At 60.7% G+C, this 57,671-nt stretch carries 46 protein-coding genes and 1 tRNA gene; 23 read left to right on the top strand and 24 right to left on the bottom strand.

Annotation, left to right across the window (positions count from 1 at the left end):
* Positions 1-46: 46 nt before the first annotated feature.
* Complete coding sequence (locus tag NG895_RS30160; RefSeq protein ID WP_261360685.1) at positions 47-175, bottom strand: hypothetical protein; 129 nt, start codon at positions 173-175, stop codon at positions 47-49.
* An 18-nt stretch (positions 176-193) separates the two neighbouring features.
* Here NG895_RS30160 and NG895_RS05935 point away from each other — a divergent pair, with 18 nt between their 5' ends.
* Complete coding sequence (locus tag NG895_RS05935) at positions 194-949, top strand: adenylate kinase family protein (protein ID WP_252851548.1); 756 nt, start codon at positions 194-196, stop codon at positions 947-949.
* Positions 950-992: 43 nt separating this feature from the next.
* Here the strand turns inward: NG895_RS05935 and NG895_RS05930 are convergent, their stop codons facing one another.
* From NG895_RS05930 to NG895_RS05920, 3 genes are all read right to left on the bottom strand, one after another.
* Positions 993-1,889 (bottom strand): cation diffusion facilitator family transporter, encoded by an 897-nt coding sequence (locus NG895_RS05930; RefSeq protein ID WP_252851547.1) that lies wholly within the window; start codon positions 1,887-1,889, stop codon positions 993-995.
* A 247-nt stretch (positions 1,890-2,136) separates the two neighbouring features.
* Positions 2,137-3,132: a DUF1559 domain-containing protein gene (locus tag NG895_RS05925; RefSeq protein ID WP_252851546.1), complete on the bottom strand. Its 996-nt coding sequence runs from the start codon at positions 3,130-3,132 to the stop codon at positions 2,137-2,139.
* Positions 3,133-3,398: 266 nt separating this feature from the next.
* A complete protein-coding gene (locus tag NG895_RS05920; protein ID WP_252851545.1) occupies positions 3,399-4,253 on the bottom strand; it encodes an SGNH/GDSL hydrolase family protein in 855 nt (284 codons plus the stop codon).
* A 259-nt stretch (positions 4,254-4,512) separates the two neighbouring features.
* Between NG895_RS05920 and NG895_RS05915 the strand changes: the two genes are divergently transcribed.
* Entirely contained in the window at positions 4,513-5,463 is a 951-nt protein-coding gene (locus NG895_RS05915; protein WP_252851544.1) for a nitrilase family protein, read from the top strand.
* A gap of 21 nt (positions 5,464-5,484) precedes the next feature.
* On the opposite strand, the gene NG895_RS05910 is transcribed toward NG895_RS05915, so the two are convergent.
* Genes NG895_RS05910 through NG895_RS05900 form a run of 3 tightly spaced genes read right to left on the bottom strand, consistent with a single transcriptional unit; the run spans position 5,485 to position 8,121 of the window.
* A complete protein-coding gene (locus tag NG895_RS05910; RefSeq protein WP_252851543.1) occupies positions 5,485-6,153 on the bottom strand; it encodes a phosphatase PAP2 family protein in 669 nt (222 codons plus the stop codon).
* 48 nt (positions 6,154-6,201) lie between these two features.
* The gene (locus NG895_RS05905; protein ID WP_252851542.1) at positions 6,202-7,137 is read right to left on the bottom strand and encodes a fatty acid desaturase family protein; all 936 of its coding nucleotides are present in this window, start codon (positions 7,135-7,137) and stop codon (positions 6,202-6,204) included.
* Positions 7,138-7,143: 6 nt separating this feature from the next.
* Entirely contained in the window at positions 7,144-8,121 is a 978-nt protein-coding gene (locus NG895_RS05900) for a diiron oxygenase (RefSeq protein WP_252851541.1), read from the bottom strand.
* Between the two features lie 154 nt (positions 8,122-8,275).
* Here NG895_RS05900 and NG895_RS05895 point away from each other — a divergent pair, with 154 nt between their 5' ends.
* From NG895_RS05895 to NG895_RS05860, 8 genes are read left to right on the top strand one after another with little or no spacing between them, the layout of a single operon-like run.
* A complete protein-coding gene (locus NG895_RS05895) occupies positions 8,276-9,322 on the top strand; it encodes a Rieske 2Fe-2S domain-containing protein (protein ID WP_252851540.1) in 1,047 nt (348 codons plus the stop codon).
* Between the two features lie 54 nt (positions 9,323-9,376).
* On the top strand, positions 9,377-10,015 hold the full coding sequence (locus tag NG895_RS05890) for a YybH family protein (RefSeq protein WP_252851539.1): 639 nt from the start codon (positions 9,377-9,379) through the stop codon (positions 10,013-10,015).
* The gene (locus NG895_RS05885) at positions 10,008-11,009 is read left to right on the top strand and encodes a hypothetical protein (protein WP_252851538.1); all 1,002 of its coding nucleotides are present in this window, start codon (positions 10,008-10,010) and stop codon (positions 11,007-11,009) included. Before NG895_RS05890 ends, NG895_RS05885 begins: the two co-directional genes overlap by 8 nt.
* A complete protein-coding gene (locus NG895_RS05880; RefSeq protein WP_252851537.1) occupies positions 11,006-12,364 on the top strand; it encodes a B12-binding domain-containing radical SAM protein in 1,359 nt (452 codons plus the stop codon). The genes NG895_RS05885 and NG895_RS05880 overlap by 4 nt, the downstream gene beginning before the upstream one ends.
* A 21-nt stretch (positions 12,365-12,385) precedes the next feature.
* Positions 12,386-13,762, top strand: a complete 1,377-nt coding sequence (locus NG895_RS05875) for a B12-binding domain-containing radical SAM protein (protein ID WP_252851536.1) — start codon at positions 12,386-12,388, stop codon at positions 13,760-13,762.
* Positions 13,728-14,840 (top strand): GNAT family N-acetyltransferase, encoded by a 1,113-nt coding sequence (locus tag NG895_RS05870; RefSeq protein ID WP_252851535.1) that lies wholly within the window; start codon positions 13,728-13,730, stop codon positions 14,838-14,840. The genes NG895_RS05875 and NG895_RS05870 overlap by 35 nt, the downstream gene beginning before the upstream one ends.
* 10 nt (positions 14,841-14,850) lie before the next feature.
* Positions 14,851-15,585 (top strand): hypothetical protein, encoded by a 735-nt coding sequence (locus tag NG895_RS05865; RefSeq protein ID WP_252851534.1) that lies wholly within the window; start codon positions 14,851-14,853, stop codon positions 15,583-15,585.
* Between the two features lies 1 nt (position 15,586).
* Positions 15,587-17,278: a GH3 auxin-responsive promoter family protein gene (locus NG895_RS05860; RefSeq protein WP_252851533.1), complete on the top strand. Its 1,692-nt coding sequence runs from the start codon at positions 15,587-15,589 to the stop codon at positions 17,276-17,278.
* Between the two features lie 43 nt (positions 17,279-17,321).
* Here NG895_RS05860 and NG895_RS05855 read toward each other — a convergent pair whose 3' ends face one another.
* The 8 genes from NG895_RS05855 to NG895_RS05820 all read right to left on the bottom strand — a co-directional run bounded on the left by NG895_RS05855 (position 17,322) and on the right by NG895_RS05820 (position 28,153).
* Entirely contained in the window at positions 17,322-17,819 is a 498-nt protein-coding gene (locus NG895_RS05855; RefSeq protein ID WP_252851532.1) for a hypothetical protein, read from the bottom strand.
* A 743-nt stretch (positions 17,820-18,562) separates the two neighbouring features.
* Entirely contained in the window at positions 18,563-21,385 is a 2,823-nt protein-coding gene (locus tag NG895_RS05850) for a hsp70 family protein (protein ID WP_252851531.1), read from the bottom strand.
* A gap of 39 nt (positions 21,386-21,424) precedes the next feature.
* A complete protein-coding gene (locus tag NG895_RS05845; RefSeq protein ID WP_252851530.1) occupies positions 21,425-22,771 on the bottom strand; it encodes a vitamin K epoxide reductase family protein in 1,347 nt (448 codons plus the stop codon).
* A 95-nt stretch (positions 22,772-22,866) separates the two neighbouring features.
* A complete protein-coding gene (locus NG895_RS05840; protein WP_252851529.1) occupies positions 22,867-24,351 on the bottom strand; it encodes an MlaD family protein in 1,485 nt (494 codons plus the stop codon).
* 52 nt (positions 24,352-24,403) lie between these two features.
* Positions 24,404-24,994 (bottom strand): paraquat-inducible protein A, encoded by a 591-nt coding sequence (locus tag NG895_RS05835; RefSeq protein WP_252851528.1) that lies wholly within the window; start codon positions 24,992-24,994, stop codon positions 24,404-24,406.
* Between the two features lie 6 nt (positions 24,995-25,000).
* Positions 25,001-25,270 carry a hypothetical protein gene (locus tag NG895_RS05830; protein WP_252851527.1) on the bottom strand — a complete coding sequence of 90 codons (270 nt, stop codon included), beginning with the start codon at positions 25,268-25,270 and terminating at the stop codon, positions 25,001-25,003.
* 54 nt (positions 25,271-25,324) lie between these two features.
* On the bottom strand, positions 25,325-26,902 hold the full coding sequence (gltX, locus tag NG895_RS05825) for a glutamate--tRNA ligase (protein ID WP_252851526.1): 1,578 nt from the start codon (positions 26,900-26,902) through the stop codon (positions 25,325-25,327).
* A gap of 120 nt (positions 26,903-27,022) precedes the next feature.
* Positions 27,023-28,153 carry a hypothetical protein gene (locus NG895_RS05820; RefSeq protein WP_252851525.1) on the bottom strand — a complete coding sequence of 377 codons (1,131 nt, stop codon included), beginning with the start codon at positions 28,151-28,153 and terminating at the stop codon, positions 27,023-27,025.
* Positions 28,154-28,635: 482 nt separating this feature from the next.
* Between NG895_RS05820 and NG895_RS05815 the strand changes: the two genes are divergently transcribed.
* From NG895_RS05815 to NG895_RS05800, 4 genes are all read left to right on the top strand, one after another.
* Positions 28,636-30,855 carry a diguanylate cyclase gene (locus tag NG895_RS05815; protein ID WP_252851524.1) on the top strand — a complete coding sequence of 740 codons (2,220 nt, stop codon included), beginning with the start codon at positions 28,636-28,638 and terminating at the stop codon, positions 30,853-30,855.
* A gap of 57 nt (positions 30,856-30,912) precedes the next feature.
* Positions 30,913-31,194: a hypothetical protein gene (locus NG895_RS05810; protein ID WP_252851523.1), complete on the top strand. Its 282-nt coding sequence runs from the start codon at positions 30,913-30,915 to the stop codon at positions 31,192-31,194.
* A 233-nt stretch (positions 31,195-31,427) separates the two neighbouring features.
* Positions 31,428-32,033, top strand: a complete 606-nt coding sequence (locus NG895_RS05805; protein ID WP_252851522.1) for a superoxide dismutase — start codon at positions 31,428-31,430, stop codon at positions 32,031-32,033.
* A gap of 358 nt (positions 32,034-32,391) precedes the next feature.
* The gene (locus NG895_RS05800) at positions 32,392-33,441 is read left to right on the top strand and encodes a hypothetical protein (protein ID WP_252851521.1); all 1,050 of its coding nucleotides are present in this window, start codon (positions 32,392-32,394) and stop codon (positions 33,439-33,441) included.
* A gap of 104 nt (positions 33,442-33,545) precedes the next feature.
* On the opposite strand, the gene NG895_RS05795 is transcribed toward NG895_RS05800, so the two are convergent.
* From NG895_RS05795 to NG895_RS05770, 6 genes are all read right to left on the bottom strand, one after another.
* Positions 33,546-33,869: a DUF6793 family protein gene (locus NG895_RS05795; protein WP_252851520.1), complete on the bottom strand. Its 324-nt coding sequence runs from the start codon at positions 33,867-33,869 to the stop codon at positions 33,546-33,548.
* A gap of 285 nt (positions 33,870-34,154) precedes the next feature.
* Positions 34,155-34,550: a PEP-CTERM sorting domain-containing protein gene (locus NG895_RS05790; RefSeq protein WP_252851519.1), complete on the bottom strand. Its 396-nt coding sequence runs from the start codon at positions 34,548-34,550 to the stop codon at positions 34,155-34,157.
* 57 nt (positions 34,551-34,607) lie between these two features.
* Positions 34,608-35,567 carry a hypothetical protein gene (locus tag NG895_RS05785; protein WP_252851518.1) on the bottom strand — a complete coding sequence of 320 codons (960 nt, stop codon included), beginning with the start codon at positions 35,565-35,567 and terminating at the stop codon, positions 34,608-34,610.
* A gap of 196 nt (positions 35,568-35,763) precedes the next feature.
* A complete protein-coding gene (locus tag NG895_RS05780; protein ID WP_252851517.1) occupies positions 35,764-38,757 on the bottom strand; it encodes a sulfatase-like hydrolase/transferase in 2,994 nt (997 codons plus the stop codon).
* A 394-nt stretch (positions 38,758-39,151) separates the two neighbouring features.
* Positions 39,152-40,093, bottom strand: a complete 942-nt coding sequence (locus NG895_RS05775) for a GGDEF domain-containing protein (RefSeq protein ID WP_252851516.1) — start codon at positions 40,091-40,093, stop codon at positions 39,152-39,154.
* Between the two features lie 34 nt (positions 40,094-40,127).
* Positions 40,128-40,295: a hypothetical protein gene (locus NG895_RS05770; protein ID WP_252851515.1), complete on the bottom strand. Its 168-nt coding sequence runs from the start codon at positions 40,293-40,295 to the stop codon at positions 40,128-40,130.
* A gap of 364 nt (positions 40,296-40,659) precedes the next feature.
* Between NG895_RS05770 and NG895_RS05765 the strand changes: the two genes are divergently transcribed.
* From NG895_RS05765 to NG895_RS05725, 9 genes are all read left to right on the top strand, one after another.
* Positions 40,660-40,733, top strand: a tRNA-Asp gene (locus NG895_RS05765).
* A 234-nt stretch (positions 40,734-40,967) separates the two neighbouring features.
* On the top strand, positions 40,968-42,788 hold the full coding sequence (locus tag NG895_RS05760) for an OPT family oligopeptide transporter (RefSeq protein ID WP_252851514.1): 1,821 nt from the start codon (positions 40,968-40,970) through the stop codon (positions 42,786-42,788).
* 161 nt (positions 42,789-42,949) lie between these two features.
* On the top strand, positions 42,950-43,891 hold the full coding sequence (locus NG895_RS05755; protein ID WP_252851513.1) for an acetamidase/formamidase family protein: 942 nt from the start codon (positions 42,950-42,952) through the stop codon (positions 43,889-43,891).
* 16 nt (positions 43,892-43,907) lie between these two features.
* On the top strand, positions 43,908-45,683 hold the full coding sequence (locus tag NG895_RS05750; protein WP_252851512.1) for an N-acetylglutaminylglutamine amidotransferase: 1,776 nt from the start codon (positions 43,908-43,910) through the stop codon (positions 45,681-45,683).
* Between the two features lie 61 nt (positions 45,684-45,744).
* Positions 45,745-47,415: an N-acetylglutaminylglutamine synthetase gene (gene ngg, locus NG895_RS05745; RefSeq protein ID WP_252851511.1), complete on the top strand. Its 1,671-nt coding sequence runs from the start codon at positions 45,745-45,747 to the stop codon at positions 47,413-47,415.
* Positions 47,416-47,450: 35 nt separating this feature from the next.
* Positions 47,451-48,689: an osmoprotectant NAGGN system M42 family peptidase gene (locus NG895_RS05740; protein WP_252851510.1), complete on the top strand. Its 1,239-nt coding sequence runs from the start codon at positions 47,451-47,453 to the stop codon at positions 48,687-48,689.
* 495 nt (positions 48,690-49,184) lie between these two features.
* Positions 49,185-52,394, top strand: coding sequence for a serine/threonine-protein kinase (locus NG895_RS05735; protein ID WP_252851509.1), 3,210 nt, complete (start codon positions 49,185-49,187; stop codon positions 52,392-52,394).
* A gap of 47 nt (positions 52,395-52,441) precedes the next feature.
* Positions 52,442-53,368: a hypothetical protein gene (locus NG895_RS05730; protein ID WP_252851508.1), complete on the top strand. Its 927-nt coding sequence runs from the start codon at positions 52,442-52,444 to the stop codon at positions 53,366-53,368.
* A 258-nt stretch (positions 53,369-53,626) separates the two neighbouring features.
* Complete coding sequence (locus tag NG895_RS05725; protein WP_252851507.1) at positions 53,627-55,147, top strand: hypothetical protein; 1,521 nt, start codon at positions 53,627-53,629, stop codon at positions 55,145-55,147.
* Between the two features lie 9 nt (positions 55,148-55,156).
* Here NG895_RS05725 and NG895_RS05720 read toward each other — a convergent pair whose 3' ends face one another.
* The 3 genes from NG895_RS05720 to NG895_RS05710 all read right to left on the bottom strand — a co-directional run.
* Positions 55,157-56,353: a hypothetical protein gene (locus NG895_RS05720; protein WP_252851506.1), complete on the bottom strand. Its 1,197-nt coding sequence runs from the start codon at positions 56,351-56,353 to the stop codon at positions 55,157-55,159.
* 57 nt (positions 56,354-56,410) lie between these two features.
* Entirely contained in the window at positions 56,411-57,244 is an 834-nt protein-coding gene (locus NG895_RS05715) for a patatin-like phospholipase family protein (RefSeq protein ID WP_252851505.1), read from the bottom strand.
* Between the two features lie 191 nt (positions 57,245-57,435).
* The coding region (locus tag NG895_RS05710; RefSeq protein ID WP_252851504.1) for a hypothetical protein at positions 57,436-57,671 on the bottom strand (236 nt) is incomplete at its 5' end.

Below are 57,671 nucleotides of genomic sequence, written 5' to 3'. Positions count from 1 at the left end.
AGAACTTTTTGCGTATCGATGGGACTGGAGAGAATCCCAAACTATTCTATACGTGCGTGCTTGCCACGTTGCGCATCGGATTCCCGACCTTCGTGTCGCCATGGAATCTTCGTGTCACCACGACGGGTTGGCCATCGTCGTGCCCGTCGGTATTGTAGAAGAGTAGGCGATCCATTTTCCGAGAGGCATGTCGATGAGCCAACATCCTAGTCGAGACGCCTGGATTTATGGCGAGGATGCCTCGTGCGAGCTCTCCGCCGAGCCTTGTGATCAGCAATATCGGCTGGTGCTGCTAGGGCCCCCCGGAGTTGGCAAGGGAACCCAGGCTCAGCTGCTGTGCAACCGGATTGGTACCTGCCATCTGTCCACCGGCGACCTGTTCCGCGCGTGCCAGAACATCGAAGAACCCAGCACGGCGATGGCCGCCGCTCTCGAGGCGATGCGGCGAGGCGAACTGGTTTCCGACGAACTGGTGATGTCGATGCTCCGCGAACGGGCCAGTTGCCTGCGTTGCGGCGGCGGTTTTCTGCTCGACGGAATCCCTCGCACCCTGGCGCAGGCCGAAAGCCTGGAAGCAACGCTGCACGACCTGGCGGTCGATCTGGACGCCGTGATTTGCTACGCACTGCCGCTGGAAAGGGTGGTCGACCGCCTGGGCGGACGCCGCACGTGCGTGTCGTGCAAGTCCGTGTATCACGTGTCGGCCAACCCTCCCAAGGACGAAGACACCTGCGACCATTGCGACGAGGACCTGATGCAGCGCGACGACGACCATCCCGATGCCATTCGTGTGCGGATGCAGCTTTATACCCAGGCCACGCAGCCCTTGATGGACTACTACGCCGAGCAAGGCAAGCTGGTGGCAGTGGACGCCGACGGCGGACCGGAGGACATCCTGGAACGCACGCTCGACGCCCTGCGAGATCACCTGAGCCTGGAAGCGATTTAGCGCCGGCCCGAGGTCGCCGATCCAGCAGCGTTGGGCGGATGGCTCAATCTTGCTGGGCCACACTCCTGGCGTGCGTATGGGGGCAAGGCTCCAAGTGCACCAGCACGTCGCGGAGGCTGGCAAACTTCTCTACCAGGCGGTCCTTGACCTGATGGCCGATGCGGTGCCCCTCGTCGACGGTGAGTTGCGCGTCGACCTGAATGTGGATGTCGGCCAGGTACTCCATGCCAGTCTTTCGTACCCACAGTTTTTCGACTTGCCGCACGCCGGGCGTTTCTTCAGCAGTGCTGCGAATCTGTTGCACCAACTTGGCGTCGGCCTGGGGGTCGAGCAGTTCGCTGGTGCTGGTGCGGAACAGCTTGATCCCGGAGATCAAGATCGCCACGACCACGAACAGGGCGGCCGCCTCGTCGGCCCACATGTAGCCCGGCCCCGCCCAGCGAACTACGCTCAGGCCCACGAACACCGCCAGCGAGCAGAGAGCATCGCTGCGATGATCCCACGCGTTGGCGACAATGGCCGCGGAGCCGGTCTGCCGGCCAACCCGCCGTTTGTAACGGTAAAGCCCTTCCTTGATCACCACATTGGCGCCGGCGATCCACAATGTCCACACCGGCGGCAGATCATGCTCGCCGGTGATGCGAGCAAGTGCCTGCCACCCGACAAACAAGGCCGAGATGATAATCACCAGCGCGATGTTCGAGGCGGCCACGGCCTCGGCCCTGGTGTGTCCGTAGGGATGCTCCTCGTCGGCCGGCCGCTGCGCGTACCACAGGGCCCCGGTCACGACGACGGAGGTCAGCGCGTCGCCCAGAGAGTTCACGGCGTCCGACACCAAGGCGAACGAACTGCCCACCAGGCCACCCACCAGTTTGACAATGCCCAGCGCAAGATTTACGACCAGTCCGAGCAACGCTGCTCGGATGGCAGTACGATACAACGGGGAAGCCGAAGAATTCTCGGTCAGATCAAACTCGCCTGGGGGGAACCGTCCTCTTGTTTCCGCCCCTATTTTTATCGTAGCACTACAATCGGACAATGGTCCGGGGCCAGAGAATCAGGGGTCTCGCAGAACGGACTTCCGCACGCGGAGGGGAGGCCAGCCCCATGGGGGGTGAACAGGTTCGCTTGCGCCGAATCCCGGCAATGTTGCGCAGCGTCCATCCGCCGCCAGCCCAATCTGTTACTCAATATTCACCACTGACTACTTCACCGCCTTCCCTGGTTGCCAGGGCACGCCAAGCGGTTGTTTCAATTCCCTCTGAGACGAGACGGGCTGAACCGTCGGTGAATGCAACTTGCACTCCGCCAGAATGGTAACTTCGAGATGTCACCACAGCGTAGGTGCTCTTGTCAGAAGTTTTTCCCTCTCTCGACGACGTGAAGTCAACGTCGTAGACCTCGCCATTGTCAACGTGCTCGAACACTGTGTTCGGAGGGAAGGTGCCCGTGACTCCGGTTTGATGGACTCGTGCATCGACCCATTCGGTATGACCAGAGTTCGTCTTGAAACTTCCTCCGTAGGCCATCACTTCGGCGGGGGTGGATGGAATGGGCGCACTACGTCCGTCAGGATTGCCGCCGTCCCGAAAATAGGGATTCCAGGCTTTAACCTCGGCAAACGCCATGGTGTGGCTCGTGCCATCGGTCACGTTTGCCATTCTGGTTTTGCTGTTCGGATAGACGAGACCGTCTCCCCCCTTGCCGGTAGTCGGATCGAAAACGAACCACGTTCCCAGATTCACACCGTAGTTAAGCGGGTAGTGCGTAAGATCCCCATCGGGTCGCTGTTGATCCTTGACCTCGCTGGGGCACAAGTACGTTGGCACCCGTACTTGAGTAACCGCTGGTTGCGACTTGTAACTAAGCTTCCAGTCGATGAGATCTTCGAGATTGGCCTCCTCGAGGTAGGGAAGCAGTCGGGCTTGGACAGACCATCCATCGAACGTGCCTCCTGCCGGGAGTGCGGCCGAAGGAGGGAAGTGCTTATTGGAGTCGTGATAGTTTTGCAACGATAGCCCAAGCTGCTTGAGGTTGTTGAGGCAGGACATCCGACGGGCGGATTCCCTCGCCGCTTGCACGGCAGGCAGGAGCAGTGCGATCAAGATTCCAATGACGGCGATTACGACGAGCAACTCCACAAGGGTGAACCCGGACTGTCGATTCCGATCAATTGGCGACATCAAGGGTCTCCTTCTCCAACTTTGACTTGAGAGTTTGTAGAAAGCCGAATCTGGCTCGCTCCGCCAGCACCACTCGACATGGCGGCAAAACGCATACTGAGACTCAATCTCATTACGAGCAATTCTGCCAATAGAGCCGTCGTCGTCAAGGGACTGGGCCGGCCCGACTCGTCGAGTGTGGAAAAAAGAGGCCGCTTACTGCGTTTCGCCGCAGCTGTGGCTGGCCTCAGCGTCGTGCCGACAGGGTTGCCTGGGCATTCAAGCCGTCACTCGTACGCCGGCTTCACCAAGTGCCACACGCGTTCGGCCATCGCTTGATGGCCCGCTTGCGAAAGGTGAATGGTATCGAGCGTCGATGCTTCGCCGGCCAGGATCGTTAAGAACACCCGCTTGGGGACCAGCAGCACCTGGTGTTTGGCGGCAAGGGTGCGTTGGGCTCGGCCATACTCGTGATAGAAGGGTGGCAGCGGCAGTTCCAGCATCATCACCTGGCGATTGGAGGCCGTGAGATGCGATAGCAGTGCGTCGAGGTCGCTGGCAAATTGCGCCGGCGAGGTGGTGCCGAGGATGTCGTTGCCACCAATCTCGACAAACACCAGCGGTGCCGAGATATCCTGAGACTGTGCACGGTGCAGTGCGGAGGCTGCCGTTTCGCCCACGTGCGAGATGTCCTGCACCCGCAGTCCATGCTCGCGGGCGAGGATCGAGGGCCAGGTCTCGGTCGTTTCGCTGCCCCCCACGCCGGCGGTCACCGAGTCGCCAATGATGGTGATGCTTCGCTGCGGCGCCAGGGCCAGTCTGGGCAAAACGTGGTGGGGCAATTCCATGCACGCGGCAATCGACCATGCCACGGCCATCGCGTACGCAGCCCACGGGTGCCACGTTGGTTTGTAACGCGACACGATCCACGCCACGGTGGCTGCGGTGGCAACCGCGTACCACCAATATGGAATGGCCGTCGACGAAACGACCACCGCAATCACTCCCACGAGAAAGGCCAGGGCCGTCACTCGCTTGTAGAGGGGCCGTGATCGCGTCGACAGCAGCGCAGCCAGCACCAACAAAGCGATTCCGGTGAAGAACGCCTCGCCGCTGACGATATGGAAAACGAGCCAGTTCATAGGCGGACAGAGGTTACCGCTGCGGGGCGAACAACACAGCTTCGCCACGTGCGGAAATGGCGACCGAAGCGACGAGTATAACTGCTACCCACCGGTAGGGCCAACAAACGCAAAGTGGGCGGGCAGGCCGCCTCGGACTAATACCTTCATCCACGATGGTGCTCAGCGTGAAGCAATGGTTTCTGCGGCGCGGTTGCTGCCGTATATTGGTGGGCTTGGATTGAAAACGAGACAGTTGCTTTTCGGTAAGGTTGCTTGCATGAGAGACATTCGCATTGCTACGGTGCAGTTTGAGAATCGGGACAACGACCCGCCGTTCAATCTCGGGCGTATTCGCGAACTGACCGGCCGGGCCGCGGAGGAGGGAGCCGAGATCGTCAGCTTTCACGAGTGCTGCATCCCCGCTTATACCTGGCTGCAACCACTCGACAAGAATGACTTATTGGCCGTGGCGGAGCCGGTTCCGGATGGACGTTCAGTGAAGCAGTTGATTGATGTCGCACGGGAGTTCCGTGTCGTTGTCATGGCGGGACTGCTCGAGCGGACGCCCGACCAGCAGGTCTACAACACCTATGTGACAGTGGGGCCCGAAGGATTCATCGCCAAGTATCGGAAGCTGCACCCTTTTGTGAATCCCCACCTGTCGGCGGGCAGCGAGTACGTGGTGATCGATTTGCTTGGTTGCAAAGTTGGGTTCTCCATCTGTTACGACAACAACCTGCCCGAGAACGTAAGGATCACCGCGCTCATGGGCGCCGAGATCGTTTTCATGCCACACGTGACGTGCTGCCTGCCTTCGGTAATGCCAGGCCGAGGGACCGTGCCTCGCGAATTGTGGGACAACCGCCACGCCGATCCGGTGCGATTGCGTCAGGAATTTCGTGGCCCCAAAGGGCGGGAGTGGCTGATGCGATGGCTGCCGGCGCGTGCTTGGGAAAATGGCATCTACGCGGTGTTCAGCAATCCCATCGGCTGGGACTACGACACCGTGAAACCGGGACTCGCGATGATTCTCGATCCCTTCGGCGAAGTGCTGACGGAAAGCCACGCCCTGGAAGACGACGTGGTGATTGGCACGCTGACCGCCGACAAACTTTCGCTGGCGTCGGGTCATCGGTATCGCGGGGCGCGACGCCCTGAGTTGTACGAGAAACTCGTCGAGCCGCAAGAATCTGTCACCCTGCCAGGCTGGTCGATGGAGCGAAAGTAGCATGCCGGCACCGTGCAGCGCTCAGCGTGCGCCGAGATGGCGGTCGCCCACAAGGGTTCCGAACCATTGCCAACTGGGCAAGTACCTGCAGATGGGAGCGGCCAATCCCACGCTGGCCACCACATCGGCGATGTAGTGCTGATGCGTCACCAGGGTGGAGATGCCGATGGCGATCGCCCACAGCCAGACAATCGCGCGGGCCCGCGTGCTTTTGCCCTGCGAATAGAAATAGGCGCACAGGACCGCCATGCCGACATGCAGGCAAGGCAGGTTGTTAAACGACAGATTCACCTCATCGGCAAAGCGAAACACCGGGGCCACCCAACCATCCACGACCGGCGTCGAGCGAACTTCTTCGCTGGGGATCAAGAGGAAGCCACACCCCGAGCAGACGATCAGCACCGCCAGCGCCGCGGCGAAGGTGGCAAGCTGCTGGCGCGTTCGGAGCACGAAGGGCGCCAACCAGGTCATAGGAAACAGCGAAAGGTACACGACGATCGCCTGGGGCACGAACGGCATCGCCAGATCCGCGTCGACTTGCAGTGGTATCCGGTAGTTATGAAGGGAAGTAATCCAGCAGGTGCCCCCGTACACCACGCCCCACAGCACCGCGATCAGCACGTAGTAATAGGCAAACGCGATCCAACATTCACGCGATGGCCAGGCGATCCAAGGTTCCGTACGATTCACGACTGGGTCAGGCTGGCAGGGATCTTCTGGGGCGGCAATGGTACGAGGCTAGTTGGAAACGCGTCCGGTGAAGCGATTCTCCACGTGCTCGTCGGTGTAACGAGGGCCTCGCCACATCTTCAAGTAGAACCAAGGCAAAAAACCCCGCACGGACTCTTGCTGCTTGGCCAGCTTCGGAAGGTGAATCCAGGGAACCGTGGGCTGCTGGTGATGGATGAGGTGCCAGTTGTGGTGCAGCCACAGGGCGTCGATCGGCGGGCAGATCCACAAATTGCGAGTTCCTTCGGTGACATGCCGGGCCGTATCGAAATGATGAACGTACTGCATGGCAGACCAGGAAAAGCCGAAACCGAGATAAACCACGGCGTAGTTCAACAGCGGTATGCCCAGGGTCCAGATGATGGTCGCGTGCAGGACGATCGCCATCAACGCCTCGAGCCGGATGTACAGCCAAGAACGAGGCTCCAAGACATCCACAAATTTTGCGAACGGCTTGTCGAACTCGTAGAACTGCCGCTTGGCCAAGAACGGCAACAGCACCACGACGAAGTTGCTCAGCACCACCATCACCCAGTACACGCCGGTGATGATGCCGTAGTACTTCAACCACTTCACCAGCGGCGAATCGCCTTCGAAGTACAGATCGAACGCTTCGTCGTCCGACCGATTCGCGCGATGATGGCACAAGTGGCCTTGCCGCAGCAGGTGGTAGGGAGCGGGAAAGAACAAGGCCATCAACACGCCCAGCCCGTCGTTGATCTTCCTGTTCGGGTGCAGGATGCGATGCTCGGCCTCGTGAATGATCGAGTAGACCGAGTTGCCCACGACCGCAAACACCATAGCCAGCAGCACCAGTTGCCACCATTGGTCGGCCCGCGCGGCCAGAAACATCACGGTGAAGATCGACACCAACTGAATCGCGACGATCAGCAGATTCAATCGATACGGAATCGCAAACGATTGATGGGTGGCCGACCTGGGCATGGCTGTTTAGGACCTTACCGGACAGTAGGAAAGTAGCGTCGTCTGCATCCGGTGCATTTCGGGAAATCTGTCGAACAGCCCGAAGGTAATGGGGGTTGTCTCGCGAGAGTACATCATCTGCTGGTAGGCGGCATTTTCTGCCAGCGATCGCAATTGTCGCTTCATCTCGGGCAGCAGTTCGTTCAGTTCGGGAAACTCTTCCGCCAGGCGCTGCACAACGCGAACTGCCGACCGGGTGGGGGGCAGCAAAAAGCGACCTATCGCCGTTTGCAGCAGCCTGGCGTTGCATCGCCGCAGCGTGCTGGACTTGTTGCTGTAGTACAGGTCGATCAAGTGCCAATCGATTTGGACATGACGCATCTCATCCTTCAGGTGTTCGCGATAGACCCACAGGTAGTGTGGCTCGATCTGCTCGGTCTCCATTTTGATGCACCGTCGAGACAGGTCAAGCGAACGTTCCTCCAGGGCGAGCATGATCCAGTAAACCATCGGAAACCACTGCGGACGCCGGGTCAGCAGTTGCAGGGTCGCCGCCACCGGCGGGGTAACGCGGAATAGCATCCAGCCGGATTCGCTGTACCAGTCTGGCTCGCTGAGCCGGCTGAGTCGCCTCCACAGCTCAATGTGGTCCTGCTCGTCGGCCACGAATCGGTTCAGACACTCCGTCAAACCGGCATCGACCCCTTTGCTCTTGGCGATCGCGGCACACACGCTGGCGGCAAACTGCGATTCGAAGTACGAAATCAACTCGCTGAAGAGGATGGCCGTCAGTTGGTTGTATCGAATTTGATGGTGACTAGCCAGTTGGTGATAAATTTTCGCGTAGTACAGAGGAGTCGTTGTCGGACAAACAAAATACCGGCTGCGATCGACAGGAGTATCCCACAATTCGTGAGCATCGGCATGGATCGAAGCGCGTGCGACAGCCGTAATCTTCGACAAGGGCATGCGACGCATTTCGGTGCGTGGTGCTGTGGCTGGCATGGGTTCATGTATACCACACGGACTGCTGGAAACTCTATTACTTTTGACAAAACAGATTTAAAGGGCGATAATCCCAGCCCGCGGCACATGCCGATCGAACCGTGCGTCACACTTCGGTTCGCCAACAAGAGGGCTTAAGACGGGGGAGCACGTCGTGGCGTCTGAGATCCAAGAACTGGGGTGTTGCGAAAACGGCTGCGAGTCGCCATTGCCCATGGCGCCACCGGCCGAGGCTTTCCCTACGTACCCTTCGGCCTGGTACCTGTTCGGCCGGTCGCGCGACATCGCACGCCAGCCGTTCTCGAAAGAGTTTCTTGGCAAACGCATCGTCGTCTATCGCAAGCAGGACAGTTCGCTGGTGGCCATGCGAGCGGAGTGCGCGCACCTGGGATCCGACTTGGGAGCGGGGCGCGTCGTAGGGGATTGCGTCCGCTGCCCGTTCCACGACTGGGAGTACGGCCCCGATGGTGCATGCGTCCGCATTCCCGCGCAGCGCGAGATTCCCCCCTTCGCTCGCCAAGAGGTCTTTCCGGTTGCCGAGCACAGCGGACTGGTGTTTCTATTCAACGGTCCCGAGGCACTGTACCCGTTGCCGTTTTTCGATGGTGCAACCCCCGCCGACCTCAGCCCCAGCCGCCCGTTTGGCACCGTGCTGGATTGCCCGTGGTACGTGTCGGGCGCCAACGCTTTTGACCTGCAACACTTTCGCGCCGCCCACGATCGCCGTTTGCTCGGAGATCCCAGTACCGACCATCCCCATCCCTATGCGTTTCGCGCGCTGGGCGTGTTCGCCGTGGAAGGACACTCGCTGCAGGATCGGCTGACCCGTCGTTTTGGCGGAGATGAAGTAGAGCTCGGCATCACCGACTGGTGCGGCGGCCTGAGCTTTGCCACCGCCCGATTGAGCAAGACCGTTACCCGAGGCCTGGTTGCCAGAGAACCGCTGGCCGACGGGCGGGTGCGTGTGCAGGTAATCGTCTTCGCCAAACGCAGCCCAACGGCGCTCGGTCGCAAGCTGTTCGATCCGCTGCAATTGGAGGTGCGACGCTTGTTCATCAAGAACTTCTTGACTGCCGACGCCGTGCGACTCAATGGAGTTCGTTACGATCCCCATCGCTTGATCCAGGCCGACGCCGACATGATCGACTACTACCGCTGGCTGGCGGATCGCACGGCGGACACCCCCGCGAGACTCAACTGATACTTATCCCTCCCCCCTGCCCCAGATGGGCACACAATCAACCGGAGACTAGCGATGACTTCACACAAAGGACTGAGTGTCATTGGCGCTGGGTTGCTTTGGGCCATGATCGCGGTGCCTGCCCTGGCGCAAGATGGCGACCAGCCCCCCGCAGATGCCGAGGTACACGACCAGCTTCGCGCGCTCCGCGACCAGGCGGTTACTGCCTTCAAAGAGCGCGACATCGACGCGCTGCTGGAATGCCTGACCGATGACGTCACCGTGGTCGTCCAAAACGGCGAGTTGTACCAAGGTCACCAAGGCGTCCGCGAGTTCCACCAGGAAATGTCGGAGGGGGATGATCGCAAGGTGCAAAGCCAGACCACCGACTTCAAGACCGACGAGCTTTCGCTGCTGTACGGCGAGGACACCGCCACGGCGCATGGGACCATTGAGGACCATTTCGTCCTGAGCCGTGGCATGGAGTTCGATCTGTTCAGCCGCTGGACTGCAACGCTGGTAAAAGAGGGAGACCAATGGAAGGTCGCCGTGTTTCATGTGTCGACCGACATGTTCGACAACGGTGTCATGGACCAACTGATGTGGTGGAACGCGATCAAGGTCGGTGCGATCGCCCTGCTGGCAGGCATTATTGTTGCCTTGGTGTTAACCAAAATGTTCGGCAAGAAATCCCCGGCGGGTGAAAATGCTTAGCGCACGGACACAACTCACCGATCGTGAGCAACGGCTGCTGAAGGATGCCGAGCTGTATGCACGTGACCTGCGTCTGGCGGACTTGACCACCGAGGCCATGCGCGAGCTAACGGTCGAGCGAGGGGTCGACTTTGCTACGGCCGTCCTGTATCGCGTTTGCACTCAGGAGGCTCCCGCCGATCAGCAAAAAGCGTTGCCCAGCGCCGACATGCAGCGTCGCTCGCGGCAGCTACAAATCGCCATCGTGCCGGGGGCGTTCTACAAGGAGCACCCTCAAACCGGGGCCGATGGTCGCCGCTTGCGCCAAGCGGCTACCGCCATGAGTTTCGACTGCCACCCGATCCAGGTCGAGAGTATCGGCCTGCTGCAGCCCAATGCGCAGATCATCATCGACTGGCTGCTGCAGCATGCCACGCGTCCCACGGCGCTAGTCTCCTTCTGCAAGGGTGGCGCCGACTTGAAGCTGGCCCTTGGTCATCCCATGGCCGCAGAGGCCTTTGCCAACGTGAAGGCCTGGTACAGCGTGTGTGGCATTCTCGATGGATCGCCCATGGTCGATTGGATTTACCAACGGCCCACCACACTGCTGGCGGCCCGGGCGTTGTTCTGGCTCCGCGGCCGCGATTTTCAGTTTGTCACCCAACTGCGGCCAGGTCCCGCAAGCCCACTCCAACCTTCGTTCGTCCCCCCCGATCACTTGCAGATCTTTCACGTGATTGGATTCCCGCTCACCGCGCATCTGTCCAACGGCCGCTCGCGCACCTGGCACCGGCGATTGTCTCGGTTTGGTCCCAGCGACGGGGCGACGTTGCTGCTCGACGTCTGTCGACAGCCGGGTCACGTGCTGCCGGTGTGGGGCGTCGATCACTATGCCGCGGCCCGCGTCGATTGGTCGGCACTGGTACAGCACATCGCCTTCCACGCGGCGCCTGACCCGTCGTTTGGATCGCACATCACGCCGCCGAACCGTTTCGCTGCGAGTACGCCACGATGAAGATTCAATTGCTCTCGCCTGCCGGCGACATCCACCGAAATTCGACCGGCATCTTCAAACGCTCGTTGCGTTACGCCCCGCTGACGTTGACCACCCTGGCGGCGCTCGTGCCCGATGAGTTGCAGGCGGAGATCACGCTGCAGGACGAAGGAGTCGAGCCGCTCGATCTCGACTTCTCCGCCGACCTGGTCGGCATCACCGCCATCACGGGCACGTCGCTCCGCGCGTACGAAATCGCCGACGAACTGCGATCGCGGGGGCACACCGTGGTGTTGGGCGGGGTGCACCCGACGTTGATGCCCGAAGAGGCGGCCGATCATGCCGACGCGCTGGTTACCGGCTATGCCGAGACCAGCTGGCCGCAACTGCTGCGAGACTTTGCGGACGGGCGTCTTGCCCCGCACTATGCGTTGCCCTTCGATCGACAGCTGCGAGGTCTGCCCATCGCCCGCCGCGACATGCTCAAGCAGCGGCGTTACGCCACGGTGAACAGCATCGAAGCCACACGAGGTTGTCCCCACAAGTGCGAATTTTGCGTGGTGCCCACCGCCTGGCACGGCACTTACGCCCGCCGGCCGGTCGAGGAAGTGATCGCCGAACTGCAGACGTTCGCCGGCCGCCACGCCGTGTTTATCGACCTCAGTCCAGTAGAGGACGTGGCTTACGCCAAGTCGCTGTATCGTGCGATGATACCGCTGAAGATTCGCTGGGTGGGCCTGGCCACGACACGCCTGGCCGAAGACGAGGAGCTGCTGAAACTGGCCGCCCAGAGCGGTTGCCGGGGAGTGCTCATTGGTTTCGAATCGGTCGATCAGCAAACACTCAACGGCACCCGCAAGCACTTTCACCAGGCCGACCGCTACGCGGAATACGTCAAGCGACTGCACGATCACGGCATCGGCATCCAAGGGTGCTTTGTCTTTGGATTCGACGACGAAGACGAAAGCGTGTTCGAGAGAACCGTTGAGTTTGTCGACCGGGCGAAGATCGACCTGCCGCGCTACGCCGTGGTCACGCCCTTTCCAGCAACTCCGCTGTACCGGCGTCTGCAGGCGGAAGGGCGTCTACTGCACCGCAAATGGTCGCTTTACGACGTGGAACACGTGGTCTTCGAACCCAAGCGAATGACACCCGAGCGGCTCCAAGCAGGGCTGCAATGGAGCTGGGAGCAGAGCTACAGCTGGTCGTCGATTGGCCATCGGCTAACCGGCGCACCGTGGTCGATATTGCCGCTTTGGCTTTCCACCAATCTCGGCTATCGCTTTTTCGCCCGGCACCTTCCCGACAAGACGCAATGCGTCTACCGCGATCCCGCGATGCCTGCAGTGGCCGCCCCCGAACTCGTTCAGCTTTAGAGCCGATTGGATTCACCCCTCATGCATGTCACACTCATCTATCCATCGGTAGGTCGAAAGGCGGGCAAGCCTTACGTGCGAGCGTGGCAGATGCAACCGCTCTCCATGGCAGTGCTGGCCAGTTTGATGCCGCGCGAAGTGGAAGTGACCTTCTTCGACGACCGCATGGAGTCCATCGACTACGACGCCCCCACTGACTTGGTCGTACTGAGTGTCGAGACCTTCACGGCCCTGCGGGCTTACCGGATTGCTGCCGCTTTTCGCGCGCGTGGGGTTCCGGTGATCATGGGTGGCTACCATGTGACGTTGCTTCCCAGCGAGGCCTCGCAATTCGCCGACGCCATCGTGCTGGGCGATGCCGAACCGGTGTGGACGCAGGTGCTCGAAGATGCGCGGCGCGGAACCCTGCAGCCGCAGTACGATGGCCGCGGCAAGCGGGTGCTCAGCGATATACGCCCCGATCGGTCGATCTTTGGGCGCCGCCGCTACCAGAACATCACGCTGGTGGAGTACGCCCGCGGTTGCAATTTCCGCTGCGATTTTTGCTCCATCACGTCGTTCCACAAAGCGTCGCAGAGCCATCGCCCGGCCCAGGACGTTGCTCGCGACATGGAGGAGTCGGGCAGTCGTCGGTTCTTCATTGTCGACGACAACATCGTGAGCGATCCCAGCAAAGCCCGCCAGTTGTGCCGCGAGATCACGCCGCTGGGCATCAATTGGGTGGGCCAGGCGAGTATCCATATCGCCGAGGACGACGAACTGCTGGAGCTCATGGCGAAGAGTGGTTGCCGGGGTGTGCTGATCGGCATGGAATCGATCAATCAGGACAACCTCGCGGCCATGGGCAAAGCGTGGAACACCGCCCGGATGAGCTACGCCCAGAGCCTGCAACAGTTTCGTAAGCACGGGCTGGCCGTTTATGGCACGTTCGTCTTTGGTTACGACCAGGACAACTGGGACGTGATCAAGCAGAGCGTCGCCTTCGCCCGCGAGCACAAGTTGTTCCTGGCCGCATTCAACCACCTGGTGCCGTTTCCCGGCACGCCGCTTTACCGCCGCTTGCAGGAGCAAGGCAAGTTGCTGGGCGATCCATGGTGGCTGAACCCGCTGGGTCGGGTTGGCGACGTGGTCTTTCGCCCCGCGCAACTTTCGCCCACCGAGTTGCAGGAAGGTTGCCTATGGGCTCGGCGACAATTCTACAACTGGCGATCGATGTTCGAGCGCGTCCGAGATACCCAGGCCAACGCACGGAACACCACCATGCTGGGCGTATACCTGGGACTGAACCTCGGATCGCACTTCGACATCGACTTGCGTCAGGGACTGCAGTTGGGCATTGGCACCGAAAGTACAGTGGCCGGAAATGAGCCAATTCGAAATCAACTTGGCCTCGCCTGAAGACGACGCCGCGCTGCGAGGACTGCTGGAGTCGACCCCCATGTCGGGCGATATCCGGCTTGCCTTCGCTCGCCAGCCCAGCTACTTTGCGGCCACCGCGATCGACGGGCACTACGCACACGTGGTCACAGTGCGCGACAAGTCGTCCGGGCAAATCGTCGGCATGGGCTCCCGCTCCATCTTTCGGGCTTTCGTCAATGGGATCGCTACCAACGTGGGCTACCTCAGCGGATTGCGGCTGCTGCCCGAACATCGCAAACAAGCGGGCCTGTTGGCCCGCGGCTTTCGCAAGTTTCGCGAACTGCATTCCGACGGCCGGGCAGCCTACTACCTGACCACTGTTGCAGCCGACAACCACCAGTCGCTTGCGGTGCTCACTTCACAGCGCGCCGGCTTGCCGGTCTACCATCCATGGGGCCGCTACCACACGCTCACATTTGCCGCCCAGCGCAATGGCAGTCGGCTGCCAGCAAGCCTTTTGATTCGCAGGGCCACTCCGGCGGACGCCGCCACCGTCGAGGCGTTTTTGCACCAGCAGGGCTCGCAACGGCAGTTTTTTCCCATCCTCCACCAGCAAGAATTCGCTGGCAAACCGCGACGATTGATAGGGATGCGGCCCGAGTCGATCCTGCTGGCCTGGGCCGATGGACAACTGGTTGGCACCTTGGGCCTGTGGGACCAGAAACCGTTCAAACAAACGATGGTCACCTCGTACTCGCGGCGACTGTCGTTGGCCCGCCCCTTCTACAACGCCATGGCGGGACTGCAGCGCAAGCCACAACTGCCTCGCGCCGGCCAGATGCTGAACCTGCGTTACGCGGCGGTGCCCGTCGTGCGATCGGACTACCTGCACGCGGCCAACCATTTACTTCAAGCCGCCACCCACCGTTTGCGGCACGATTTGTCCGAGCTCCTATTGCTCGGCTTGCACGAGCGAGATCCATTGCTCGAGCAGCTTCGCCCGCTGTCGGGCAGGGAATACGTTACACTGATGTTTCTCGTCTATTGGCCAGACGAAACACCCGACATCGAACAACTCGCGGGCCTTCCCCCCTACCTTGAACTTGGCTGCCTGTAGAAGCGGAACCATGCGACTTCGTGTATCACTCGCCGAACCTCCCCTGATCGTCTCCGACGATCGAGACCGCATGTTTCAGTTGATGCAAGCATGCTACGAGAACCTCGACCGGCAACAGTTCGACGCCGACTTGAACCAGAAGTGGCTTGTCATTCAGGTCTACGATCCGGCCACCGAGCAACTCGTGGGCTTTTCCACGCAGGTTGTCATCCATACTCGCCTCGACGGCCGCATGATTCGCGCGCTCTACTCCGGCGATACGGTCATGGCGCCTGAATACTGGGGCGACATGGCGCTCGCTAATGCATGGGGGCGATTGGCCCTGCAACTGATTGACGAGGCCGGCTCCGAACCGCTTTATTGGTTTCTTACCTCCAAAGGTTTCCGCACCTATCGTTACTTGCCGCTGTTTTTCCGGCAGTTCAGCCCCCGTCATGGCAGCGTCGTATCCGTGCAAGACGACCGCCTGATCGCCGCCTTCGGTCGGCAGATCGCTGGCGACGCCTACGACCACCAGCACCGCATCATCAGGGCCGATCCGCAAAAGTACTTCACGCGGGCCAGGGCCGTCGATCCTGGGCTGCGGGTGCATCACGATGCTCACGTCCGGTATTTCGTCGAGCAAAACCCGTCCTACGCCCGAGGAGACGAACTCTGCTGCCTGGCTCCGCTCAGCCGCGACAACTTCACCCGCCTGGCGTATCGGGTGATCGATGCCAACGCCGCCTGCAATTCGACCACCTAGCATGCCATCGCCCTTTGTCTATAACTCCTGCTGGATGATATGGTGCGGACGCGAGTCACGCGCCTACCAGCGCGACGCCAGGCGTGTTCAGCGAACGCAGGAGTATCGTTTGCAGCGCATTGTTACTGGCAATCAGGCCACCTGGTTTGGCGAGCAACATCGCTTTCGCCAAGCCAGCAGCGTCGAACAGTTCCGCCGGCTGACTCCGCTCACGACTTACGATGACTACGCGCCAGCGATCGAACGGATCGCCGCGGGGCAGGCAAACGTCCTGACGGCCGAGCCAGTCGAACTGCTTCAGCCTACCAGTGGAACTACGTCGGCCGAGAAGCTGATTCCTTACACGGCCGGCTTGCGGCGCGAGTTCCAACGGGCGATTCGCGTGTGGATCGGCAACCTGTACGCTGGCCGTCCCACGGTCCGGCGAGGCTACGCCTACTGGTCGATCTCGCCGCTGGCGTACGCCCAGCGGAGTACGGCGGGCGGGGTGCCGATCGGTTTCGACGACGACGCCAGCTATCTTGGCACCTTCGAGCGTCTGCTGCTCTGGCACACCATGGCCGCGCCGCTGGCCATCGCGGAGTGCGACAGCCTCGAGTCGGCTTTCTACGCCACACTGTTTTTCCTGTTGCGATGCCCACAGCTCGCGCTCATCTCGGTCTGGAGTCCCACTTTCTTGAGCGGGATGTTGCAGCTACTCACCGCGCACGCCGCGCAACTGTGCGACGACGTGGCTCAGGGCACCATTTCGCGCAATCTCCCCCCCTCGCTCGCCACCCCATGCCCGCCCCGCCCCCAGCGAGCCGACCAACTGCGGGCCATCTTGCTGTCCGACTCGCGGTCCCCTCATTGGGTGCGGGACATCTGGCCGGGCCTGGCGGTGGTGAGTTGCTGGACCGATGGCCCTTCGGCCAGCTACGCAGCGCAGCTACAGCAGCAACTGGCCGACATCGAGGTCCAACCCAAGGGGCTGCTCTCTACCGAAGCGATGGTGAGCATTCCGCTGCTGAACCAACCTGGCGCGGGCCTGGCCATCCGCTCGCACTTCTACGAGTTCCAGCCCGTCGATAACGCGGGAGCACTGACCAACGAGGAAACCCTGCTGGCCCACGAACTTCAGCCTGGCCAGCAGTATCGCGTGGTAGTCACTACCTCTGGTGGACTCTATCGCTATCAGACGATGGATCAAGTGCGGGTGGTCGGATTCTACCACCAGGTGCCGCTCCTGCGGTTCGTCGGCAAAGGCGATCGCACGTCGGACCTGGTGGGTGAGAAACTCAACGCAGCCTTTGTGCAATCGGTGCTCGAACAGACTTTTGCCAAACGGAGGCTCACGCCGCAGTCGGTGGACCTGGCCGCCCAGCAACACGCGCAGCCCTACTACCTGTTGCGACTGGTCGACCCCCAACTCGCTCGTGCCCCTAACCTGTGCGAGCAGTTGCGGTCGGAAGTCGAGACCGCGCTGCGCACCAACCCCCAGTACGCCTACGCGATCGACGCCGGCCAACTGGGCGGCCTGCGGCTCGAGGCCACCGCCCCGCAACACCAAGACGGGCACGCCCCCATCGCCGACTCCAGCGCTGGCCCAACGCTCCACCATGGCAACTTCAAACCAGACTCCCTCTCGCTTCCAACACAAGCCCCCCACGCCCCTCGCCCGCTCGGCACCGCAGGGAGCAATGGGACAGCCTAATGCCCCAGCTACCCCGAATAGGTTTGCAGGGGGAGTTGCTTGTTCAGTGGTTCTTCGCCTCTTGTGAGTCTTGGTACGAATCCTGGTTCTCTGCTGCGGTATGTTGTTTGGCTGATTTTCTGGACTCGATGAGTTCAAATACCACTACTTCATTCGAGTAGTCGAGTCGCCAACACGTAACTTCCTCTCCCATCACGACTTCGACAAGTGCGTACCGACGGACCTTGAAGTAAGTTGTTAGCGCTAAATTCAACCAATACAGAAAACGGTCGTAGTGTGAGATCGGAACCAACAGGCATCTTTTGAGGCGCGTATGCAACGCCCTTGGCGGCGGGGCAACATCTTTACATTCCGACCTCGGCTTTCCTTCCGGTGTGCAGAACGTGAACGGGGTGTCCGTCCCGGGCGTGTAAGTCAACTGTGTTACCCCCCCTTTTGCTGCGTACCCCAAGACATTCCCCCAACTGCTGAGCAGGTCGACGTGAATCTGCTTTGCAGGTTGCTGCCCAACTCGCATGGGATAGAGCTGAAACTTCTTCATCGGTCAATTTCCCACAGGTCCACCCACCAGGGATCCGATGGGGACAGCCAACTCAGACTTACCATGTCGCGAGCGTCGCTGAGAGATTGTACTGCCGGGGGGGGATACCCAACCTCCCCCCTCTCCCTCCTCCCATCACTGCATCTACGATCCCTTTGGTAGTCCCCTACCCATCCAGATCTCCGCACCGTGGCTCATCGTCCAGTGAGCTCAAGGTCTTGGCACTATGTCGTTGCAACCAAGCTCCGAGGACTGATGGATAGCGATGAGTGTCCCCGTTGATAGCGATCGTGAGTGGTCTGCTGTCTGAAAATCGCTGTAGAAATCGGTCGTGGGGCGGGTCTAATGGTGTTGCGGCATGGTCGGTGAGCGAGCCTCCAATCTAGTTGCTTCCCCCTGCGATTCCACCGGTAACGTGGGGACGAGCAGTAACCCCATCGCGAGCGAAATCGCACGGGGGAGGAAACTTGGCTGCTTCGCGAGTTTTGGGCCAGCGATATGAGTTTTGGGCCCACTTGGGAGTATTGGGCCACCTCGCTGGATAGCTGGGGAACAACTCACCGGGTTTTGTCGCACCTGGTAGCTGGTTGAGACTGCAAAACAAGAGGCTTCACCACCTGGGGGGTGACCAAAACCCGGGGAGTATTGGGCCCATGGATGGTGTGGGTGGAAGTTGGCCCAAAAAAACGTGGGGACAAACGTCCGAGTGGCGGCGGTCGTGATGGCCAAGGTGGTGAGGCGGCCTAGCCGAGTCGCAGGCCGGTGGGCAGCGATTCGCCGAACACCTGGCTGCGTTCTTCGGCGTCGAGTGTACCGCCGGTGCGGACGAGCTGTACCAGGTGGTCCGCGGCGCCGGTGCGCTCGAGCCACGCGGAAACCCGATCGCGCTGCGAGGCCTCCAGGTCGCGGTGGCGATCGCCGGTGGTGCGGGCCAGTTGCATGACAACCAGCGGTGCGATGGGCTCGTCTGCATCGAGTTGCATCACGGTGTCGACCCACTTCGCGGCGCGACTGGCAGGAACCAACGTGTTGAGAGGACCATAAACGGGCACCCGTTGCCCCAGGCGGCCGAGGGTCCACAGCATCGCGCTGCGGACCGGCTCGAGCTTGCGTTTGGGCAATAGCTCGACAATGGCACCTCCGAGTTCTGTTTTGACAGGCACCGGCAACAATTCGAGCGAACCGAGCAGCCGCCATACTTCGGCCGACTGGGCTGGGTCGATGGCCGCGGCCGAGCTAGAGGCCTTGCCACCAGTAAAGCGTCGATGCAGACCACGCGTCGCGGCAAGCAGTGGCTCGGCGATAGTGAGTTGCTGCCCGCGCGACAAACCGCCCGCGATGCGACGCCAGAGGATGAGCGATTCGGCTTGCGAAGCTGGGTGCGCCAGTCGGTTGCGCACGGTGCGCCACGTTTCGGCGACGCGCCAATCGTCCACGGCAAAACCGTACCCGGGACGCAGCGCGTAGCCGGCCAGGTTCAGCCAGCGGGCTTCGTGCTGGGCCGACTGCCGGCGGCCTGGTTCGTGTTGCATGAGCATTTCCCACATCCGCCGCAACAACGAGGTGGGCCACTGGTGCTTGGGGTCGCCGGTCGCCTGCACCAGTTCGTTCATCAACTTCGAAGGTTTCAGATTCCCCCCTTTATCAAACACCCGTTCGATGGCCACCCTGCATTGCTCGATCGTATCATCGTCGATGATTCCCTCGCCTTCGGCGGCCGACTCATGGGCGGCGATGTCGGTCTCGGTGGTCGAGCGGATGTCGAACTGCAATCGCCAACTGCGATTGGAATCGGCATCGCGACAGGAGAGTTCCAGCGAACCGATCTCGGAGAGGTGCGCATGCAGCCGGGCGTCGACGGTGGTGGTTTCGCGTTTGCGGCCAGCATCGAGCACCGTCCGAATTGGCGGCAGTGGAGTCAGTTCGACCGGGTCGACTTCGATTACTTCGCCGGGTGCGTCGGTCAGGCGGGTGCTGGAGACGTACAGCGGGAACTCGACCGGCTCGGCAAGCGTGAGCTGCAGGGCGCTGGGGATTTCGAAATCCTGTCCTGCTGCGGCGCTGCCGGGAGCCAGGCACACCGCCATGGGGCGATCGCCGTGACCTGTGCTGTCGACACCGACGTAGTAACTGCGGGCCAGCGTGGCCGTGATGCCAACGCCCTCGCCACGACGCACCATGCCGTAGTACGCGGCGCCGCGAGCCACGGCCAGGTCCAAGCGAGCGTGGTCGAGCACCAATGGCGACCAGGCAGCGTTGTCCGCATTGAACCAGGAGGAAAGCACTTCGAGCAACCGATCGCGGAGCACCGGCGAGGCAAAAAAGCCACCGTTGAACAACACGATGTCGGGCCGCGCGGGATCGTGATCGGTGGTGGGACTGTCGTCGCCGGTCGTGCGGTGCGTTTCCAGGAAGGTCGCCAGGTAACGCGTGATGCCAGCGTCGGTGGCGTAAGGCAAACCAAAGTCCTGAAAGCCCGACTGCCGGCGGGTGGGTCGGTCGCCCAGCGCCGTGCGAGGCAGAAAACCGTCGACGAGCACCTGCTCGGCTTCGCTGCGGGTAAGTTCGACCTGCTGGGCCCCGCCGATCAGTTTGGAGCTTTTGGAAGGAAGGTTGAGCGTAAACACCTCGGGCGGCGAATCGCCCAACAGCGTCTCCTTGGCTCGCCGGGCGGTACGGACCAGCACGTCCCATTGCTCGGGGGGCAGTTTGCCATCGCCGGCAAGTTTCCGCTCGACGAAACGTGCCAGGGCCAGGTCGAGGTTGTCGCCACCGAGAATGAGATGCTCGCCCACCGCCACGCGATGGAATTCGACGTCGCCCTCGCGGTCGCTCGCGCGGACGCGAATGAGCGTGAAATCGGAGGTACCGCCACCGATGTCGCACACCAGGATCTTCTGCCCCGGCGAGACCTGTTCGCGCCAGGAGTCGGTATGACGATCGACCCACGCATAAAACGCGGCCTGCGGCTCCTCGATCAGCATCACCCGCGGCAGCTCGGCCGCCTTGGCTGCCGCGATGGTCAGCTCGCGGGCCACCTCGTCGAACGACGCCGGCAGTGTGATCACCAGGTCCTGTTCGGCGAGTGGAAACTTGGGAAACGCCTGCTGCCAACAATCGCGAAGGTGGGCCAGGTAAGCGGCCGTTACGTCAACTGGCGACAGCCGCTGCACGTCGTCGTCGCCCTGCCAGGGCAGCAGTTCGGCAGTGCGGTCGACACCGGCATGGCACAGCCAGCTCTTTGCCGAGGCGATCAGCCGGCCCGGTTTGGCCGAACCTTCGTCGCGGGCCATGGCGCCCACGGCCGTGCGTGGTTTGCCTTTCGACCAAGGCAGCGCCAACGCACCGGCATCGGCTTCAGCGGCGGTTGCTTCGTAGTGAAACGACGGCAGCGTGTCGCGAGGTTCCACCTGAAACGGCGCCACCAGTTGCGGAACGCTCAGCACCTGCACGCGCCAGGGCTTGGCCTCGGTGTCGACGTAGGCCATCGCCGAGTTGGTGGTGCCCAGGTCGATGCCCACCACGTAGCGGGGCGTTTGCGTTCGATCGTCCTGATCGGTTGCCACGATGTGATCCCTTTTCGATCGTTACAGATGGATGGCGATTTAAGGATTGGCCGGCTGGATACCAAGCTTGCTTTCCAGCGTCTTGAACAGTTCCTCGTTGCTCTTACCACCGCCGGTGACGGCCGAGTCGGAGAACAACAGCAACGGCAACCCGGTCTTCAGAGCGGCCCACTCCGCGCCGTGCTTGCGGAGGCGATCGGAGATCTTCGACTTGAGCTTTGTATCCAACACGACGCGCTCGCCCGCCAGACTGATGGCCCGCTGCCGCGCTCGGCCAAGGGGAGGCGGGTGGTTGCCTTCCAGCAACCAATTGTGGTACTCGGCAAATTTATCGGGAGCAAACTGCCAGACCGCCATCGCCAGTTGGGCGTAGTCGCAGGCGCTCTTGCGGCCGCGCCGGCCGGCGGGCATGTTGTCGTTGCACTCGCTGCTCAAGGCTACCGGGCGAACGATAATGGCAAACTGATCGCCATACCGCTCGCGGGCCGCTTCGATGCGCGGCCTGAGCTGGCGACAATGCGGACAGGTGTAGTCCATCATCTCGACGATCACATAGGTGGCATCGGATTGACCCAGCATCGGCTCGACGTCCGCATCGATGGGCCGCGGCAGCGCCGCGAACCCCAACAAGCGGTGGGCCGGTTCGTCTGGCTGGCTGGAAGTCGGCTGTTTGTCCCTGGGGGCGTTCTCCATGAAGTCGGGTGCCTCACCGGAGTCGTCGGAATCGTCGGTCGAGTCGACATTCGGCGCGGGTTGCAACGCGACTTCCTGCATGGCCTGCGACGTATCGGTTGGCAACACGATCTGTCCGAGCACCAACGCGGCGACACCCATTGCACCGACCAGCAGGCTGGCCGCCGTGTGCAGAGGCGTACTCGACTCGTTGTGCGAAGCGACGATGCCCGGGATGCTGCCGCCGCCAGAGACCACGGTGCTGCGTGCATCGCGGTACTGATTGCGAGTGGACAAGTACAGCCCGACGGTCATGCAAGCGATGGCCAATCCGCAGGAGTGAGCCGTCATGCAGAACAGGCAGAACGATTGGATCTCGAACAATTGCAGACCAACGAACCAGATGCCCGCCCCCACGGCCATCAGCGACAGCGCACCCAGCAGGTTCATGGCCATGCCTCGCGGCGAGAGGGCCGCGGGCCAGGCTACCAGGGCGATGGCCAGATAGACCACGCCCCCCAGCAAGGCCACCGGCACGCCCAGCCACTTCGACCACGAACTGGTGAGCACGCTCTCGCAATCGAACCCTTCGACACCGCAGCTGGCCACGTCCGGACCGTTGAAGGACTCGAATACCAGATAAGCCGAAGCGCCCACGGCCACCAGAGCGGCGAGGGTAATCAGCGTGGCGAGGATTTTGGCAACGTTGGACATAGTGCGCAGAAAGGACAAATGGCAATCCTCTATTTTAGCACAACCTCGGCTGCAGCTCTCGCCCCGGAAAAATCAGGGTCCAGGTGCAAATCTGGCTATCTGGCCACCCGCAGCGGGGCAATCGTCGGCCCGGAACTGGTCACGACAAACAGGCCCACCAGGGCCCCATCCGAAGTGGCCACAACGGCGGCGCCATGCCAGTCGTCGAGATCTGCTCCATCGGGGTCCACCTGCCACACGTCGCCCGACTGGGTGAGCAGCGCCCGAGACAGCGAATGAATCACCGAACTGGCGCCCGAGTCGCCGGCCACCGATCGCACCAGGCAGCAGTCCTCGGGCTCAGGTGGCGTACGGACCCGATCGGCGGGAATCGCATGGGATGCCGGCACGCGATGCTCCAGCGGCAACACGGCCACCCCGCCCTTGCGCCGCCCAATGTCGAAGTTGCCTCCCAGTTCGGCCAAGGGACCTTTGCTGCCGGGGGCGAACAAGTCGAGATGCCAGGTGTCGTCCAACGCGTCCTCGGGAGCATATGCGGCGCCGTCCGGCGCGAAGAGTTGCTGCCCTTTATCGGTGGCGACCACCACCGCGCTGGAGTCCTGGTCGTACGAGCGCGTGAACCCCAGGTACTTCTGCTTCCAAGTGGCACGCAGAATCACCGTGGGCGGAAGTGGGAAGTCGATCAAGCTGACGGTCGAAGCGTCTTCCGTCCAATCGGCGTCTTCTTCGGCATGCAGCGTAAACACATGCCCCGGCTGAACGGCAGTCGCCTGATCGTCGTCGGCCGGGGTAATGAACGAGACCCCACCGCGAGCAATCGTGGTGAGCGACTCGGCCTTGAGCGAAAAGCCAGTAAACCCGGCGTCGATCCCCAGGCCGCTGGTGGCCCAGAACTTCGAGTTAGCGCGAACCAGGTTCTTGTAGGCCGAGTCGATCCGGACCCGCACGTCGACATAGCGAGTATCACTGGCCAGATCGACACTCAGCACCTGGCCCACATCGACACCTCGCCAGGAGACGGGAGCATCGGCAGTCAAACCGTAACTGCTGTCGCCGCGCAGCACGACCTCCATGCCCGAGCGATAGGCATCCCCTGCAGGCGGCGTGGCCAGCCCCTCGAACTCCAGTTGCTGCTGGGCATCCTGCGCTGCGGGGCTCACGGCAATGTATTTGGCGCCGATCGCTGTATCGAGCCCGCGAACCTCGACCAGGCTGATTTGCGGGCGGACAATCCAGAATCGGGTTCCTTCGCGAGCGATTTCCTCCGCGCCGGCCAGCAGGGTGACTTCGACTTCGATGCTCTCGAGGTCGCTGGCCAATTCAATGCGGTCGACATGTCCCACCTCAATGCCGCGGTGCCGGACAAAGTCGCCGACGGTCAGGCCGTGGCCCTCGGGAAAGCGGATGGTGATGGTCGGACCGACGGACTCCGTCGAGCGCCACACCAGCAGCCCAGCTACCACAAGCGCCGCGGCGGTAGCCCACCACATTTTCGAATTGCCAATCACCCGCCGCGGCTCGAGCCTGGCGGTAGGAAACTCGTCCGTGGGTTGATCGGGGGTGCGAGATTGGGTGGTCATAGGCAAGTCGAAGTGAAAAAAGGGTCCGCACGAGCCAAGCTCGCGTCGATGGTCAATCTTCTTCCCAGATGGATTGGGGATCGAACGATAGCGAGGCCAACATGCTCATTGCCACACACAGCACGAAAGCCAGCACCGCGGGGCCAAAGTGGAACTCGACCATGTCGCCCACCTTCACCATCATCACCAAGAAGGCCAAGAGCAGCACGTCCATCATGCTCCACTTGCCCAGGTGCTCCATCAATCGCAGGGTCCAGGCCTTTTGCTTGCGCTCCAGCAGCTCGAGCAGGCTGAGTTCCAGGAGCAACACGATTTTGGTAAGCGGAAACACGATGGAGAACACCAGCACCACGATGCCCACGAACCAACTACCATGCGCCAACAGATCGAAAATGCCGCCCAGGATACTGGCCTGGTGCATGTGCCCCAGTTGTTCGATCTTCAGCACCGGCAGCAGCACTGCCGGCCAGAACAGAATGAATGCCGCCAAGGCCGCGGCCGCCGTGCGACTAGCCGATTGCTGGCGCGAGGCGTGCGTCACGAATCGCGAACCACAGCGGATGCAGACTGGTTGCATGTCCGGTGGGGCCGGTGGCAGGCGATGGATCAGTCCGCAGCAATGACATGCTCGATGATTCTGCATGAGCTCTTACCCAGGGCCGACGGTGTGAAAAACATCCACCACCCACCACTCGATGTACCACATCAGCGGTGTACGGTGCCCAAGCACCAGCACAGGAAAATACACCCACATCACCATATACCAATAGTCGTTGTGAGTCGCCTCGCGGAGCCAAAAGGCGAGCCCAAGCACGGGGCCACTGCTCAAAACGTAGCCAACCAGCCCAACCACCACATACAACGCTACCCGATTCAGCCAGTGCGACTTCGAGTCGGGGTTGGTGCGTTTCGTGAACATGGCCCGAACCACGGGGGGTATTCGCCGGTCGCGGGGATTTCTTGCCCGTTGTTACTACCCTTTGGCGTCGGCCAGCAGTTTCAGGGCTCGATCGATCCGCGCCAGGCAGCGTTGCTGGCCGAGGATGGCCAGGGTTTCGAACATGCCAAAGCCAACCGCTTTGCCGGTGACGGCCACGCGAATGGCGTGGATGATCTGCCCGATCTTGATGCCCTGCTGTTCGACGAAATCGTGCAGCAACTTATCGAGCGACTCGGCATCGAACCCCTTGGCGTCGGCCAGCTTCGCGCGAAATGCCGTGAGCAACTCGGCGGCATCGTCGGGTTTCACCAGTCGCTTGCCAAACGCTTTTTCGTCGTAGGACAACTGGTCGTCGGCGGTGAAGAAGTCGTCAAACTCGAGGATGTCGCCAAACACCGTGATGCGGTCGCCGGCCGCCTCGACAATCTGCGTAACGTACTCGGCCACGTCGCAGGGCGGTGGATCGGAAACCAAGCCGGCCCGTTTGAGGAACTCCACACTGCGGGCGACCTTCTGCTTGGTGGGCAGCGCGTTCATCGCTCGCTGCTGAAAGGCCAACAGTTTCTGAGCGTCGAAGCTCGCCGGGGCCTTGTTCACCCTAGCGAGCGTAAAGTGCTGAATCATCTCCTCGCGGGAAAATTCCTCGGTCGAGTCGTCCAGCGACCAGCCAAGCAACACCAGATAATTCAGAATGGCATCGGGCAGGAAGCCAACCTCTTCGTAGAAGTCGACGATCACCGGATTGAACGTCTCGGCACTGGTCTCGAGGCCCAACCGCTCGGCGATCTGCTGGCCCTTGTTGTTGAGCGCGGCGAAATCCCGATTCTTCAGGTACTTCTCGAGCTTCCGCTTGCTCAGTTTGTTCTTGCTGCCCGGCTCGGCGACGTACGGCACGTGGGCGAATTCCGGCAGCGGGTAGCCCAACGCCTGGGCAATGAACACCTGCCGTGGCGTGTTCGACAGGTGCTCTTCGGCACGGACCACGTGCGTGATCTTGAAGTCGTGGTCGTCGACCACCGTAGCCAGGTGGTACAGGCACGAACCATCGGCCCGCTGTACCACATGGTCCTGCTCGCGGCCCCAGTCGAACTTTACGGTGCCGCGGACCAGGTCGTTGATCTCGAGCGTTCCCTCGGTGGGCATCTTCAGCCGCATGACGCCCTGCCGGCCCTCGGCCTCGAACGCGGTGGCTTGCTCGGGCGTCTCAGCCATCCACTTGCGGCTGTAGCGAAACGGCTCGCCCGCAGCCTGGGCGGCTTCGCGTTCGGCGGTCAGTTCTTCGGTCGTGGCAAAATCGCGGTAAGCCGCGCCTGTTTCCAGCAGTTTCTCGACGGCTGCCTGATAACGCTCGCTGCGCTGCGACTGAAAGTACGGGGCATAAGGACCATCGACCTCGGGCCCCTCGTCCCACTCGAGGCCCAGCCAGCGAAAACCGTGCAGGATCGGCGCGAGCGCCGCCTCGACGTTCCGCTGCTGGTCGGTATCGTCGATGCGGAGCAAAAACTGGCCGCCGGCACCTTTGGCCAGCAGCCAGTTGAACAACGCAGTGCGGACACCGCCAATATGAAGGTAGCCGGTCGGGCTGGGGGCGAATCGGGTACGAACGGACATGAGAGCCTGGTGAGTAACTGCGGAAAGATGGGGAATCGCGAGCGATTCGTTCATTCAATCCGCAGTTTACTCGATCGCGGGCGGCATACGAAGATGGCACGCTCCAGGCGTCCCGCTATGCTATGCCGCGCGGCGGCTGGCTTTTTGTTGCCGCATCCGCTTACGTTCGGCCTTACTCAGTTTGCGCGTGGGCTGACCCTCGTCGTCGTAGCTCTCGCTGTAGCCGTCGCTGCCATCGGTCCAACGCGGTTCGGCCGCGGTAGCGGGCTGCTCCTCGGCCTGCTTCTTCTTGCCGGCCTTCCGCTGGCGGGACGACCGATTGTCGCTGGACTGCTCGCTCTGGGAGTCGGTTTCTTCCCAGGCCGCCGAGGTGGTCGTCTCCTTGGCAATCTTCACTTCCGCTACTCGCGACTTCTGCGGCTTGCTCGCCACGCCGGCCGTGATGTCGTGCCGCAGGAATCGCATGTAGGCCACCAGCGACGTGGCGGTCAGCAAGTAGCACCCAACCTGCGAGAGCTTGGCAATCATTGCTGCCGCACTGCCACCCAAGCCGGCAACCGACCCCAGGACGGAAATACCGCCCACGATGGCGCCAATTACCAGCAGCGACATCGCCAGCTTGCTTTCCTTGGTATCCAACAGCACGCGGATACCCACCCAGCCCATGGCCAGGCCACCCAGCAGCAGCCACCACTCAGCGCCACCGGCCAGCAACTGCATGCCGGTGACTGTAGCGAGTTTTTGGGCCACCACGGTGTGCAGGCCGGTCACGGCATCCACGCTCAGCAGCACTGCCAGCACGGCCGCCCCGCGCCACAGGCGATGCCGCCCCTTGTAGTCGTCTACTCGGTGGCGGCGGACCGCCAATACCATCACCGATAGCATGGCGACCGCCAGCATGGCGGTCGAAGCCACCCACGTGGCAAGCGACGTCGAACTGGTAGCATCCGCCAGCGCCAGCGAGTCAGGCCCTGCGACTCGGCTGATTGTTTCGCGATAGATGTGAATGGCACCAAGGCCGGCAACGCTCGCCAGACTGCCAGCCACCGCCACCGCCGGCACAAGTAGCTGGGTGGGAAAGTGCCGCTTTGCCAGTGCTCCGCCGACGCTGCCGTCGGGCAAGGCATAACGACGGCCTTCGCCGCCGGTACGTTGCTCCTCGGCCGGCGAGTGGGAAGCCATCTCGCGCGAGGCACTCAATACTTCTTCCTGCAAAATGCGACGTCGACGTCCTTGTCGGGCACCGCTCATAAGCTCGGGTCCTTGAACTTGAGGTGGGGGGAAGGCAAACCAGGGGAGAACCACCGCCGCGCCATCCGCGAAGCATCCCGCTTCGATTGCAACGGCCGAGGGGGCAATGGCAGCCGCGCCAGGTTATCCGGCGGGCGCATTGGGTGCGATCGCTCCGCACCGGGCGACCTGCATGTATGCACTTCGACACTTCCGCTGCTAGGCAATCAGCACTCTTCCGACAAGTTACTTTTGGCGCGGTGGTATCGACTAGGTAAACCTTGCCGACAACGGAATCTACTGCGAGGACAACGACCCGCTCATGCTGGATTTGTCTGCGGAAAACCCACCCCGATTTCACCGCTCGTTTCGTTGCTTGCTCTCGGGGCGTAACCTACGGTTGCATGGAAATGCCACACGCTTTGATCTGCGTCTTGTAGAGTCCTCAGAGTGTGTTGCAGTCGGGGGCAGACTAACTTGCATCACGCCACGAACGGCCACCAATGACCGAACCCACCCCACTTGATCCATTTGAGCCCGAATCGCCAACTGCCGCACAGGTTGCGCCAGTCGACACCAAACGAGTCTCGGATGAACTTCTGCGGCTCAAAGAAGCGGCGGCCGAAGATGGCTTAATGGAGTTGCCCGAGGACCTCAACGGCAAGAAGTTTCAAAAGCAACTGGTGAAGGCCCGTCTGGGCTCGGCCACCGGTTTGTTTGTCGCCCTCAGGGCCAAGCATCCGGTCACCGCCAGCCACTGCTTGCGAGTCGCCCTGGTGTGTAGTGGCTGGTCGGCCGCGTCCGGTCTTTCGGAGGAAGAGCGCGACGCATTGGAGGTGGCGGCGCTGCTGCACGACATTGGCAAGATTGGCGTCCCAGACGCAATTCTGATGAAACCGGGTCGCCTGCAACCCGACGAAGTGGCCGCCATGGCGTCGAGCCGACACCTGGCCGTCGAGATGCTGTCGGCCGCTGGCGCCCCGCAACTAGTGCTCGACACCGTACTGACTGCCGGCGCCTGGTTCAATGGAACCAACAAGGAATTGCCACTCTCCCAAGATCAGATTCCAGTCACCGCGCGGATGCTGGCCATTGCCGATGCCTTCGACTCGATGACCACCGACCACGTCTATCGCCGCGCCCGTTCGCGAGAGCGAGCGGTGGCCGAGCTGTTCGACTACGCCGACAAGCAGTTCGATCCCCAGTTGGTGAGAGAATTTGGCGAACTGGTCACTCACGACCAGCGGGTACTGACTGATCAGGTCGCCAGTCGCTGGCTGACGGACCTGTCGATGGAATGGAATCCGCCCGGCGGTTCGACCAGCGTCCTGCGTCCTGGCGACCGACGTCAGCCCAGCACCAATGCGTTGTTCGAGACCAAATTGGTGAACAACATGCACGATGGGGTGGTGTTCGTCGACACCCAGCGGCAGATCTTCATGTGGAACACCGGCTGCGAACGCTTGACCGGTATCGCCGGGGCAGCCGCCTGCGGGCGAAAGTTCGAACCGAGCCTACTACAGCTCTCCAACGCCCGCGGCAGCCTGATTCCCGATACCGAATGCCCCGTGGCACGCAGCCTGAATCACGGCACACAGCTCCTGGAGCGCGTCGGCGTACTGGGCCGAAGCGGCCGGCACGTGACGATCGACCTGCATGTGGTGCCCGTGCACGACGATCAAGGTACCTGTTGCGGTGCAACACTGCTGATGCACGACGCCTCGAGTGAGACGTCGCTGGAAGAACGTTGTCAGGCACTGCACACGCAGATGACCAAGGATCCGCTGACACAAGTCGCCAATCGGGCGGAATTCGATCGGATGCTCGCATTGTTTGTCGAAGCTCACCAGGAGACCGAGCTTAGCTGCAGCTTGATCATGTCCGACATCGACCACTTCAAACAGATCAACGACACGTTCGGCCATCAAGCCGGCGACGAGGCGATCGTCACGTTTGCCTCGCTGCTGAAATCGATGTGCCGATCGGGCGACCTGGTTGCCCGCTACGGCGGCGAGGAATTCGCCGTACTTTGTGCCGACTGCGACAATGCCACGGCCGCGACTCGAGCCGAAGCGATGCGCAAGAAGTTGGCCGAAACGACACACGAACAGCTTTCCAATCACTCCGTGACCGCCAGCTTCGGCGTAACCGAACTGCAGGCGGGAGACACCCCCGAGTTGATGCTGCGACGGTCGGACCGCGCGCTGCTGCAAGCCAAGGATCAAGGGCGAAACCAAGTTGTGCAGTTGGGGAACGGCATGCCTGAAGAAGGAACGAAAATGAGTTGGTTCAGCTTCAAGCCCTGGAAGGGTGGTGCGCTCGTCGACACCACCCTATCGACCATTGTGCCCATCGAATTGGCCATTGAAAAGCTGCGGGGATTCATCTCCGACCGCGAAGCTCGCATTCTTCGCGTGACCGAAGACGAGGTGCGGCTCGAGGTGAGCGAAATCGCCAACCTGAAGAATGGCGGCTCGCAGACGATGACGTTCGTCATCGAGATCAAGTTCGGCCAGGAACGCAAAGCGGGTACCAATGCGGCCGGTCTTGCGATGGGCGAGTACGTGCACACCGTGGCCAACGTGAAGATTCGACCAAAACGCGAACGCGATCGCCGTCGGGGTCAGGTCGTCGACCGGGCACGTTTGCTGCTCTCCAGCCTGAAGTCCTACATGATGGCCAAGGAGTCGATTGCCGAACCCGTCGCTGCCGCCGGCGAGTAAGCTGGCAACTCGGTAGACCATTTCCCCCATCTTCCCATCGGACGAGATTATCCCATCATGTCCATCACCACGACCAACACCGCCGCCAAGTCAGACAATCTCCAGCACACCGCAACCGTGGTGGACGAGGCGTTTGCCGACCTGCCGGACCTGGCCATTCGGGTGGACGAAGCGCAATCCGCGACTTCCGCCGGACACTATGTGGCGGAGACCGAGCGGCTGGTTTCCCGGATTTCGCAACAGCTCAAAGCCATCGACCGGCAACGCAGCCGGCTGGTGCAACTGCTCCGTGGGCTGGATACCCCCAGCCCGGCCGAGACTTCTGGCACCCGCGACTAGACTGCTTCGCGATTCTTTTTTATGGCCGGTTTTTTCGTCGGCTGCGCGGATGTGCGTGGCCGCACCTCATTGTCGGTGCCCCGATAGGCCTGTATGTTGATAGTGAGGTCAGCAATCTGGACATTGCCGGCCGGAACGCAATTTGCACTCAACTTGGGTGATGAGCGCTGCGCACTTGCGCGTGCTTCTGGTGCGTTAACACTTACGTTGACTCGAACATACGGAGGCCTGCCATGGCTTATTCGCTGCCCGACCTGCCCTACCCCACTGATGCTTTGGAGCCCCATATCGACGCCAAGACGATGGAAATCCATCACGGCAAGCATCACAACGCTTACGTCACCAAGGTGAACGACGCGCTGGCTTCCGCTGGCCTGCCCGATATGCCGATCGAGGAACTGTGCGCCAAGCTCGACACCGTACCGGAGAACGTCCGTGGCGCCGTGCGCAACAATGGCGGTGGCCACGCCAATCACTCGCTGTTCTGGACCGTCATGAGCCCCAAGGGTGGCGGCAAGCCGACCGGCGATCTGGCCGCCGCGATTGACGCCGAGCTGGGAGGTTTTGAGAAGTTCAAGGAAGCTTTCGCCAACGCAGCGGCCACTCGTTTCGGCAGCGGCTGGGCATGGCTGTCGGTGGATGGCGGCAAGCTGAAGGTGGAGAGCACACCCAACCAGGACAATCCCTGGATGGAAGGCCGCACGCCGATCCTGGGCATCGACGTCTGGGAGCACGCTTACTACCTGCACTACCAGAACCGTCGTCCCGACTACGTCGCCGCCTTCTGGAACGTGATCGACTGGGACGCTGTCGGCAAGCGATACGCCGACGCCAAGTAGGGCAAACGCAGTGCCTGTCAGGCGATCAGCCTGACCGTACAGCTAGCAGCGCCGCTGCTGGCGTGCACTGTTCTGCAGATTGCTGTGAGGAATAACACTCGGGAGGTACGAATCGCCGTTGACGGCAGATTGCGACTCTCTATAATCGCCGCGCGCCAGCATTCCTGGCGTGCGGTTTTTTTGTTGGATTGCCGGAAATATTAGACTCCGCTGGAGACTCTTCGCCCGGATAACCGATTTGCCTCGATGGAGCGCTTAAGGAAATCCTGCGTCTCCTGCGCCCGTTACTCACCAGCGAAGGATCGCTAGCGTGAAAACGGCTGGTTCGCCAGTGGCACTACTCAAAGGCATGGAAGCCATGAAGACGACTAACTTCTCGCTCGCAGCGGCTGCATTGTTCGCCCTCGGACTCGCCACCGGGTGCCAATCAACCGGTTCGAGATACGCCTGGATGAATCCGGCGAATTTGTGGAATCGCTCTGCTGAATCCGCCATCGTGGACGGCGCACCGGAACTGCCATCGGCCAAGCTAGCCGCCAATAAAGGCGACGCCCCGCCGATTGCCAGCGCTCCGCCGGCAAGTCCACCCACAACGTCGGTCGCGACGTCGCCTCCTACCGCCGACTACGGCGTATTTCCGGCCGCCCCGCCATCGGGTCTGCCTAAGACCAACAGCCTAGCTGCCAGCACGCCGGCACCAAGCGCTGGCGGTATGGCTCCGCAAACGGGCCCCTATTCCGCCACGTCGCCTACCACTATAGCCAGCAAGACCGCACCACCTGCGGGCTCCGGCTTGCCGGGTTCGCAGCCGACCGCGGGCTCGACGGCTCCTTCGACAAATTCGCTGCTCGCAACGACTCCACCAACCGATCGCTACTCTACATCGGCGGGTAACCTCGACCGCTACACGACGCCAAGTTCCGATCCGTTGGCTAGCGCTGCTCCGCCGGCCGCCGCGCCACCAACGGTCACTGCCCCGACTAGCCCCGGACCGTCGGCTACCGATACCGGCCTGGCTGCCGCCGCTCCCACGGCCCCTGGCAGTTACCAACCTCGGTCGCGGTACGATACACCTTCGGTGAGTGTGGCAGACATTCTGGCACCATCGGCCCCCGCGTCGTCGAACCCGCCGTCGGTCACGCCGCCAGTGGCTACCAACATTCCGACGAGCAGCTCACCCTATCGAGCAACCACACCGGAGCCAACCGCGCCCGCAAGTTCGCAGGCCGTTGCTTCCGTCAAATTGCCGAGCACACCCGGTGGCTATCGTCCGGGCGGCACTTCGACCTATCCCACCACACAGGCCTCGGCCATCGACGTGGCAACGCGACCGGCGGGCAGCGAATCGCCCGCCGCGCCGTCGACCAATACCACGCCGTCGGCCTACGGCACGCCGGCCTACCGTTGAGCCTCTTTGGGCAACAACGCGACTGCAAACCTAGCGAGGCCGTCCGCAACACCTGTTGCGGACGGCCTCGTCTGTTGACTCTCGATTGGCTGGCCAGCTGAGTTCTACCAGCCCAGTACCATGTTCGACTCGATTACCTTACGGGCTTGCTCGAGATCGACGCCTGTTTCGTGCATGTAAAGGCGAATGGCGTGCACCTTGTCGCCAGCGGCCTTGCTCAGGCAATCGCGGGCGGTATGGCAGATGTCGACTTCTTCGGCGATGCCAAGGGCACTCTTCGAAATAACCCAGGTATCACGCGGGCGCTTCGTCATACGAATGACGTTTTCCGATGGGTAGGCGTCGGATACGACGCCACTGGCCGTGTCGGCGTCGGCAGCCCACGTGATGATGATGTGATTGTCGGTTTCTACTTCGAACAATGGCATGGGTCATTCCTTTCCAAATATAGGGGGCGTATACCCGTCCCCCTCGAATGAAATCACATAGCCTGTGATAGGGTCCAGGTCCTGGGGAGCGGCGGCGGCCTTGCCATGAACCACCCCAGCGAGGTGCCGGAGAAGCCCACAACCGCTCGCCCACCGTAATTTAGGTTACCCCCAGGTTTGGGTCAACGAACCACCCCCCTTTCGGGCCAGCGGAGGACCGAAGCAGCGAAATCGGACTCGGGGCCCCGAGGATGCACGGCGGGGATTTGGAGGCCGCCCGAAAGCTCAGGCCGCGCGACGCCGCACTAGCCACCCGGCGCCGGCGACGCCAATCCCCAGCAACCCCATGGAAGACGGCTCGGGAACGGCAGAAACGGCAGAACCCTCCCCCAGGCCATCGCCGAAGTGTTCTCTCCAAACCAGATAGTCAGCAGCGTCGACCACGCCGGCACTATCATCAGCTTCGTCGCCGTTGCCAGCCAGATCGAAATCCGTCCCGAGATGGTTCCGCCAGACCGTGTAGTCGGCCAGGTCGACCTGGCCATCGTTGTTGAAGTCACCCGGCAGGTCCGTCAGCAGCGGAACCAGCAGTCGCACAATGCCGTCATGCTTGTTGATAACGAAAATCTGCCCCGCGGTATTCATGCTGAAGCGGGTATCGGCGCGGGGAGCGGCCGACAAACCGCGTGCTTGTCGGGCTTCGTCGAGGTAGTGTCTGTCAACCTGCGCACAATTGTTTTAGGGCTTTTCCCTGCTGTATCGCCCCAGAAAACCAGCAAGACCGACGGCGAGCACTCCCACTAACAACCCCGCACCGGGCTCGGGCACTGCGATAGGCGGCACTATCGCCACACTGCTAAACTGCTGCTTCCAGAGCAAATAGTCTTCGCCGTCTACGACTCCGGCACTGTCGCCGGCCTCGTTGCCATTGCCATACAACTGGAAATCGGATCCCAGGTGATTTCTCCATACGACGTAGTCGGTGAGATCCACGAGGCCGTCGTTGTTGAAGTCGCCGGGGAGTTGTTCAATCGCGGCTAACGCTCGGAGCTTATCATTCAAGTATTGGCGCTCGGCAGAAGCTTGCTCATCCGGGGTCAACGAAAGTGGCTGATCCACAGCAAGACGCATGATGTTGTGCATCAAGTAGCGACCTTCGGTGTAAGACATGTGCAACGCGTCCCGATACAGGGCCGAAAAAGCCGTGAAGGGCGAGTTTTCGGCTTCAATATCCAATGCAATATCATGCAGCACCTCGGCCGCTCGGGTGCGCTTGATCGTCATACCAGGATGCAGCGTCTGTAGATCCTGCTCCAACGCATCAAAATACGCGTCACTGGGAGCGAAAGTGCTGGTGTTGGTCGATTCGTAGGCCGCGACGTGGGTGCTCGGACCAACCCAGCCCGGATGCAGGACGAACGTAGCATTCGGCTGCATCTCCATCCAGCTCGAGATGATGGCAACGTCTTGTTCTCGCGTGGTCCCGGCAAAAGGTTGGACGGTTACGTAATCGTAACTGTTGTTCGCTAAAGCAGTTGTCCACGGAATGGAATTTACATTGCAATACCCTTCGGGATTGTTGTAGATGAAATCGAGATTAACGCCACAGAAGATATCCCATTCGGCATTGACAAGATTCAGTGGCTGGGTATCCCACGTCAATGAGTTCCCGATACTGTATATCGTCGGGTTGCCCACCGCTGTCGCGTATGATGCAAAACCGAACACTACCACGCTACATAGCAGACGTGCTATGCGAAGTAAAACTACTGACATCGGCATGGTATGCAAGAAAGCGATGGTGTTATACGGTTGTTAGGAGTGCGGATGAATCTTCGCCAAATCGAACAACATTTCCAATTGCCCGCACAAGCAAAAAGGGTCAGACGTTTAACTACCAGGCTTTGCTTCGATAGAAAAATGCCCCCAATAGAACGGGAATAACGATCGTCAGGCAACTCGGCTCCGGCACCTTGGCCGTGGAGTATCCGCTCGGGGGCGAACCACCAAAGTTCTGTTTCCAGAGCTGGTAGTCGGCCACGTCGACGCCGCCATTGCCATCGCCACTCCAATTCAAGGTCGACTCGTCGGTAGCCCCAAAGTTGTTTCGCCATACCGTGTAGTCGGCCAAATCCACGGTGCCATCACCATTGAAGTCGCCCGCAAGTACAGCTGTGGTAAGCACGCGAAGTTCAGCAATGTCAGCCAACTGAGCGGAGAGAATAAAGTCGAGAGTGTGCCCGTCGCCCGAAATGATTACCTGGTCGTCTCCCATAAAATCGCCTTCTCGGTTTGTCGATTCGTACAAACCAATCGAGCCGAGAATGGAATCGGTGTCTGCCAGACCTTCTTCCGACCAAATCACGCCGAGGATCTCGCCGGCAAAGGTAATACTTCCCTCGACACTCTCCGAGCCCGTATCGCCAACAGGGTCAAAGTGCACCAGATAGCTGGCAACCTGCTCTCCGGCGGCTAGCACGCCAGCCGAGTCAGTGCCGGCAACCAAATCGACTGCGAGGTTCTCGCCGAGCGTATCCTGCCGTTCGAGCATCACAAAGGCGGCATCGTCCGATTCTAGAGCCCCTGACTCCACCGATGAAGGTCTGCCGATTAGCTTGCTGGCGGCCGCCGACACGGAAGCAACGCCCATGCTGACCGGATCAAGTTTGGAGTTATAGCTTGCCAGGACGTCCTGGGACGAGATTGCGTAATTTTGGAAGCGAATGGCGGCAACTTGCCCCTTCAGCGTTCCTCCAGTAAACGGCAAATCACCAGCACCGCTTGAGCCACCGATGGTATCGATGTCCTTACCGATCGAAGCCTTGTTGCGGTGGTTCCAATTCATTCCATCGGGGCCGGCAACTCCATCGGCGCGACCGGCCAAGGCACCGTTAATGTACAGTTCGATGTATCGGCCGAGGGGCGAGTCGTTGATAACGGCCGCCACCTGAACAAAGTCCTGCGTGGGGTCCGCAAACCGGTCGACCGGCGCGGTCACGGTCAAGTGTTGCCCATCCAAAGCAAGGAGTCGAAAACGCAGGTCGTTCTCTTCGGAATCCCCATCGGCGTCGCCAAGGGTGAGTGAGATTCCCTGCGTTGAACTACCTTGCTCGAAGAGCAGCTGATTTGAATTCATGGAATCGAGGCGGACCCACATCTCGAACGAAGCGGAGTTATCTCCATCAATCTCGTCTGGCTTCTGTGGATCGGAAACATGGAAGAAACGGCGGTAAAGTCGCTTGTTCCCACTCATGTTGTAGGCGTTCTCACCCAAGCCAGACTGAAAGGGATCGATCGCTATGCGAGTGGGCTCCGAACCGGGAGCTGCACGCCAAGTCTCTCTGTCGTACGAGTCGACGTCCTGCTGCGAACGCCAATCGGCTCCTGTAGGAGCGGAAGTGCTGGCGTCCCAATCGAGTTGTATGGGAGTTCGCACGTCGTACGGCAGCGAAGCATCGACTGCCTGGATCCAATTGGAAAGCTTGGTATTCAATTCAGTCACTTTGTCCGGCATTGTAGATGCCAGGTTCAGCGGAGAGCTTGGATCGGAGCTCTCTTCCAACGAGGCCGAGAGATCGAACAATAGCAATTCGTCAGCCGCTCCATTCTCGCCGTATACCCGCACAAGCTTATAGTCGCCGTCACGCACGGACGAAGCGGGTCTGACTTTACCGACATTGAGTGTGGGACCGTAGTGCGGAAAGTGAAAGTAAAGCTCACCGTTGGCCGCATTGGCACGTTCAATAGCACTCGTCCCAGCCGGCAAATTGCCAGAGTTGAAGAGCACTGGAGATAGGTCGGCGCCCTCAACACCCTCGGGCAGCGGAGTTCCACCACCAGCCAGGCTAGCAATAGTGGGAAATAGATCGATTGTACTAATGGGTAGGTCGCTGTGGCTGGAAGGTGCGATGCCTGGACCGCTGACGATCATGGGAGTACGCATAGCTCCCTCCCAAATAGTCCCTTTTCCACCGTACAAAGGAGCGTTAACGATTTCCTGCCCATTGACCCCAACTGCTGCCCCATGGTCGGATAGGAACATCACATAGGTATTGTCCGTGATGCCCATCGTATCTAGACGGCCCATCAAAGTGCCGATTGTCTCATCCAGATCGTAGTGCATTGCAGCATACGCGGGATCGCGATGCTTTTCGCCCGGAGTGAGTCCTTCGAACATGTCGACCGTAGCCTGACGAGCGGACGCATTCTTGACCGCATCGTGTGAAACGAGCAGAAAGAAGGGGTCCTCTGTCTGATCACTGTCATCAAGAAAAGCCATTGCTTGATTGGTGATTGTGAACATGGCTTTTGGATCCTCGGCAGGAGTCTCCACCGGGCCGATGTTCAACTGCGTGACATCGTAGCCATCGGTGTCTGGCCTCGGCCACCAGTCCCACTTGCCGAACCAGCCAGTCTGATAGTTCGGATCGATCTGATGCAGTTGTTCACCAATGGTGGTAGCTGTTGGAAATTCGCCTCTCGGTTGGGGAGGAGTCAGTGGGTAACCTGCATAGTACTGTTGGTATCTGACGTGATAAGGATCCGAGGGCTGGCGTACATCAGTAGTTTGCAGTGCGGCCGGAGTCATACCTGTTTGAATGGACGCGCGTGTGGGAGAACACATCGGTCCTGCTGCGTAGGCATTCGAGAACACCATGCCGCGCTGCGCAAGTGTTTCGAGGTTTGGTGTCAGGTGATAGTCACTCTTGGAGTCCGGATTATTGGGATCCATTTGCACCGAGGACGAGGCCCAGCCCATATCGTCAATCAACAACATCAACACGTTCGGCCTGTTCGGATCAACTGATTTGGCAACAGCTACTCCGCTGGAGAATGCGAGGAGAACCAGAACGATGATCGCCTGACGGGACGCACAAGTTGTCTTCATAGTGGTTGAACAGCGTAGAGAAAGGGCCCACATGCCAGTCACGCTGATTCGAGGCCAAAAGCCTAGCGATCCGGGCTGCCGAATTGAGTGGGGGATATTTAGGGCACCACGAAAGGTGACCATCGGGGAGATGCTGTCCGTTGCGAACGCCCCTGTTCCAAGCCTTCAGACTAATTGAGAGTGCCAATCCCCGCAAGCATCTGACACGCAGCCCAGTTGCACAAGTGGTGCGTTTGTATGACTAATTCCGCGCAAGAGGATGGCATCCCATCCAAAACGAGAGGAGCACGCGAGAATTCGTGCTCTGCGGTTTGTCGAAGCCGCTAGCAATGCCCGCACTCACCTCGAGTGCATAAAGTTGCAGAAACGACACGCGAATCGGACGGTAGACTCTTCAAACCTCTACCATCTCAGCCTCCACGAGCGCCACCCGCTCCACCGGCTCGTTATCCACCTGCAGCCCCTCCCCCGTGTGGAGGTATTGGGCCGCGCCCCCGACTGCTCGGGCGCTGTACAGGGCTGAGTCGGCGCGTGACAGCCAACCTTGAGCCGTGTCGGCTGGCAGGGCTTCGGCGATGCCGCAGCCAGCCTCGAGTTGTCGGTTGGCGATCAACTGGCGGCGCAACCGGGTGCCAAAAACGCGGGCACCCGAAAGCGGAGTCTTGGGCATCAAGACCGCGAACTCCGCTCCGCCCAACCGGGCAATGTAGTCGTGGCCGCGGACGCAGCGTTCCACCTCGGTGGCCACCCGCTTAATGAACTCCCGGTGCTCGTCGCTGCCGGGCGTGAGTTCCGCCGGCGGTTCGACGCTCACCAGGGCGATGGACGCAGGGGGTCCGCCTCGCGTTCGATCACCGAGGGCGAGTTGCAGTTGTTCTTCGAAAGCTGGGGTATTGCCCAATCCGGTGACCGGATCGGTGCGGCCCTCGGTAAAGTTCGACAGCACTTGGGACTGCTGGCGAAGTTCGTCGTAGGCGTGGGACAAGCGTGAAGCCAGCTTTAACGTCGGCAAGATGATCTCTTCCGACTCGTTGGAAAGCAAGTTCAGGGCCGACCGCGGATCATACATTGAGGCCTCATCGACCTTGTGCTTGAACCGGTCGACAAAGTTGCGGTGCTCTGCGAGCTGTTGGCGCAACTCGTCGATGGTGTCTTCCATCTGCCGGGCGACGCGGGCGGCTCGGTGCAACTCGCGGGGCCCCACCGCAGCCAGATTGCTGGGCTCGACAACGCGCGTCCTGCGGCCAAACACATATCCCAACAGCGCAACGGCCGCCAGACTCATCGTGACTGGGATGCCCACGAGCACCCCCGAAAACCAATCGAACAGCTCCATGATCTCGACTTCCGAATCGTCGCCCAGGGTGTAGTCAGAAATTGCTCCGCGAGCCGTAGCCCCGCATGCACAGAAAACCGCAGGCCGCCACCACGGCGAGCACCACAACCCACTCTTCACGACTCAGCGTGTTGAACCAGTTCCAGGTTCCGCCCATAAAGGCCTCGAACCACTCGGAGATCTTGTTGTAGAAGTTGTCCATGGTGCATTTCCTAGCAAGTGCAGGGGGGCAGGCCGAATGAAGTCTAGGACGCCCGCGCCCCGCCCCGCTGGGTGGAAACCGCAGTCGGGGTAAAAAACGCCCCCGCCGCGTACCGCCGAACTGCCAGAACCGGAAAAAGCGTTACCAGCTGCCGCCACCGGCTGGCCCCCCATACCCGGGCGGCGTGAACCTTGTCGGCAGGGGCGGAGTCCCAGTTCTATGGAGCTCACTTGCGTACTATTCTCAAGTTGCCTGGGTCCAATTGACGATCAGGCACCAAGCTGGCTAAAATGCCGAGCTCTGGACGAATGAGCCAGCCCCACCGGGCGTGCGGCTCCCATTGACCAGACAAGCCCTTAGGCAGGGCGCGGTAGCTCAATTGGTTAGAGTACTGGACTGTCGATCCAGTGGTTGCGGGTTCGAGTCCCGTCCGCGTCGCTTCAGAACCCCTTCATTCGAAGGGGTTTTTTTGTGCCTTTTTGCTCGGCCGCTGGTTACTGGAATGCTCCATCTGGCCGGACTCCACGGTCTCGGCGGCAGCGGCACACGCTCTCCCCCGGTCGCCGATCTCGACCGAATCGAGCTGTCGATCAGACCGCGGATGGTGGATTCATCGCCGTCGCGACGCTACTAACCCCGCGTGCTATACTGCCGCTTCGGAAAATCTTCCCGTTGAACGATTCAGATCCCCGAGGGATGGTGCACGACGACCAAGACATTCCCCGTCAACTTACGCTCCGGGCGGCGGCCACCGGTGCGGTTCTGGGAGCGCTGCTGGTTCCCTGCAACGTCTATTCGGGGCTGAAAATTGGTTGGTCGTTCAATATGTCGATCGCCGCGGCACTGCTCAGTTGCGGCTTCTGGGGTATCGCCCGCCGAGGTTTGGGCCAAGAGCGGATCCCGACCTGGGGGCTGCTCGAGAACAACGTGAACCAGACATGCGCCTCGTCGGCGGCCTCGATCATCTCGGCGGGGTTAGTGGCGCCGATTCCGGCCTTGGCTATCCTGACTGGCAAAACAATGACCTGGCCGGTGCTGTCGGTGTGGCTGTTCACCGTCAGCTGCATCGGGGTGCTGGTGGGCCTGGCACTGCGCCGGCAGATGCTCGTGATTCAAAACCTGCCCTTCCCTTCGGGCGTGGCCACTGCCGAGACGGTGCGCGAGATCTACGCCCAGGGCCGCGAAGCAACCTTGCGGGTACGCTATCTGCTGGCAGGTGGATTGCTTTCGGCAGCGATCAAGCTGTTCACCGAATTCGCTTACAAGATACCTCAAGTCGGACCGGCCATTGGGCTGGGTTTCTGGCGACTGCCGACACTCACCACGCGCAACCTGGGGTTCGTGTTCGACCCTTCTCTATTGATGATTGGCTTCGGCGCGATCGTCGGTTTGCGGGTGGGGCTGTCGCTGCTGCTGGGCGCTGTGGTGGCTTGGGGAATACTGGCGCCGTGGCTGTTGTCGACGGGTCGCGTGCTGATGCCGGTGGGAGATCAAACCGTGTTTACCAACACGGTGGAGTTCCTGCTTTGGCCCGGCGTGGCCATGATGGTCACGGCCGCCCTGGTTTCTTTCGGTTTCTCGCTGCCGGGTACGATTCGAGGGCTGCTCAATCGCAAAGCCGGACCAGAAGACGAAGACTCCGACCAACCGGGCGAGGACGAACACCCCGGCGTGCCTTGGAAGCTGCTGCTGATTGGGCTGCTGCTGGCCACGGTGGCAACCACTGTGGCCCAGGTGTTCATCTTCGGCATCGAGCCTCACATGGGCTTGCTGGCGGTACTGCTCACTTTCGTCCTGGCCGTCGTGGCGGCCAGAGTTTCTGGCGAGACCGGCATCCCCCCCATTGGGGCTTTGGGAAAGGTTACGCAGTTGACGTTCGGATTCATCAATCCGAACAACGTTACCGAGAACCTGATGACGGCCAACGTTACCGGCGGGGCCGCAGGGCAGTGTTCCGATTTGCTACACGACTTGAAAGCTGGTTTACTGCTGGGCGCTTCGGTGCGCGCGCAAGCGGCGGCCCAGTTCTTGGGAGTCCTGGTAGGTTCGCTGGCCGGCAGCGCCGCCTACCTGGTACTGGTTCCCGATCCGGCGAACATGCTCCTTACCAAAGAGTGGCCGGCGCCGGCGGTGGCTACCTGGAAAGCAGTTGCCGAGTTGTTTCGCGACGGCATCGACGCCGCTCCGTCGGGTGCGCTCACGGCGTCGCTGGTTGGTGCAATTGTCGGAGCCACTTTGGCCGTAGTGAACGCTCAACTGCCGGAGAAGCGCTCGCATTGGTGCCCCAGCGCCGTGAGCCTGGGGCTCGCGTTTGTGATCCCAGCCTTCTACAGCATCTCGCTATTCATAGGCGCCGCGGCTGCGGCCATCGCCTCGCGACTGGCGCCCGAGTGGTCGCGCCGGTTCATTTTGCCAATTTCCGCAGGCCTGGTCGCCGGCGAGAGCCTGGCTGGCGTTGCCAGCGCATTAGCCACTTTGCTGGTTGGCAAGTGACCGCTGGTTTCCATCGAACCAGATCCGCAGTTTCTCGTTGCGAAATCGGCGTTTGACGAGTACGGCGCTGATTCTTAGTGGGTTGTCTCACCGCGGAAATATGGGAAACTATAGAGTCTTCAGCTAGCTCAGACTTCGTGTGCGAAAAGGAATATGAACGGATGCGGACAATCCGCCAACCGGATCACGCCTATGTGTACACGCTTAGCGCTGTTCATCCGCCTGTTGCCTCGGTAGCCTGCAACGAATCGGTCCGAATCCAGACGATCGATGCCTTTGAAGGACGCCTGCGTTCGGAGTCCGATCTCTATTCCGAAAAATGTCCTGGCCCGCCACGAGCCAATCCGCAGACTGGACCAATCTACATTCCAGGGGCGGAACCCGGCGATACCCTGGTCGTGACGATCGAGGACATCGAGCCAACCGAAGGCTACGCCGTGACGGCTCTGATTCCCGAGTTTGGGGGACTGACCGGCACCACCCAGACGGCCACCTTGGACGAGCCCCTGCCCGAGAGCACCAGGCTGTTGCCCATTGAAGACGGCACACTTCGTTTCAATGAATCGACCACCATTCCGCTGCAGCCGTTCCTCGGCACGCTGGGCACGGCCCCCGACCTGGAGGCGATTTCCAGCTTGGTGCCCGGCTACTGGGGAGGCAACATGGACTGCGTGGAAACCTGCCCGGGAAGCAGCGTCTGGCTACCCGTGCTCAACGAAGGCGCGCTGTTCTTCGTGGGCGACGCCCACGCCTGCCAGGGCGATGGCGAGTTGACGGGCGTGGCAGCCGAGATGTCAGCCTGCGTGACCTTGAGCTTTGCGCTGAAGAAGAACTACTGCATCCATTGGCCACGGATCGAAACCGACGATTACCTGATGGCCGTTGGTAGCGCGCGGCCGCTCGAGGACGCCGCGCGGATCGCCTGGAAAGAACTGATCGGTTGGCTGGTTGCCGACTATCATTTCGATGCATTGGAAGCCTATCAATTGCTCGGCTTGGTGGGCGAGATGCGGCTGGGAAACATGGTGGACCCCAATTACTCGATGGTGGCAAAACTCAACAAACGCTGGCTACCGTCGGTACCAGGCACAGGCAGCGCATAGACTTAGGAGCAACAGAATGTGTGGCATTTGTGGTGAAGTTCGCTTTGATGATGCGTCGGCCGACGTGGCTGCCGTCGCTCGCATGGCCGACCGGATGGTCCGCCGCGGCCCCGACGCCGAAGGCATTGTGGCCCGCGGACGCGTCGCTTTGGGACATCGTCGGCTCAAGATCATCGATCTCTCCGAGCACTCGCAGCAGCCGATGGTCGATTCGCAACTCGGATTGACCATCGTGTACAACGGCGCCATCTACAACTACCCCGAGCTGCGCAGCCAACTCGAAGCCAAGGGATACAACTTCTTCAGCCACGGCGATACCGAGGTCATCCTGAAGGCCTACCATGCGTGGGGCCTCGAATGCGTGGAGCACTTCAACGGAATGTTCGCCTTCGCGATTCACGAACGCGACACCGGCAAGGTGGTACTCGCCCGCGATCGGCTGGGTATCAAGCCGCTCTACTATTCGCAAACACCCCAACACCTCCGGTTTGCCTCGTCCCTTCCGTCCCTGCTGGCAGCAGGCGGGGTGGATACGTCCATCGATCCGGTCGCGCTAAACTTCTACCTCTCGTTCCATTCGGTGGTGCCGCCACCTCGGACCATCCTCAACGGTGCGAAGAAGCTGCCTCCGGCGACGATCGCCGTGCTGGAAGCGGATGGTTCGATGAACATGCGACAATACTGGGACCTACAGTGTGGTCCGCGGGCCGAGCAAAAGAACTACTCCTTTGACGATTGGTGCGACGAGACGGTCGAAGTCATGCGACGGGCGGTCAAACGCCGCATGATTGCCGACGTGCCGGTGGGCGTGCTATTGTCGGGCGGCCTCGATTCGAGCCTGGTGGTGGGACTGATTTGCGAGAATGGTGGCGACCTGGAGACCTTTTCCATTGGCTTCGACTCGGTGGCCGGAGAAGAGGGCAACGAATTCAAGTACTCCGACATTATCGTCGACCGGTTTAAAACCAAGCATCACAAGCTATTTATCGACGGCTCTCGCACGTTGCCTGCACTTCACGAGTGCATTGGTGAGATGTCGGAACCGATGGTCAGCCACGACAACGTCGGCTTCTATCTGCTTTCGCAGGAAGTTGCCAAGTCGCTGAAAGTAGTCCAAAGTGGCCAGGGGGCCGACGAAATCTTTGCCGGTTACCATTGGTATCCCCCGATGCTGGACACCAACGACGCCTTGGCCACGTACAAGCAGGCCTTCTTCGATCGCGACTTCGCCGAATACCAGCAAGTAGTGCAGTCGGCCTATTTGAGCGAAGACGCCGCGACGGATTTTGTCCGCGCGCACTTCCAAAAGCCGGGAGCGGAGCTGCCCATCGACAAGGCGCTGCGGATCGATACCCAGGTGATGCTGATCGACGACCCCGTGAAACGAGTCGACAATCACACCATGGCGGCGGGCCTGGAGGCCAGAGTGCCGTTTCTGGACCACGAGGTCGTCGAGTTCGCAGCTACCGTTCCTCCTGAATTGAAGGTCAAAGAAGGTGGCAAGTACATCCTGAAGGAAGCTGCCCGGCGCGTGATTCCGGCCGAAGTAATCGATCGGCCCAAGGGATACTTCCCCGTGCCGGCGTTGAAGTACTTGCGGGGAGATTTCCTGACCATGGCTCGCGACGCGCTGACTGCCAGTGCCGCACGCGACCGGGGACTCTTCAAGCGAGACTACGTCGACCACTTGCTGGCCGATCCGGAAGCCCACATCACTCCGCTTCGTGGCTCGAAGCTGTGGCAACTGGCGCTCTTGGAACTCTGGTTGCAAGAGCATCTGCCAACAAGCTAACGCGCGGTTTACCTCCTTTACAGTGACGATTCAACACTTACCCTACAGTCGACCAAGTGACATGACTAAAACTGAACAACATGCCGGCTCGTTCATTGACGTCGGTTGGGGAAGGTTGATTTTTGCCCACACCTACCCGGACGCCCAATCCGTGGCCGATGTCCTGTTTCAAGAGAAACCGGACCATCGAGATATCGCGTTCTACGTTAACGATCCCCAACTGGTGCTGGGCGTCGCCCCGCAGGACCTGTTTCTCGATCCTTCCACCACCTATCGCCTCGGCCTGAAGGAGTGGTCGGGCGACGATTCCCCTGCGGCGCCGGTGCGCGTGACTAACATTCAGTCTCGGGAGGAGATCGACGAGATCAATCGCATCTACCTGGCGGTGGGAATGGTGCCTGTCGATCCGGAAGTCGTGTGGCAAAGCCGCGACGACGAGCGATTCCAATACTACGTAGCTCGCCCGGAGGATTCGGATCAGATTGTCGGAGTGTCTCTCGGCATCGATCACACGCTGTGCTTCGACGACATGTTCAATAGCAGTAGCTTATGGGCCCTGGCGGTCGATCCCCAATCGCACCTGCCCGGCGTTGGGATGGCGCTGGTGAGTCATCTCGCTTCCGTGTTTGCCAGCCGCGGACGTGATCTTATGGACCTGTCGGTGCTGCCGGAGAGCGAAGCGGCCATCAAGCTGTACGAGAGCCTTGGCTTCACGCCGGTGCCAGTATTTGCGATCAAACGCCGGAATCACATCAACGAACCGCTGTACGTACCGACCGATGTGCAAGAGGGATTCAATCCCTACGCATGCATCATCATCGAAGAGGCTTTGCGTCGCGGAATTGGCGTCGAGCCCCTCGATCCGCCGCGCGGTTACTTCCGCCTGGGACATGGCAATCGCCGGATCACCTGCCGCGAGTCGCTGAGCGACCTCACTTCGTCCATTGCTATGAGCCGATGCGCCGACAAGCAACTCACCTCGGAGTTGCTCGCCAACGCAGGGCTGCAAGTTCCCGAGCAGATCGTTTACTCGGACGACGAACAGGCTCTCCAGTTTCTGAAAAAACATGGCCGCGTGGTGGTCAAGCCACTCGAGGGAGAACAAGGGGCCGGCGTTTCGGTGGACTTGCAGACTGCGGAGCACGTGTTGGCAGCGATCGAGCAGGCCAGTTCGCACTGCGCTACAGTGTTACTGGAACAATTCGTCGTCGGCACCGATCTGCGGATCATTGTCATTAACATGGACGTGGTCGCCGCGGCGACTCGGAAACCGGCGGAGATCGTGGGCACAGGCGAGCACACCATCGAGCAACTGCTGGAAAAGGTGAGTCGACGCCGGAGAGCAGCCACCGGCGGAGAGAGCGAAATCCCCATCGACGACGAGACCCTCCGCTGTATTCAGTCGGAAGGACTTGAGCTGCAGGATGTTTTGCAGGAGGGGCGGCTTCTGCAGGTTCGACGTACCGCGAATTTGCACACCGGCGGAACCATCCACGACGTGACGGCGAATCTCAGCGAAACGCTTCGAGAAGCCGCCATCAAAGCGGCGATGGTGCTGGAAATACCGGTTGTCGGGCTCGATTTTCTTGTTCCTTCCGTCGAAGGCGGGCAATACTATATTATCGAGGCCAACGAGCGACCCGGTTTGGCCAACCACGAGCCGCAACCCACCGCCGAACGGTTCATTGATCTGTTGTTTCCCTACACGATCAATGCTCCTACAAAGCCTTAGCGTCCTAAACTGTCCCGGAGGTTTTCGCGACCCAGATGAAGCCACCCGAATTCGACCAAGACTACTTACTATCCACCCTGCTGACACTGCTGGGAATCCACAGCCCTACCGGCTACACGGATCCCATCGTACGCGGTGTATGCCAGATGCTGCAGGACCTGAACGTTGAATTCGAATTGACCCGCCGCGGTGCGATTCGCGCCACGCTCAAAGGCAAGCGGGGCAGCCCCGACCGGGCGGTGGTGACCCACCTCGACACCATTGGCGCGATGGTCAAGGAAGTAAAGGACAATGGCCGCCTGGCCTTGGTTCCCGTCGGAACCTGGTCGGCCCGCTTCGCCGAAGGCGGGCGCGTATCGATCTTCACGGACGACCAGATCTACCGCGGCCAGGTGCTGCCGTTGAAGGCCTCCGGCCATACCTACAATCATGACATCGACACCCAACCTGTCGGCTGGGGAAACGTTGAAGTGCGTGTCGACGAAATTGCCTTTAACAAGCAAGACCTGATCGATCTAGGTATCAACGTAGGCGACTTTGTCGGCTTCGATAGCGCGACTGAAGAATTCCCCAATGGATTCATCTGTGCTCGGCACCTGGACAACAAGGCGGGCGCTTCGGCCGTGCTGGCGGCCGCCAAGTACATGGTCGACAACGACATCGAGTTGCCCGTCGATTTGCACCTGCTCTTCACAATCTCCGAAGAAGTGGGCTCCGGCGCTTCGGCCGTACTGCACGGCGACGTGGCCGAGATGATCACGGTGGACAACGGCACCACTGCCCCCGGCCAAACCTCGGAAGAATTCGGTGTGACGATCGCCATGGCCGACTCGACCGGCCCTTTCGACTATCATCTGACGCACCACCTGATTCACCTTTGCCAGTCGAACGATATCCAGTTCACCAGAGATATCTTTCGCTACTACCAGTGCGACAGCGCATCGGCCTTGGAGGCTGGCAACGACATTCGCACAGCGCTGCTGACCTTTGGGGTCGATGGATCGCACGGCTACGAGCGGACGAACATGGATTCTCTCCTTTCCATCGCCAAGCTGATCGTGGTCTACGCCACGCAGCGCCCGCTGTACGCTTCGCAGCGTGGCGCCCTGTCGACGCTGGAAGACTTCCCCGAAACTCGTGATACGGACGTCGACGGCATCCGATTCATCCCGCCCAATCCCATTCAGCAAGTGCCCGAGAAGCTGGGCGACGAACAAGGCGCACAGGCCGATGCCCATTCGCAGGATGCCCCTCCATCCAACGCGGCCGAGTGAAGTTCGCCAGGTCTGCCGGCAACTTGGGTAGCGGCCTCCCTGCGCGGCGACAGCCCAAAGCTGCCATTTACCGCAACTTTTGACGCGCGGCCGGCAAGTTGTGGCAGAATGCCGATCGGACATCGATGGATGTAGCGACCGGCTAGGTGGGCAACCTATCCGGCGGGCTACATCCGGGGGTACTTATCGCAATTGACGGGCTGGGGAGATCGCTGACGGTTTGTAGTTTGACTAACCGCAGGGAAGGCGATCGATGGTAGATGACGCGAGATTCGTCAGCGCCGCCTAGGTGCTCGAATCAGCGGGGGCGCCGAGCAGGGGCACCGACGCCACCGTGAACGATTCGACGGCGCTGACGAACTTCGCTGGCCAAGCGACAACAGGCGAGTGCGCGCCGGTGACGTTCCCAACATGTCACGGGCCCACGGGATCGGTACGGAGCGTCGAGCGTCGACGCCGCTTGATTCGCAATGGGTGGGAACCAGAGCTGTCGCCATGAACCACGAAGCAGACGCCCGAAGCGAATCCCTCGCCCTGCCCGCGTTGCAGCGGATCGAAGCCGCATGCCAGCGGTTCGAAGCGGCCTGGAAATGCGGTCAGGAGCCCTCCATCGAGGACCATCTGTACAACTGCCCGCTACCCGAACGCCAGGAACTGCTGCGCGAACTGCTGTGGCTCGAACTCGACTATCGCAGCCGTTCGGTTAACGGTCTCGACCAGGCTGAGTATCTAGCAAAGTTCCCGGCCGATGCCCCCGTGATTAGTGACGTCTTCGCGGCCCGCGCCCGCGAACCGGACGGCAACTCCACGCGGGCCCTTCCGCTGGAGATTGGCTGCCCGCACTGTCAACATCCGATCGCCTTGAGCGACGACAACGCACGGGCGGACGCGACTTGCCCCTTTTGCTCGAGCCACATCCATCGGACGGACGTTGAGACCACCGCGCCGGGCGAGGGAACGACCATTGGGCATTTCGAACTGGTCGATCGACTGGGCATGGGCGCTTTTGGCGAAGTTTGGCGGGCCAATGATACACACCTGGGACGCACGGTAGCAGTGAAGCTCGCCCGGCACCAGCCAGGCAGCTCGGGCAATACCTCGCTGCTATTGCGCGAAGCCCAAGCGGCGGCCCACCTGCACCATCCCGGCATCGTGTCCGTTCATCAAATCGGACAGGAAGATGGGCGGGCCTACATCGTCAGCGACTACATTGCAGGGATTGATCTGGCCGCACGTCTGGAAGTGGGCCCCTTAGATCCTCGCGAAGCGGCCGAGTTGTGCGTGAAGATCGCCGAAGCGCTCGAACACGCTCACCAGCGAGGCGTGATCCACCGCGACCTGAAGCCTGCCAACATCCTGCTGGACGCCGCCGGGACACCCCATGTGATGGACTTTGGCCTCGCTAAACGCGAGGCGAGCGAAGTAACCATGACGTTGCAGGGCCAGCTGCTGGGCACCCCCGCCTACATGCCGCCCGAGCAGGCACAGGGCGATGCCCACACGGCCGACTGTCGCAGCGATGTCTACTCGCTGGGCGTCATCCTGTTCGAACTCCTGACGGGCGAACGTCCCTTCCGGGGTACGCGTCAGGTACTGCTCAGCCAGATTCTCCACGACGACGCCCCCAGTCCCCGCTCGCTGAACCGCAGCATCCCGCGAGACCTGGAAACGATTTGCCTGAAATGCCTGGAGAAAGACCCCGGGCGGCGCTACCAAACCGCGCAGGCCCTGGCCGACGACCTGCAGCGGCAACTCAGCCGACGACCGATCAAAGCACGCTCGGTAAGCCACGCTGGCCGCACGTGGCGTTGGTGTCGCCGGAACCCAATGATTGCTGCCTCGAGTGTTTCGACGCTCGTGATCCTGCTGGCCGCGGTAGCGGTCTCTTCCTACTTTGCCTTCCACGCCCGCTATCAGGCCGAGGCCGCCATTAAGAGCGAGTCGAAGGCGCTCATCGCGCTGGCCGCGGAGGAGGAACAGCGAAAGCAGGCACAGGCCGTATCCAGATTCATGATCTCGGCCCTCCGCAGCCCGGATCCGTCGCGAGACGGCGAAACCATCACGGTTGTGGAACTGCTCGACCGCTCGCGGGAAAGGCTGGAGCAACAGCCGGAGATCGATTGGCCGTCTCGAATGGCGCTGCTCAATGCAATTGCTTCTTCGTACGAGGGACTTGGATTGTATCGACAGGCGACTCCGATTCGAGAAGAGATTCTGAACCAGAAGAAGACGAAACTAGGTCCGACCGACCCTGAGTCGGTCACTGCCCTGGGGGGTCTGGCGAACGCGTATCAGCGTATCGGTAGGTTTGAAGAAGCGGTAGAGCTCTACGAACTGCAACTCCAACAGCGAGAAGACAACGGCCATGACGAAGGCGACGTGCTCAGCAGCATGTGCAATCTGGCACGGGCTTACTCGGCCGCCAATCGCAAGGAGGAGGGCATCGCGCTGACCAAGCAAACCTTGGAGTTGATGGAGTCGAAGCTTGGGCCGGATCATCCCAGCACCCTCGTCGCAATGAATAACCTGGCGGTAGAGTACTCCAGCGTCGGGCGGGCAGCCGAAGCCATTCCGCTTCTTGAAGAGTGCCTCGCGTGGGAAAGGTCCAGCCTGGGGCCCGAACATCCCAAGACGCTGCAAGGGATGCACAGCCTGGCTTTGGCTTACGTGCGGGCGGGGAGAGTCGACGAGGGGCTTCAGCTCTCCAAAGAGACGATTGTCTTGAGATCGGCAAAACTTGGCGCACTCCATCCCGAAACGCTCGCATCGATTCATAATCTGGCGTCCAATCTATCGAAGAACGGACGCCTCGACGAAGCGATTCAACTGAATGAAAAGGTTCTGGCACATCGCCAGGAAATATTGGGCATCGAGCATCCCGATACCACGCGGTCGATGTTCAATCTGGCCACCAACTATTCGCGCGCCGGCCGACTCGAAGATGCCGTCGCATTGCACCGTGAGACCTTTGCACTTCGCCGAGAACTGGCTGGGCCGTCGCATCCCAGCACGATGAACTCGATGCGGGCGTTGGCCAGGGTTTGTTCTCAGACGAAAAGATTCAACGAGGCAATTACTCTGTACGACGCCGTTTTTCAGATTCAGCAACAGCGGCTTGGAGAAAAGCACCCCACCACGCTGGATGCCATGCATTACGTGGCTTTGACCCACTTGCGGGCGGATCAGTTGGACAAGGGCGTCCCACTGTACGAGGAAAATGTCAAGCTGCGGAAGGAAGTCTTGGGAAGCGACCATCGCGACACTCTGGATTCGATGCACAACCTGGCGATGGCCTACAGGAACGCGGAACGGTTTGACGAAGCGGTTTCGCTCGATAAAGAGACGCTCCGACGCAGAAGAGAGCTACTGGGAAATGCACACACCGATACCCTCAAATCGATGCACAACTTGGGAATCGACTACCTCGACGCAGAGCGCGAAGACGAGGCAATACCTATTTTTGAGGAGCAGATTAAACGGCACCAAAAGAGGTTCGGATCCGAATCGGTTGCCAAGCTCTGCACGGTCGAACACCTCGCGGACGCGTATAAGAGTGTTGGCAGAGTCGAGGATGCGGTGACACTTCGCCTGCGCCATGGGATAACGAGCAGCGGCAAGAGCGCGGCGAATTCCGGCGATTGGCTCGAGATGATAAACACTAGCGCTGAGGCCTCCGAGGCGGTTTCTCCCACCGCGGAGCCTTAGCGCAATTTCGCGACAATTAGCAGCACCAACAGACGAGGCAGGCTCGGATGGATGGATTACTGCGTCTATTGTTTGAGGACCACCGGCACCAGTTGTTTGGTACCGCCGTTAAGGAAGCTCGCTGCGACCAATGCGGCCAGGCATTCAGTTTTGCAGCCACGGTGGACCACCTGGCCCATCTGCAGATCTCGCGATTCGAAGACAGCGCCAAGGCTGCCGCCGAGGCCGAACAGATGGCCGAGCGCGGAGTGGGCCGGGCCGTGGAGTTGATGCGATGCCGCGAACCCTGCCCCCACTGTCACTGCCCTCCCAAGTGCGCGCCGCCAACTACCGGGGGACGCTGGAGATCGCCGTGGATGGAGGCGGTACAGAGTGCCCTGCTGCTGGTGGTTCATTTCGAGCTGGGCCTGCTTTGCTTCTTTGCATTGATCTACCTGTTCGTGGTGATCGCAGCTCCCGCCGCGACGGGACGTCCCGGGCTCGAACAAATGATGGTGAGCTTGTTGTACGGGCTGGTGATTGCCGGCAGCCCCGCAGCCGTCAACTGGCTGTGCTTCAAACATCGATCTGGAGCGGCCACCAGCGCCTGCCCAGAGCCGTCCTTGACCACGCATCGCCGGCCGATTGAGCAGATACCCACTAAGGAGATCGCCCGCATGGTGAGGCACGCCCGGTTGCAGCACTTTCACGCCACGATTGCCGAGGCGGCCCAAGAGCTACGGGAATGGATCACCGTGGCCCTGGTCGGTGTGCCCGTGTTTTGCGGAACCTTGATCTGGACTCAGCAATTGCCCGCCAATGGCGTGCTGGTTATGGTGATTGCCTGGCTCGCGACAATCCTCATGGTGACGACCATGCACTGCTACCAATTGCTGCAGTTGACGATGCCTCGCGGGACACGACGGGCTGAATACCAGAGTGCCATTGGACTCGCCCCGGGGGATCTCGCCAGCCTGGATACTCCCCGCGGTTGAAATGGTACGCTGGCGCACTTCGGCCCGCATCACAACCTCGCAGGCAGCTGAAAATTGGCCGAGCCAATAGCCAGCTGGTGGAGTTTGACGGTTTTCTAAAGTCTGTTGCCGTTATAACCGGACTTTGTGGTCGGATCGTCACGTCGTTGCACGGATCCGTCGATTTGCCATGATGTGCCGGTTGCAGGGAGCTTTGCGGCTATAGCCGTTACGCGCGGCCGGAAATGGATTTCACATTTTGCGGAGGGCGACGAGGGAATGGATAGCTCATCACTCTTGCGGCAACTGCTGACCGCTGGCTGCCTACTGGCATTCGCTACTCCTGTGATTGCGCAGTCCGGCGAACAGGCGGACATGGTGCAAGTGCCACGGGAGCAACTCAACGAGATTCAGGCAGAGCTCAAGTACCTCCGTGCGCGGGACGAACAGCGTGAGGCGGCCCAAGAAGCGATCGTGCAGAAGATCTCGACGGGTGGCACCTGGATCGCTAACGAATGCTCGTGGGGCGAGAATGTCGACTGCGGCAGCATTGGCTGTGGATCGATGTGCGGCGGTTCAGGCTGCTGTGGTAATTGCGGCAATGGTGGTTGCGGCTGCGGTGGCTTGTTCGATTGCTACTCGTGCTGCTGCCCCACGCCGGAAGCCCCCTGCGTGGAGTGTCCCCGCGTTTCGACGCTAAATCCCTACTTCAACGTGAGCGTCTTCGGCACGTTGACGGCCGACATGGTGTTCAACGGCAGGCGTCCGGTGGCGCCTGGTACGCCCTACTTTCTCGCCCCCGGGCCCGTGCTGGGACGGGACCAAAGCACGTTCGATCTGCACGCCAGGCAAAGTTCGCTAGGCGCCGCCTTCGTCGGACCGCAGTGGAATGGCTGGCAAACAGGCGGCCAGGTGCTTGGTGTCTTCTACAACAGCAACGTGCTGGCCGACCAGTATGGCTTCTTGCCGATGCTGGCCTTCGGAGAAATGAAAAACGACCGCTGGCGGTTCGCGGCGGGCCTGCAGTTCGACGTGTTCAATCCTGGGGCCCCCACCGTCCTTCCCTTTTCGGCGCTTTGTGCTTCGGGCAACTCGGGCAATGCGTTCCGTGGACAACTGCGGGCGGAACGATACTTCAATCCAAGCAGCGACGTCCAATGGACTCTGCAAACCGCGCTAAGCAACCCGGTACCTACAACCATCGATCCAACATTTGGGATTAGCGAAGACAACGGCTGGCCCAACGTCGAAGGTCGCATAGCCCTGGCCCTAGGGACTCCAGGGGCCACCGCGGTGCGTCCCTTCGAAGTTGGCTTCTCAGGAGTCGTAGGCCAGCTTCGCACCACTCCGATTACGGCCGACCCACAGGTAGTCTCCGACGTCTGGGGCGTGGGCACCGATATCCGTTGGCGGGTCAACGACACCTTTGGATTTGTGGGCGAATTCTACAGCGGTCAGGGCCTGGGCACCTACAATGGCGCCATCTTGCAGACGGTCAACCGCGAAACATTTGAATCGATCCGCTCGACGGGTGGTTTCCTCGAGGGATACGTCTACCTGACGCCCTGTGTCCATTCGCACATGGGCTACGGCATTGACGATCCGCGTAATAACGATGTCTCGCTCGACCCGGCGAACTTAGCCCGGGTGCGCAACGAGACCTACTACGCCAACCTGCTGTGGGACGTGAATAAGACCCTGCGGCTGGGCTTCGAACTCACCTATCGCGAAACGGAATACGCCGCCCTGCCCGGCAACCAGGGCACCGGTTACCACGGGCAATTCCGCTGGAGCTTCTAACGAGCAATTCTACTTCTCGTTCGTCCAGCGGCACTCATACACCTGACCAAGCTCTGGATTGACGACGGACCAGCCGATCAACGAGCCGTACGGGTGGTTGATCTTGTAGCGGGAGCTCATCACCGTCGGTGGTTCGCTTCTGTCCGACGGGTAAGATACCAGCTCGAAATTCTGGTAAGGACGATCCTCGGGGAACAGCATCCAGACGGTCAGCAAATCGGTCTTGAAGCGCGTAACAAACGGCGCTCGGGACAGAGGCGTATCGATGCGGGCAAGCATCTCCAGCTGTACCGTTGCCGGTTCGCCGCGAGGCAAACCTTTTAGATCGTACTCCACTTCGTATCGCCGTCGCTGAATGCCGTGATCCATCTCCGGCTTGGATAGTCGGCGAATCTCGGCCTGAAACCGCTGCTCGGGCTGACGAAATTCGAGGTTGTCGAACAGCGATGGATAACTGAACCTCACCCGCGCATCCCCTTGCTCGGATGCTCCACCATCTTCCGGAATGCGCAACATCACCCGATCCTTGATGTAGATACCTCCATGTTCAGCCGGATCCTTCAGCTCGGGCCGCCACTCCCTGAAATCAAGGATCCGGCTATAGTCGAGTATCTCGACGTCTGACACGTCGGTCTCGCTCGCTTTGTCGATCTCCTCGACCTGCATCGGCTGCCAGTCGGCGATCGGATTGCGATCTAAGAGACTCAAGATATCGTGAATGTCTGGATTGCCGCTGGCGATGGAGTCGATCACCACTGCTTGCATCTGCGACTTCCTGTAGAGCTTATAGACCTGCAGAGGAAGATAGCCCAGCAGGAAGATCGCCAGGGCGATGTATAAGTAACTGGGCCAATCGCGCGGGTCCAACAATGTCGACCAGACTCGTCGGACCGACGACTTGCGGAGGCGACGGGCGGTAGTGGTTACGGGCGATGCGGCGCCCGTCCGCGAAGGTGGCGTGCTTGGTCCTGGCAGCTTCTTGGAAGGAATGGGAGCCCAGCCTTCGCCCGAGGGAACATGGTCGATCTTTCCTTCGTGGGTTTCGCGGTACACTTTACGCGCCACTTCGTAGCCATGCTGCGCCAGGCCGTTTATCTCTTCGTCGCTGAAGCGATCGAGATCGGTACGGATGGTATGCACCTCGGCCTGCACGACAAGAGGTAAGGTAGGGTCCTCATCCAACTGCACCGTGTCCGTGATTGGCATAAAGGCGAACCCCGGCTGCTTGCCAAAATTCTCTCGCTCCAGTTGCCACACACGGTCTCATAAGATGTCGGACGCCCGCACCGACTGCCCGACGAATCCCAACGTCTGGTCGCTGAGGACCTGGAACGGCTTGCCCGCATCGCTGACGTACACCTCATCGAATGCGGTGCTCGTATTGTTGAGCCACGAGAAAGCACGGAGGCCCAGGTTGTCGTACATGCCACCGTCGGTGAAATACTCGGTGGCGAACTCGCCCTCCCGCACACCCAGATCGGCGGCGGTGAACTCAACGGGTGGAAAGAAACCCGGAAAGGCCGACGACGCGCCCACCACTCGGGGAATGCTCGCCATCCTGCCCGGCACGTAGTTAAACTGCACTTTGTCGCTCTCGCCACGCTGCTGCACATACAGGCCGTTGCGATTGAACACAGAAAGTCCACCGTTGCTGACGCTGGTGGCCAGGATGTGCAGCATCGGCGACTCAGGCACTTCATACAGGCAGCGATCGCCGTACAGACGTTGCTCGTAGCACTTCTCCAATACCGCGTTAGGCGTGAGGTTGCGCGACGAACGGCGGGTGAGTCGCGTTAGCACCTTGGCCGGATACAACAACGGCATCCTGCGGACCACGTGGTTGCGAACGTCGAACTGCACGAACTTCACAATCTCGCCAACGGCTTGATCAAAGTCTTCATCGGTACCGTTGTATCGATCCCAGTTCAGCGTCAGGTGAGCGGCGAGGATGCTGCCTCCGGAGACCGAAGCGATGTCGGTCACCTGATGGAGCAAGTTGACGTCTTTCAGAAAACGCAGGATTCCCAGGTGGAAAAGCGTGGCACGGAAACCGCCGCCCGAAAGCGCCAGGCCGATCTTTACCCCAGTTTCTGGCATCGTCGCAGACCTTGAAGAGTTGTCAAATGCGGATCAGGCTCTCTTCAAGTATAGTTGCCCCAACACAACCGGAACGACACCTGCGGCAGACAGCGGCGAATTTCCGCCCCCGCCGCAATGGCCGCTCCAGCCGGCAAATGGACCTATCTTTTCTTGGCCCCAGCAGGATGTCCCACAATTTGGAAAGCGGCTCAATAGCGATGAGTCAACCCCGTAATGATGTAACTGCGGCCCCCCATGCCACCTTCGACTATGACCTGCACTCGCTCGTCCAGGGCCCACATCGTACCTACCAGGAAGTTCCAGGGATTGGGCTCAAATTGATCGACCGCGACGTTGAGATCATTGCCGAGGATGGCGTGATCGATGGTCAACTCGACCGTCTGGGCCGTATCCTGCCACATGGCGCCAACGTGGACCTCGCCAT

Source organism: Aeoliella straminimaris, assembly GCF_024054565.1.
Lineage (GTDB): Bacteria > Planctomycetota > Planctomycetia > Pirellulales > Lacipirellulaceae > Aeoliella > Aeoliella straminimaris.
The sequence above is the reverse complement of the archived record's forward strand: the minus strand, read 5'-3'. Positions and strand labels throughout refer to the sequence as shown.

What these genes read in the sequence shown, in the direction of transcription:
- NG895_RS30160 (WP_261360685.1), bottom strand. Translation starts at nt 175, where the DNA reads ATGGATCGCCTACTCTTCTACAATACCGACGGGCACGACGATGGCCAA.
- NG895_RS05935 (WP_252851548.1), top strand. Translation starts at nt 194, where the DNA reads ATGAGCCAACATCCTAGTCGAGACGCCTGGATTTATGGCGAGGATGCC.
- NG895_RS05925 (WP_252851546.1), bottom strand. Translation starts at nt 3,132, where the DNA reads ATGTCGCCAATTGATCGGAATCGACAGTCCGGGTTCACCCTTGTGGAG.
- NG895_RS05920 (WP_252851545.1), bottom strand. Translation starts at nt 4,253, where the DNA reads ATGAACTGGCTCGTTTTCCATATCGTCAGCGGCGAGGCGTTCTTCACC.
- NG895_RS05915 (WP_252851544.1), top strand. Translation starts at nt 4,513, where the DNA reads ATGAGAGACATTCGCATTGCTACGGTGCAGTTTGAGAATCGGGACAAC.
- NG895_RS05905 (WP_252851542.1), bottom strand. Translation starts at nt 7,137, where the DNA reads ATGCCCAGGTCGGCCACCCATCAATCGTTTGCGATTCCGTATCGATTG.
- NG895_RS05900 (WP_252851541.1), bottom strand. Translation starts at nt 8,121, where the DNA reads ATGCCAGCCACAGCACCACGCACCGAAATGCGTCGCATGCCCTTGTCG.
- NG895_RS05890 (WP_252851539.1), top strand. Translation starts at nt 9,377, where the DNA reads ATGACTTCACACAAAGGACTGAGTGTCATTGGCGCTGGGTTGCTTTGG.
- NG895_RS05885 (WP_252851538.1), top strand. Translation starts at nt 10,008, where the DNA reads ATGCTTAGCGCACGGACACAACTCACCGATCGTGAGCAACGGCTGCTG.
- NG895_RS05880 (WP_252851537.1), top strand. Translation starts at nt 11,006, where the DNA reads ATGAAGATTCAATTGCTCTCGCCTGCCGGCGACATCCACCGAAATTCG.
- NG895_RS05875 (WP_252851536.1), top strand. Translation starts at nt 12,386, where the DNA reads ATGCATGTCACACTCATCTATCCATCGGTAGGTCGAAAGGCGGGCAAG.
- NG895_RS05870 (WP_252851535.1), top strand. Translation starts at nt 13,728, where the DNA reads ATGAGCCAATTCGAAATCAACTTGGCCTCGCCTGAAGACGACGCCGCG.
- NG895_RS05865 (WP_252851534.1), top strand. Translation starts at nt 14,851, where the DNA reads ATGCGACTTCGTGTATCACTCGCCGAACCTCCCCTGATCGTCTCCGAC.
- NG895_RS05860 (WP_252851533.1), top strand. Translation starts at nt 15,587, where the DNA reads ATGCCATCGCCCTTTGTCTATAACTCCTGCTGGATGATATGGTGCGGA.
- NG895_RS05855 (WP_252851532.1), bottom strand. Translation starts at nt 17,819, where the DNA reads ATGAAGAAGTTTCAGCTCTATCCCATGCGAGTTGGGCAGCAACCTGCA.
- NG895_RS05845 (WP_252851530.1), bottom strand. Translation starts at nt 22,771, where the DNA reads ATGTCCAACGTTGCCAAAATCCTCGCCACGCTGATTACCCTCGCCGCT.
- NG895_RS05840 (WP_252851529.1), bottom strand. Translation starts at nt 24,351, where the DNA reads ATGACCACCCAATCTCGCACCCCCGATCAACCCACGGACGAGTTTCCT.
- NG895_RS05835 (WP_252851528.1), bottom strand. Translation starts at nt 24,994, where the DNA reads ATGCAGAATCATCGAGCATGTCATTGCTGCGGACTGATCCATCGCCTG.
- NG895_RS05830 (WP_252851527.1), bottom strand. Translation starts at nt 25,270, where the DNA reads ATGTTCACGAAACGCACCAACCCCGACTCGAAGTCGCACTGGCTGAAT.
- gltX (WP_252851526.1), bottom strand. Translation starts at nt 26,902, where the DNA reads ATGTCCGTTCGTACCCGATTCGCCCCCAGCCCGACCGGCTACCTTCAT.
- NG895_RS05820 (WP_252851525.1), bottom strand. Translation starts at nt 28,153, where the DNA reads ATGAGCGGTGCCCGACAAGGACGTCGACGTCGCATTTTGCAGGAAGAA.
- NG895_RS05815 (WP_252851524.1), top strand. Translation starts at nt 28,636, where the DNA reads ATGACCGAACCCACCCCACTTGATCCATTTGAGCCCGAATCGCCAACT.
- NG895_RS05810 (WP_252851523.1), top strand. Translation starts at nt 30,913, where the DNA reads ATGTCCATCACCACGACCAACACCGCCGCCAAGTCAGACAATCTCCAG.
- NG895_RS05805 (WP_252851522.1), top strand. Translation starts at nt 31,428, where the DNA reads ATGGCTTATTCGCTGCCCGACCTGCCCTACCCCACTGATGCTTTGGAG.
- NG895_RS05800 (WP_252851521.1), top strand. Translation starts at nt 32,392, where the DNA reads ATGAAGACGACTAACTTCTCGCTCGCAGCGGCTGCATTGTTCGCCCTC.
- NG895_RS05795 (WP_252851520.1), bottom strand. Translation starts at nt 33,869, where the DNA reads ATGCCATTGTTCGAAGTAGAAACCGACAATCACATCATCATCACGTGG.
- NG895_RS05780 (WP_252851517.1), bottom strand. Translation starts at nt 38,757, where the DNA reads ATGAAGACAACTTGTGCGTCCCGTCAGGCGATCATCGTTCTGGTTCTC.
- NG895_RS05775 (WP_252851516.1), bottom strand. Translation starts at nt 40,093, where the DNA reads ATGGAGCTGTTCGATTGGTTTTCGGGGGTGCTCGTGGGCATCCCAGTC.
- NG895_RS05770 (WP_252851515.1), bottom strand. Translation starts at nt 40,295, where the DNA reads ATGGACAACTTCTACAACAAGATCTCCGAGTGGTTCGAGGCCTTTATG.
- NG895_RS05755 (WP_252851513.1), top strand. Translation starts at nt 42,950, where the DNA reads ATGCGGACAATCCGCCAACCGGATCACGCCTATGTGTACACGCTTAGC.
- NG895_RS05750 (WP_252851512.1), top strand. Translation starts at nt 43,908, where the DNA reads ATGTGTGGCATTTGTGGTGAAGTTCGCTTTGATGATGCGTCGGCCGAC.
- ngg (WP_252851511.1), top strand. Translation starts at nt 45,745, where the DNA reads ATGACTAAAACTGAACAACATGCCGGCTCGTTCATTGACGTCGGTTGG.
- NG895_RS05740 (WP_252851510.1), top strand. Translation starts at nt 47,451, where the DNA reads ATGAAGCCACCCGAATTCGACCAAGACTACTTACTATCCACCCTGCTG.
- NG895_RS05735 (WP_252851509.1), top strand. Translation starts at nt 49,185, where the DNA reads ATGAACCACGAAGCAGACGCCCGAAGCGAATCCCTCGCCCTGCCCGCG.
- NG895_RS05730 (WP_252851508.1), top strand. Translation starts at nt 52,442, where the DNA reads ATGGATGGATTACTGCGTCTATTGTTTGAGGACCACCGGCACCAGTTG.
- NG895_RS05725 (WP_252851507.1), top strand. Translation starts at nt 53,627, where the DNA reads ATGGATAGCTCATCACTCTTGCGGCAACTGCTGACCGCTGGCTGCCTA.
- NG895_RS05720 (WP_252851506.1), bottom strand. Translation starts at nt 56,353, where the DNA reads ATGCCAATCACGGACACGGTGCAGTTGGATGAGGACCCTACCTTACCT.
- NG895_RS05715 (WP_252851505.1), bottom strand. Translation starts at nt 57,244, where the DNA reads ATGCCAGAAACTGGGGTAAAGATCGGCCTGGCGCTTTCGGGCGGCGGT.